Here is a 55568-nt window from a genome sequence, read left to right on the forward strand (position 1 = left end):
CGCCTGGCTGGGGTGTCAGGCTGGTATAGTCGATGCTCCGCCCGTCGAGCCGGGGCGGCGTGCCGGTCTTGAGACGGCCGAGGCGAAAGCCGCAGCGCTCGAGCGTGGCTGACAGCCCCATCGCCGGTGCTTCACCGACCCGGCCGGCGGGGATGCGTTCGGTGCCGATGTGGATGAGGCCGCGCAGGAAGGTGCCGGTGGTCAGCACCACGGCGCCGGCGGCGATGCTTTCACCTGTTGCCGTCATCACACCGCTGCAGTGCCCTTGGCTGTCCAAGGTGAGATCTTCAACGGCCGCGGCCTCGATGGTCAGGTTGGCTTGGTCGCGCAGCAGCGCTTGAACGGCTTCGCGGTAAAGCTTGCGGTCCGCCTGGGCGCGCGGCCCTCGGACGGCTGCGCCCTTACTGCGGTTGAGCAGGCGGAACTGGATGCCGGCCCGGTCGATGGCGCGGCCCATGAGTCCGTCCAGCGCGTCGATCTCGCGCACGAGATGGCCTTTGCCCAGGCCGCCGATGGCCGGGTTGCAGGACATTTCGCCGATCCGGGCAGGATCGTGGGTAAGAAGGAGAGTATTGGCGCCGAGGCGGGCAGCCGCGGCTGCGGCCTCGCAGCCCGCATGGCCCCCGCCGACGACAATGACATCGAATCTGCGCATAACGGCAAGATGCGCAAAAGCCGGGGAGGGGGTCAAGGCCGTTGCAGGCGTTTCACGTGAAACGCCTGCTCAGCGAAGGGACGAGGGGGGTTGTTCAGCCGCGCAAGGCGGTGGCGTGATGGCGCAGGTGGTCTTCGATGAAGCTCGCGATGAAGAAGTAGGAGTGGTCATAGCCCTCCTGCATCCGCAGCTTCAGGGGCTGTCCTGTGTCACGACAGGCCTGCTCGAAGAGTTCCGGGCGGAGTTGTTCGTTCAGGAAGTTGTCCGCCGTCCCTTGGTCGATGAGGATCTCGGCTCTAGACGGCTTCTCCCGCACAAGGGCGCAGGCATCATAGGCCTCCCAGGTCGAGCGGTCGTCCCCCAGATAGCCCGTGAAGGCCTTCTGGCCCCACGGCACCTGCATGGGAGCGACGATGGGAGCAAAGGCCGAGACCGACTGCCACCGCTCCCGGTTCTTGAAGTGCAGGGTCAGCGCGCCATGGCCGCCCATGGAATGACCCATGATGCCTTGACGCGACCAGTCGGCCTGAAAGTATTCCTCCAGGACCGCTGGCAGCTCCCGGGTCAGATAGCTTTCCATGCGGTAGGCCTTGGACCAGGGCGCCTGGGTGGCGTCGAGGTAGAAGCCCGCGCCGCTGCCGAAGTCGTAGCTGTCATCCTCGCCGGCGATGCCCTGGTTGCGCGGCGAGGTATCGGGCGCCACCAGGATCAGGCCGAGCTCGGCGGCCATCCGCTGGGCGCCGGCCTTCACCGTGAAGTTCTCTTCGGTGCAGGTGAGGCCCGAGAGGAAGGTCACCACCGGGCAGGCCTCGCCCGCCAGGGCCTGCGGCGGCCGGTAGAGCGCAAAGCGCATCGGACCGTTGCAGGCCTCGGACTCGTGGCGATAGACGCCCTGAAGCCCGTCGAAGCAGCGGTTCTCGGCGATGGTTTCCAGTGCCATGGGCGGTGACCCTCCTATTCCCCAGACTTAATAGACGACGACGGAGCGGATCGACTTGCCGGCGTGCATCAGATCGAAGGCCTCGTTGATGCGATCCAGCGGCATGGTGTGGGTGATCATGTCGTCGATGTTGAGCTTACCCTCCATGTACCAGTCGACGATCTTCGGCACATCGGTGCGTCCACGGGCGCCGCCGAAGGCCGTGCCGCGCCAGGAGCGGCCGGTCACCAGCTGGAAGGGGCGGGTGGAGATTTCCTGCCCGGCGCCGGCGACACCGATGATGATCGATTCACCCCAGCCCTTGTGGCAGCACTCCAGCGCCTGGCGCATGGTCTGGGTGTTGCCGATGCACTCAAAGGAATAGTCGGCGCCACCCTTGGTAAGTTCCACCAGATGCGGCACGAGATCGCCCGCGACCTCCTTCGGATTTACGAAGTGGGTCATGCCGAACTTGCGGCCAAGTGCCTCGCGCGCGGGGTTGATGTCCACACCGACGATCATGTCAGCGCCCACCATGCGCGCGGCCTGGATGACGTTGAGGCCGATGCCGCCCAGGCCGAAGACCACCACGTTCGAACCCGGCTCGACCTTGGCGGTATTCACCACGGCGCCGACGCCGGTGGTGACACCGCAGCCGATGTAGCAGACCTTGTCGAAGGGCGCGTCCTCGCGGATCTTCGCCAGCGCGATCTCGGGCAGCACCGTGTAGTTGGAGAAGGTGGAGCAGCCCATGTAGTGCAGGATGGGCTTGCCGTTCAGAGAGAAGCGGCTGCTGCCGTCCGGCATCACGCCCTGGCCCTGGGTGGTGCGGATTGCCTGGCAGAGGTTGGTCTTGGGATTGAGGCAGTACTCGCACTCGCGGCATTCCGGCGTGTAGAGCGGAATCACGTGGTCGCCCGGCTTCAGGCTTTTCACCCCCGGGCCCACCTCGGCGACGACACCGGCGCCCTCGTGGCCCAGGATCGCCGGAAACTGGCCTTCGGGGTCATCCCCGGAGAGGGTGAAGGCGTCCGTGTGGCAGATGCCAGTCGCCTTCACTTCGATCAAAACCTCGCCTTCCCTCGGTCCCTCGAGCTGCACCGTCTCGATGGAAAGGGGCTTGCCGGCCTCGAAGGCCACCGCTGCACGCACGTCCATGGGATCTCTCCTCCTTGTCAAAGAGCGTGCTGCATCCTCTCCGCCGCCGCGACGCGGGGCAAGACCCGGATGAGACGATCCGGCATCAAAAGGCGTCAGGATGGTTTGGCGGCGGCTCAGGCCCGTTCGGCACCGTAGTAGAGTGTGACCACGTGCTGCGCCTCGGCGAAGAAGAGCCAGCGCTCCACCAGGGTCGCGGCCAGGGTGAAGGCCAGCGCGAGCAGCACACCGAACGCCCCGAGCGAGCCGGGTAGGACAGCCGTCAACAGCACGCAGAGCAGCGCCAGAGCCAGGCCAAAGGTTATCAGCCGGCGGAGCTTCCCGGCGTGACGGCGGCCGATGCGGTAGCCCATCTCCTGCTGGACGAAGTTTTCGGCCGTGTGTGCGCCCTCCCACTGCCGAACGCGGCCCAGGTGACCGAGACCGGTGGCCTTGCCCATGTCGAGATCAAGGGGCTCCTGGTCGATGGCGCGCCAGTAGAGCGTCTTGAGCAGCAAGGCGAGGACCAATGTGCCACCGGCCAGAATCAAGTGACCGGGCTGCATCTGGCCGCCCAGCACCGCGAAGCCGAGCAACAGTGTGGCGCCGCTGGCGAGCGCGAAAGCCAGGTAGACCGGCACGACCAGCGGCTGGTGCCACTGGCGGATGGTGGCCAGGGAGGCATAGATCATGGCCGTGGCCACGACGGTGATCGCGCAGAGAAAGGCCGTAACTAGGCCGAGCACGCGCAGCAGCCCGCCGTCATGGTCGGTGATGGCGAGCCAGGCGAAGATCAGTGCCGGCGGGTAGGTGGCCAGCGCCAGCACGCCTTCGCGCGACAGCCAGGAACTGCGCCACTGGCTGAGCGCCCGCCAGGCTCGCTCCGGATGGCCAAGGTGAAAGGTGGATGCGAGCAGCCCCCCGGTGATCAGCAGGAAAGCCAGGAGGAAGGCAGCGATAAGCGTGCCAGGGCCGGGCAGGCTCGTGGTCGTACCCGCCGTCAATCCCAAGAGGCCCAGGAGGCCATAGCCCGCGCCACTGAGCGAGGTGAAGAGGATCACCGAATAGGCAGGATGCATGCTCTCTCCTCTGTGAAGGTCCCGCCGCGCCGGATCAGCGGGACAGCACGCGGTCGGCCCAGCGGAAGAAGCGCTCGGTCAGGCCGTCGCCTTCCCCGGCCAGGGAAGCTAGGGAAGGGGGTGCAGCTGCGGCGTCTCTGCGTCGCGGCGGCAGGTATTTGTTGACCGGCTTGTAGCCCAGTTCCGGCAGCAGACCGTAGCCCTCGCGTTCGTCTACCAGACGGGAGACCGCGCTGTCGGGGTCGCCGAGATCGCCGAAGTGGCGCGCCCCGGTGGGGCAGGCCTTGACGCAGGCCGGCACCCGGTCCTCGGGCTGGAGGTTGTCGTTGTAGATGCGGTCGACGCACAGCGTGCACTTCTTCATCACGCCCTGGTCCTGATCGTACTCCCGCGCGCCGTAGGGGCAGGCCCAGGAGCAGAGTTTGCAGCCGATGCAGGTGTCGGGGTCGACCAGCACAATGCCGTCCTCCGCCCGCTTATAGGAAGCGCCGGTGGGGCAGACCGTGACACAGGCGGCATCCTCGCAGTGCAGGCAGGAGCGCGGGAAATAGACGCCCTGAGCTTCGGCGCCTTCGCCAGCTTCGTAGCCATGCACCCGGTTGAGCCACACGCCCAGCGGATCGGCACCATGGGGATCGCGGTCGCTCAAGGGGGCGCTCATGCCCTGGTCGTTCCACTCCTTGCAGGAGACGGCGCAGGCCTGACAGCCGACGCAGGTGTCGAGATCGATGACGAGGCCGAGCTTCTTCTGCCCCGCTGCGCTGGTGTCGGGCAGACTGGTCATGCCGTCCCCCTGTCTGGCTTGTGGTTCGCCCCAGCAGGCCCCTGCCGCAGGCGCGAGCGATCCGCCGAGCCAGGCGGCTGCGGCAGAGTGGCAAACTGCGGCTGGCTTTGCGCGGCCGCGGCTTCCTCGGGGGACGCCCTGCTCAGCCGAACCCGCAGATCGTACCAGGCGGCCTGTCCGGTGATGGGGTCGCTGGCGGCGTAGCGATAGCCGCCTTCGCGCTCCGGCAGCAGCTCGCCGATCAGGTGATTGAGGAGGAAGCCCTTGCGCGCCTCGGGCGCGTCCGGCGCCAAATTCCAAGCGCCCGAGCGCTTGCCGATGGCGTTCCAGGTCCAGACCGTGTCCGGATTGACGCCCTCCATCACCGCGATCTGCACCACGATGCGCCCGTGCGGGCTTTCCAGCGCCACCCAATCGCCATCGGCCAGTTCCTGATCTTCAGCGCGGGCCCGGGCCATGTAGAGGCGATTCCAGCCGTGGATTTGGCGCAGCCAGGCATTCTGCGAGCCCCAGGAGTGATACATCGCCATGGGGCGCTGGGTCACCGCATGCAGGGGATAGGCCGCAGCGTCGCCGATCGCCTCCTCCTCAAGCGGCTGATACCAGAAGGGCAGGGGGTCGAAGTAGCGCGTCAGGCGCGCGCGCTCGCGTTCAGGCGGGAGCAGGGGGCCATGCCCCTGTCCGGCGAGGCGGAAACGCTGCAAAGGCTCGCAGTAGAGGCGCAGGGTGATGGGCTCGGCTTTCGGCAGGAAGCCGTGGCTGACCGCCCAGTCAAGGTAGGCCTGGTTGGCAAAGCGGTAGTAGCGTTCTTCCGGCGCCAGTTCGCTGCGCCAGAAGCAGCCCTGCTCGATATAGCGTTCGAGTTGACGGGGATGCGGCGTGCCCTTGCCCTTGGCTTCACCGTCCTCGCCCCGGAAACCGGCCAGTGGGCCGACGCCGGGCGCGCGCTCGTGATTGACGATGTAGTCGGAATAGCCGCCGGGAAAGCGCGGCGTGCCGTCTTCGCGCGTCATGCCGGGCAGGCCGAGCCGTGCCCCCAGGTCGAGCAGCACGTCCTGGAAGGGGCGAACGTCCCGATCGGGCGCCACGACCGGCTGACGGATCGCGTCGGCGGCGCCTTCGGCGTCGGAAATCGGCCGGTCGAGCAGGGAGATGCAGTCCCAGCGCTCCAGATAGGTGGTGTCCGGCAGGATCAGGTCAGTGTAGGCGACCATCTCCGAGGCATAGGCGTCGGAATAGATGATCCGCGGGATGACGTAGTCGCCGCTGTCGGGATCAGTGGCGGTCAGGTGCGCGATGGTGTCCGGGACATTGACGGCCGAGTTCCAGCTCATGTTGGCCATGTAGAGGAAGAGCAGGTCGATGCCGTAGGGATCGCGCTGCGCCGCATTGGCGATCACCCGCTGCATCAGCCCGTGGGCGGCCAGAGGCGCCTCCCAGGAGAAGGCCTTGTCGATGCGCTGCGGTTGCCCGTCGACGTCCACCAGCAGGTCCTCGGGGCCGGTGACGAAGCCGAGCGGCGGTCCGGGCAGCGGCTTGCCGGGCTCGACCTGCCCCGGCTTGCCCGCCGGCTTGATCCCTGGCGGCGGCGGCTTGGGGTAGGGCGGCTTGTAGAGGAAGCCGCCGGGCACATCGATGCTGCCGATCAGGAGCTGCAGGAGGTGGAGCAGGCGGCAGGTCTGGAAGCCGTTGGAGTGCGCCGAGATGCCGCGCATGGCATGCAGGGCCACCGGCCGCCCGCGCGTCTTCTCGTGCCGCCGGCCCTGGCTGTCGGTCCAGGGAATGTCGAGCTCGATCGCCTCCTCGAAGGCGGCCCGGGCGATCTCGGCGGCCAGGCGGCGAATGGTCTCCGCCGGCACGCTGCAGGCCTCGGCCACGCGTTCGGGGCTGTAGGCCTCGTCTAGAAAGCGCTCGACCAGCAACTGAAAGGAGGGGATGGCCTTGCGGCCATCCGCAAGCGTGCAGGCGCCATGGAGCGCCGCCTCGTCCCCCGCCTCCTTGGCCGGCAGCAGGGCGCCTGTACTGCGGTGGCGCACCAGGGGTTCGCCGGCCTCATTCCGGGCGATCAGGCCGTCCTCGGCGCCGCCGGGATCCTGGATCAGCAGCCAGGCGGCATCGCTGTGGCGCTGCAGGTAGTCGAGATCGACCTTGCCGGCGCGCAGCAGCTCATGAATCAAAGCGCCGACCAGCAGGCCGTCGGTGCCGGGGCGGATGCCCACCCACTCATCGGCGATGGCGGAATAGCCGCTGCGCACCGGATTGATCGAAACCACCTTGGCGCCGCGGGCCTTCAGCTTGCCCAGGCCGATCTTGATGGGATTGGAGCTGTGGTCCTCGGCCACGCCGAAGAGCAGGAAGAGGCGCGTGTGCTCCCAGTCCGGCTCGCCGAACTCCCAGAAGGAGCCGCCAAAGGTGTAGAGGCCGGCGGCCGCCATGTTCACGGAGCAGAAACCGCCATGGGCGGCGAAGTTGGGGGTGCCGAACTGCTGCGCCCACCATCCGGTGAGCGCCTGCGACTGGTCGCGGCCGGTGAAGAAGGCCAGCTTGCGCGGGTCGCTGGCGCGGATCTCCGCCAGCCAGCCGCTGGCCGTGGCCAGGGCCTCGTCCCAGGAAATCGGCTCGAACTGGCCTGCGCCGCGCGGTCCGACCCGGCGCAGGGGCTGAGTCAGCCGCGCCGGCGAAAGATGCTGCTGGATGCCGGCCGAGCCCTTGCCGCAGAGGACGCCCTTGTTGACCGGATGGTCGCGGTTGCCCTCGATGTGCCGCACCTGACCGTCCTTCAGATGCACCTGGATGCCGCAGCGGCAGGCGCACATGTAGCAGGTGGTGGACTTCACCTCGTCCCAGCTTTTCAGCGAGGTCTCGACCCTCGGCTCCGCCATCGGCTTGCCGCCTCTCCCCGTGACTCTTTGTGCGACAGCCTAATGGCAAGATTCGTCGGACAACAGCCCGAAGTGATGGGGATGCAAGACCGGAACGCGTTCAACTGCAGCCAAAGGGAGGCGACAGGGCACTCACCCGCGCCGCTGGAGGCCAGTTCGATGCGGCGTTGATGGCGGAGTAGCTTTCAACGCTGGCCGGCTAGGTTTTAGAGGCCGGTCAGGTCATTCACAAGTTCGCGCAAGGCCATGCCTTCTCGCGCACCCAGCGCGTCGGCCAGGGGATTGGTGCGGCTTATGATGCCGTTGTCCAGGGCGGAGCGGGCGTCACCGATGCGCGCGCTGGCGGCGGCGACCGTGACAGCGGCAATGCCGCGCCCCTGCAGCGCCGGCAGGCGCGAGGCGCCCACTTCATCGGGACCGAGACCGGCGTCGTTGAAGACGGCGAGCTGGGCATCGGCCTTCAGCGCGTTGGCCGGGTCGCCGCCGAAAAGCGCGCCGTGAGAGCCGGTGATCACCACCTGGCCGGCATCCTCTGGTTGCACCAGTGCTGCGGAATCGATCAGCACCAGACGGCAGTGGCGACCCCCGACCACCTGGCGGGCTTCGCGCATGGGCGCGACCTCCAGCGTTACCGCCTCGGCCGCCTCCAACAAGGCGGCGGCCTCGGCACAGTCCTGCCCACTTGCCACGCCACAAGCCCGGGCCTGAGCATTGGCCCGGGAGATGCGCCCGCGGTGCAGCATGTCCGCCGCCTCGCCGATACGCGCGCTGGCGTGATCGACTGCGGCGGCAGCGATGCCCCTTTCCGCCAACCAGGCAAGGCCGGCGACCCCCGCCTCCTCCAGGCCGATGCCGGCATCATTGAAGATGACGGCCCGCAGCCCGGCCCGGGCCGCGAGATAGGCGGCATAGACGCCGCCGTGCGACCCGGTGACCAGGACGGCGCCCACCGCCTCGGGGCCGAGGCGGGTGACGGTATCGGCGAGGAGCGGTGAGGCCATGACGATCAGGCGACCCGGTCGCCCTTGCGCACCTTGGCGGCGCGGTTGTCGACGCCCGGCAGCATCTTGGCCGGGTCGCGGGTGACGACCACGTCGAGAATGGTGGGCCGACCCTTCTCCGCAAGCGCCGTCTTCAGGGCGTCCTGCAGCGCTTCCGGATCCTCCACGCGGATGCCCTTGCAGCCCAGTGCTTCGGCCACCTTGGCGTAGTCGGTTTCCGCCAGGTCGCTCGACTGATAGGCGCCCTCGCCGTACATCAGATGCTGCAGTGCCTTCACATAGCCTGAGGCCGCGTTGTTGACGACGATGATGGTGACCGCGAGGCCCAGGCGACGGGCGGTTTCCAGCTCGCCCAGCACCATGTTGAAGCCGCCGTCGCCGGTCAGCGCCACCACCGGACGCTCGGGTGCTGCCAGCTTGCAGCCCATGGCGCCTGGCAGGCCGTAACCGATGGATGCAAAGCCACGGTCGGGCACGAAGCCGCGGCCGGGCTGCTTGCTGTCATACAGGAGACCGCCCCAGTGGGCTGCGAAGCCGCCATCGGCAACCAGCAGCGCATCGGCGGGCAGAACCTTGTTGAGCTCGCCCAGCAGACGGCCCATGGAAACCGGCGTTTCGGTGCTTTCCAGCTTCTCGCGCACCTTTTCGCGCCAGGCGGCCATCTGCTCCACCACCTGGGTGAGCCAGGGTTCGCGGGCCTCACGGCCACGGCCGCCAATCGCCTGGGCCAGGGCCTCGATTCCGGCCTTGGCATCGCCCCAGAGCGGGACCGTCGGCGCGTAGCAGCGGCCGATCTCCTCGGCCCAGACCTCGAGGTGGATCAGGGTCTTGCCCGGCGGCGGCACGGTGTAGCGCTTGGTGGCGATTTCGCCCAGCTTGCAGCCGACGACCAGGAGGCAGTCGCTTTCTTCGATCAGCTTGTTGGCGATTCGATCATAGCGGCCGAAGAGGCCGGCGCTGACCGGGCTGCTGCAAGCCACTGCACCCTTGCCACTCATGGTGTGGGCGACCGGGATGCCGGCAGCCTCGGCGAAGGCCTGGAGGCTCTCGGCGGCCTGGGAGAGGTGGACACCACCGCCGGCCAGGATCAGCGGGCGCTTGGCTTCGATCAGCAGCGCGGCCGCCTTGGCAAGGTCCTCGGCATCAGGGCGGGCTCGCAGCGCCGGGGCCGACTGCCAGCGGGCGTCGGCGCTCAGCTCCTCGCCCTCGAAGGGGTGGGTATCGTGGCAAACGTCTTCCGGCAGGTCGATGACCACCGGGCCCGGCCGGCCGCTGGTGGCAACCTGGAAGGCGCGGCGCACCAGTTCGGGCAGGCGCTCGATCTGCTCGACCCGGATGAGTTCCTTGCAGGCCGGGCGCAGGATCTCGGTCTGGCGCGATTCCTGGGTCATGTTCTTCCAGGAGTGCGCGCGGTGGCTGTCGCCGATGATCACCACCAGAGGGCTACCGGCATTCAGTGCTTCCACCAGGCCGGTGACCAGGTTGGTGGCACCCGGGCCCAGCGTCGCGTCGCAGACACCCACCCGGCCGCTAACCTTGGCATAGGCGTCGGCCATGAAGACGCCGCAGCGCTCGTCGTTGATCAGCGAGTGGGCCAGGCCGAGTCGCCGGGCGGCATCGTAGAAGGGCAGCAGTTGAAAACCGCCCATGCCGAACATGGGGCCCACGCCGTGAGCCTGCAGCATGCGGGCGAGAACCTCGCCCCCAGTCATCTCGTTATCGCGCGCAGCGACGCCGTCAGTCATGAAAAGTTCACTCCAACTTCAGTATCAGGTGATGCGGTAGCCGAGGACGCGCGGCAGCCAGAGCGCGATCTCGGGGAAGGCAATGATCAGACCCAGGGCCGTGATCATCGACAGCAGGATCCAGCCGACCCAGCGGAAGGTGCTCTCTATGGGCACCGAGGCCACTTTGGCCGTGACCATGAGATTGACCGCAACGGGCGGCGTGAACTGCCCGATGGCGATGTTCATGGCCATGAGAATGCCGAACCAGACAAAGGACCACTCGAAGGCGGTGACGATGGGTATCAGCAGCGGCAGGGTGATCAGATAGATGGACACGCCGTCCAGCACCATGCCGGCCAGCAACAGCAGACCCATGACCAGCAGCAGGATGATCCACTGGCTGTCGCTGACGGTGAGCAGCGCCTCGGCCGCCAAGCGGAAGGCGCCCATGGTGGAGCCGGCCCAGGCGAAAATTCCGGCCAGCGAGACGATCAGCATCAAGACCGCGGAAATCTTCGCGCTTTCCACCAGCACCCGGTAGATGTCCCGCCAGCCCATGGTGCGGTAAAGCACCGTTCCTACCAGCAGGCCGTAGAAGACGGCGACCACGGCGGTTTCCGTCGGCGTGAAGAGGCCGCTGCGCAGGCCACCGAGGATGATGACCGGGGCCATCAGGCCGGGCAGGGCGTCCCAGAGGCTGGGCCAGAAGGGCGGCCGCTCAGCCACTTCCGCTTCGCCGAAGTTGTTGCGTCGGCTGAGCATTACGGTGGGGATGGCAACGGCCAGCCCGACCAGCAGGCCCGGGATGACGCCGGCTGCGAAGAGCGCGCGCAGGTCGGTGCCCGGCACCATCACCGCATAAACGATCAGCGCGATGGAAGGTGGAATGACGATGGCGGTGGAGGCCGAAGCGGCGATGACGCTGGCGGAGAAGGGCTTGGGATAGCCCGCGCGCAGCATGGAGGGAATCATCACCGTGGCGACGGCGGCGGCGTCAGCCGGTCCGGAGCCCGACATGCCGCCCATGATGAGGCAGACCAGGATCGCCACCAGGGCCAGGCCGCCGCGGCGCGGCCCGATGCAGGCCTGGGCGAAGCCGACCAGCCGCCCGGCCACGCCCGAGCGCTCGAAGATCATGCCGGTCAGGATGAACAGCGGGATGGCGATCAGCGGATACTTGGCGATGCCGTTGTAGGTGTTGGTGCCCAAGGTCCCCAGGGCGAAAACATCGAGACCAAGGAGAATGCCGACGGCGCCGCCAACCCCCAGAGCCACCGCAATGGGGGTGCCGATCAGCATCAGGGCCGCAAAGACCAGCAGCAGGGCGAGATTGGCTTCGAACATGGTGTTAGTCCGCTTCCGGCTGATAGCGCTGCGGTCCCGCGCGCAGCCAGGCCCAGGCGCGGCCAAAGAGGCGCAGCAGAATTGCGAGGGTCAGAACCGGAAGCCACACGGTGTAGATCCAGGTGGGATATCCCAGGCCCGGCGAAGTCTCGCCCCAGTACCACTCGTCCCAGGTCACCTGGGCGCTGTAGTAGAGAATGAGGGAGAAGAGGCCGGTGGTGGCCAGCAGCGTGATGACCTCGCAAACCCACTGGATCGGCGCGGTCAGGCGCTTCAGGAAGAAGGATATGCGAATATGCTGGCCGGTCGCGAAGGCGGCAGACGAGCCGACGAAGGTCATGAATACCAGCAGGAAGACCGAAAACTCTTCGGTGAAGGCAAAAGAGACGTTGGTGGCATAGCGTACCACCACATTGCCGAAGGAAATCAGGCAGATCGCGGCCATGGCCGCGGCGCCCAAGCCCTCCTCGATCTTGATCGGGATACGCGTGTGCGCGGCCGGGTCGGCTGGCTGCGGTTCCGTTTCAGGGGGAATCTGGTCGCTCATGAGGCAGCTCGCTTTGGCCACAGAAACAACCCCACCGCCGGCGCCGGCGGTGGGGTTCGCTTTCGTTACTTACCGATTGGCGACGGACTCTTCGGCCATCTCGACGAGGTCGGCGCCGATGCGCTCACGCCACTCCTCGTAGACCGGACGGGTGGCCTCGACGAAGGCCTCACGCTCTTCCTCGGTCAGCTCGACGATGGTCACGCCTTTTTCGCGGATATCATCGATCAGGCTTTGGTCGTCGCCCACCAGGCCCTTGCGGGCCACGTCAATACCGTGTGCGCCGGCGTCAACCGCAGCCTGGCGTACGATCGCCTGATCTTCCTCGTTGAAGGAGTCCCAGACGTCCTGGTTCACGGCGAAGATCAGCGGGTCGGCAACATAGTGCCAGAGGGTGACGTAACTCTGCCCCAGCTCATGCATGTTCAGCACATCATACATGCTCATGGGGTTTTCCTGGCCGTCAACAGCCCCAGTGGTGAGTGCAGGCTGCGCATCGGCCCAGCTCATCTGCGTCGGGTTGGCGCCGAGCGCGGTGAACATGTCGTTGTAGATCGGCGAGCCGACCACACGCATCTTCAGGCCTTCGAGATCCTCAGGCTTGCGAACCTCGTGCTGAGAGTTCGTGAGTTCGCGGAAACCATTCTCGGCCCAACCCAGCGGCACTACGCCGTTTTCCTGGACAAGCTCAAAGATGCGCTCGCCCACCGGACCCCCGGTCAGGGCGTCCAAGGCGTCGTAGTCCGGCATCAGGAAGGGCATGGAGAAGATGTTCATCTCCACGATTTGCGGCGACCAGTTGATGGTGGAGCCGACTGCCATGTCAATGATGCCACGGCGCAGTGCGGTGAACTCGCGAGTCTGATCGCCCTGCACGAGCTGTGCGCCGGGATAGACCTGCATCTTGATGCGGCCCTCGGTGCGCTCTTCCACGAGCTCGGCCCAGGTCTCGGCGGCAATGCCCCAGGGGAAGGGGGCGGGCACCACGGTGGAGATGCGGTACTCGTCCTTGTAATCCTGGGCCATCAGGGGCCCGGCCTGCAGGCCGGCCACAGCGACGACGGCTGCAGCCGCCAGATGTTTAAAACGCAGCATTGTTTTCCTATTCCTCCCTCGAAGTTCGGATGGAGCGCTTTGTTGCGCTCCGTCCGGTTCACGCGGCCGCCGGGGTAATCTGCTCCCGGGCTGCCGCAACGATAGCCTCCGCCGTGACCCGAACCCGGGCCTCCAGCGGTGGCGCATAGGACACCGGCACGCGCGGTGCGCCCAGACGCTTCACGGGTGCCGCCAGGCGCTTGTGTAGCGCCTCGGCTACGCTCGCCGCAATCTCCGCGCCGAATCCGGCGACGGAAACCGCTTCCTGAACCACCAACAGGCGGCCGGTCTTCTCGACTGAGGCCAGAACCCGGTCGCGATCCCAGGGCCAGAGCGTGCGCAGGTCGATTACCTCGGCCTCGATGCCTTCGGCAGACAGCGTCTCGGCCGCCTCCAGGCAGGCCCAGCGCTGCGCCGACCAGGTGACCAGTGTCACGTCGCGGCCCTCGCGCACCGTCTCGGCCACACCGAGCGGCGTCAGATGCTCGTCTTCGGGCACCTCGCCTTCCAGTGTCCAGAGGTTCTTGTGTTCGAGATAGACCACGGGGTCGTCGCAGCGGATGGCGGATTTCAGCAGACCCAGGTTGTCCGCCGGCGTCGCGGGGGCGACCACCACCAGACCGGGGATGTGCACATACCAGGCTTCCAGCGACTGCGAGTGCTGGGCGGCGGAAGAGCGCCACATGCCCATGGGTTGACGCACCACCAAGGGTACCTTGGTCTGGCCGCCAAACATATAACGAGCCTTGGCCGCCTGGTTGACCAGTTCGTCCACGGCACAAAGCGCAAAGTCAGAAAAGCGCATCTCCACCACCGGCCGGGTGCCGCTCATGGCGGCGCCGACAGACGCGCCCATGATGCACGCTTCCGAGATCGGGGCGTCGGAGATACGTGCCGGGCCGAACTCGTCGGCCAGGCTCTTGTACTGGCCGAAGACCCCGCCGCGGCCCAGATCCTCGCCCACGGCCCAGACCGATGGGTCGCGCCGCATTTCTTCGGCCAGGGCACGCCTGCCGGCTTCGAGATAAGTGATTGCGGCCATCAGTATGCCCTCTCCCGCGGGTCGCCCATATCCTGTACGTCTTCGAAGGCCCTGGCCTCTGCAGGCCAAGGGCTATCCTTCGCGCTCTGGCAGATCTCTTCCATGTCCTGGCGCACTTTTGCAGCGATCGCATCCAGTTCATCGCTGCCACTGCCACCGTCCTGCAGCAGGGCGGCAACGCGCGCGATCGGATCGGCATCGCGCCACTGTGCCACCTCTTCCGCGGGGCGATAGGCTGCGGGGTCGACGGCGGTGTGACCGGTCATGCGGTAGGTGCGGCAATGCAGCAGCCGCGGCCCGCCACCGGCGCGGATGGCGGCGATGGCGTCGCGGGTGGCGCTCTCCAGTGCCAGCAGATCGTTGCCGTCCAGGGTTTCCGCCGGAATGTCCAGGGCTTCCGCACGTGCAGCGGCGCCCGGACCTGCGGTCATGCTGCTGGTGCGGGTGGTCGCAGCAAAGCCGTTGTCCTCGCAGACAAAGAGCACCGGCAGCTCGAAGACCTTGGCCCAGTTCAGCCCCTCCAGGAAGGGGCCGCGGTTGATTGCGCCGTCGCCGAACAGGCAGGCGACAATGCGGTCTTCCCCGCGCAGCTTGATGGCATGGGCGGCGCCGGCAGCGATGGGAATGTTGGCTGAAACCACGCCATTGGCGCCCAACATACCGACCTCGAAGTCGGCGATGTGCATGGAGCCGCCCTTGCCGCCGCAGGTGCCGCCCTCGCGCCCGAAGAGCTCGCGCATCATGGCCAGTGCGTCGGCGCCTTTGGCGAGCGTGTGCCCGTGCCCGCGGTGGGTGGACAGCATCAGGTCGTCCCGGCGCAACTGGGCGCAGACTCCGGCCGCCACGGCCTCCTGGCCGATGGAGGGATGGATGGCGCCCAGAACATAGCCTTCCTTCTGGGCCTCGACGGCCAACTCCTCAAAGGCCCTGATCCGCAGCATCAGTTCGTAGAGGCGCAGCAGGTGCGGCCGGTCCAGGTTGCTGTGCCGTTGCGGCGCAGCGGGGGCAGGGGTCATGCCTTATCGCTCCTTTCGGATAGTTCGCGGGATTGCAGCAGGTCGCCCAGGCTCTCGGCTTCCCGTGTCAGGCGCCGGACGAGGTCGACGATGCGCGTCGGGGTCATGCGTTCACGGATGGCGGCTATGGACAGCGCGGCCTCGACCTGACCTTCGGAGCCGAACACGGGAACGGCCACCGCGGCCATGGCGCTGACGATGCGCCCGTCGTTGAGCGCGTGGCCGCTTTTGCGGCTTTGTTCGATCATGGCGCGCAGCGCCGCTGCCTCGAATCCGGAATAGGCAGCGCGGCTTGCCTCATTGCTGGTGAGGACGCGTTCGATCTCAGCATCCGGCTGAAAGGCCAGCAGTGCCAGGCTGCCCGCGCCAACACCCAGCGGGCGACGGTCGCCCACCGTCAGCGTCAGGGTGCGGATGGGGAAGGCGCCGGTGCAGCGGTCAATGCAAAGGGCTTCGTCGCCGTCGCGAATGGACAGGAAGACCGTGTCCTCGGTCTCGGCCGCCAGCCGCAGCAGGGCCGGGCGCGCCAATTCAGTGATCTGGAAGCGGCGCGCCGCACCGCCAAGCGCATAGAGGCCGTAGCCCAGGCGATAGCGCTTGCTTTCGTCGCAACGGTCCGCGAAGCCGACTTCCACCAGTGCGGTGAGCAGGCGATGCACGGTGGCCTTGCCCAAGCCGCTGCAGGTGGCAACGTCGGACAATCGGCAACCAGCCGGCGCGCCCTCGCCCAGGCAGCGCAGAATCGAGGCTGCCCGATCGATGGTCTTGACCGTCGAGGTCTCTTCCGATGCCTGGGTCACCATGGTGTCAGGCGCGCTCCCCCTAGATCGCTGCCGCAGAACGATGCTGCTGCTGCGGTTGTTCCGTCAAGCGGAATGGCTGGCATTAGTAATTGGAACAAAAGACAGGTCAAGACCGCTCGTTGCCGGAACGGCTGCCGCGTGGCATCAACCCTGCGCTGGCCAAGCGCATCGGCGCTGAGCTGGCGCTCCGCTTCAATGGACGAAAGGAAGACTGGTGTGACAGTTCTGCAGGACGCAGACGCCATTGCGAACGATCGGGTCATTGAAGCCGGCGCCCGCCTGGGGGAGAACTTCCGTCCGCGTGCCACGAGGTTTCTCTTTCTGCGCCATGGGCGCACCAGCGCCAATCACCGGGGCATCATCCAGGGGCACAAGAACGTGCCGCTTGACGAGGTGGGGCGAGCCCAGGCCCGGGCTGCCGCCGGAGAACTGTGTGCCTCGGCCCTTCGCCCGAAGCGTATCATCGCCAGCGATCTGTCCCGCGCCGCGGAGACCGCCCGGATTGTTGCCGCGGCCCTGGATCAGCGGGTGGGGGCCTATGATCGCGGTCTGCGCGAACGCAGCTTCGGCCCCATCGAAGGCACCAGCGGGCGGGGCCTGCTGTGGAGTGGCGACCCGGAAGGGGCGGAGCCGATTGCGGCTTTCGTTGCACGCTGCGCAAAGGCCTTGCAGCGCCATCTTGCGGAGGAAACGGTGCTGATCGTTGCCCATGGCGGGGTGCTGCGCGCGACGGCGGCGCTGTTGCGACTTCCCCTGACGGAGGTTGACCGCGCCAACGCCGTGCCGCTGCTCTTCCGGAACGAGGGCGGCTCCTGGAGCCTGGAACGCCTGCGCGCCTGAGCCGTCGGGGCAGAGCCCGTGCAGAGCGCTGCTGCAGTTCCCGAGGGATGGCGTTAGGCTTCGCCGGAGAACAGGAAGAGGGGGCGAGGCTGTGAAACAGGGATACTCGAAGCCGAAGGCGCTGCTGTTCGACGTGTTCGGCACCCTGGTGGATTGGCGCGGCAGCCTTATCCGGCAGCTCAGAGCCTTTGGCGAAGCTCGTGGGCTGGATCAGGTCGACTGGCCTGGGTTGGCGGATGCCTGGCGCGGCCGTTATGCCCCCTCCATGGACGAGGTGCGCAGCGGTCGGCGCGCCTGGACCGTGCTGGATGATCTGCACCGGGAGTCTCTGCTTGCCCTGCTGCCGAAGTTTGGACTCGAGCAGCGTCTCGAGGAGGAGGAGATCGAGGGGCTGGTGCGCGGCTGGCATCGCCTGGACCCCTGGCCAGATGTGTCCGGCGGTCTGGCCCGTCTGCATGAGCGCTTTCTGCTGGCGCCGCTGTCGAACGGAAATGTGGCACTTATGGCCAATCTGAAACGCCACGCCAAGCTGCCCTGGGACTGCATCCTGGGCGCGGAACTGGCGCGTCACTACAAGCCGGATCCTGAGGTCTATCTCACAGCCATGGCGCTGCTGCGGCTGGCACCGCAGGAGGTCATGATGGTGGCTGCCCACAACGACGATCTCGCTCAGGCGCAAGCGCTGGGGATGCAAACAGCCTTTGTTCCGCGGCCCACAGAACATGGCCCGAACCAGACCACGGACCTTGCTGCCGATGGCGCATGGGATTTCGTCGTGGCCTCCACGGAGGAGTTGGCGGACAGGCTTTGCGATAATGGCGAGGTGGACTTGCTCCGAGGGTGAGCAGTTTCAGCGGGCGAACAGAAGGAACAGGCATGACGCACTATCGCATCGCCGTGATCCCCGGCGACGGTATCGGCAAGGAGGTGATTCCGGCGGGAATCGAGGTTTTGCAGGCGGTGGCGGCGCGCGAGGGTGGTTTCACCTTCGAAAGCGAAACCTTCGACTGGGGCTCCGATCTCTACCGCGCCACGGGGCGGATGATGCCCGAAGACGGCCTGGAGACGCTGCGCCCCTTCGACGCCATCTATTTCGGTGCCGTGGGCGACACTGATATCCCCGACCACGTGACGCTCTGGGGCCTGCGCCTCAACATCTGCCAGTCCTTCGACCAGTACGCCAACGTCCGCCCCGCCCGCCTGCTGCCCGGCATCGAGGGGCCCTTGCGTCGGGGTCACCTCGACTGCGTCATCGTGCGCGAGAACAGCGAGGGCGAATATGCCGGGCAGGGCGGGCGCAGCCATCGCGGCCTGCCGGAGGAGGTGGCGACCGAAGTCTCCATCTTCACCCGCCGCGGCGTGGAGCGGATCATGCGCTACGCCTTCGACCTGGCGATGACCCGGTGCAAGCACCTGACCGTCGTGACCAAATCAAACGCGCAGCGTCACGGCATGGTGCTTTGGGATGAGATCGCCCGCGAGGTGGGACGGGACTACCCGGGAGTCGAGGTTCGCTTCGAGTTGGTGGACGCCATGACCACCACTTTCGTGCTCAAGCCCGAGAGCATCGACGTGGTGGTGGCGACCAACCTGCACGCCGATATCCTCAGCGATCTCGCCTCGGCACTCTCCGGCAGCCTCGGCATCGGCCCCACTGCCAATCTCGACCCGGAGCGGCGCTTCCCCTCCATGTTCGAACCGATCCACGGCTCGGCCTTCGACATCATGGGCAAGGGCATCGCCAACCCCCTGGGCAGCTTCTGGACCGGCGCGCTCCTGCTGGAGCACCTGGGCGAAGCGGGGGCCGCCGCGCGGCTGATGCGCGCCATCGAGCGGGTGACGGCCGCCGGCGGCCCCTTCACCCCCGACCTGGGCGGCAAGGCCACCACCGGCGACGTCACCCAAGCGGTCATTTCTGCGCTGCAGGCGGATAACGAGTGAATCTGTAGAAGACCATTGAAGGGGGAGGGACAACATGACCCAACCGGCACTGGCGTCGCGACCCTGGCTGCCTGAGGCCTGTGAGGCGCTGGCCCGGGAGTGGGCAGGGCGCACCGCGGCAGCCGATGTGGAAGCCTGTGCCGGCGAAATCGAGCGACTGGCCGATGAGAACCGGCGCATCCATGAGCAGGACTGCGTCAATCTCAACCCCGCCACCAACGTGATGAACCCCAGGGCCGAGGCGCTGTTGGGCGCCGGTCTCGGCAGTCGTCCGTCCCTGGGCTATCCCGGCGACAAGTACGAGATGGGCCTGGAGGCGATCGAGCGCATCGAGTTGATCGCGGCCGAACTGGCCGCCGAGGTCTTCGGCGCCCGCTATGTGGAGTTGCGCGTGGGTTCGGGCGCGCTGGCCAATCTCTACGTCTTCATGGCCACCTGCCAGCCGGGCGATTCCGTCATCGTGCCCGACGCGGCCATCGGCGGGCATGTGACGCACCATCGTGCGGGGGCCGCCGGTCTCTATGGCCTGGATATCCATTCGGCCCGTGTGGATGCCGAGGCCTACAGCGTCGACCTGGAAGCGTTGCGCCGGCAGGTGCTCGAATTGCGGCCGAAGCTCATCACCATCGGCGGCAGTCTCAATTTGCTGCCGCATCCCGTGGCAGAGATTCGCGCGCTGGCGGACGAGGTCGGCGCCTGGCTGCTCTATGACGCGGCGCATATGTCCGGGCTCATTGCCGGGCACGCCTGGCAGCAGCCCCTGGAGGAGGGGGCGCATGCCATGACCATGAGCACCTACAAGAGCCTGGGCGGGCCGCCGGGCGGACTGATCGTGACCAACGAGCCAGAATTGGCGCAGCGGCTGGAGGCTATCGCCTTCCCCGGGCTGACCGCGAACTTCGATGCGGGCAAAACCGCGGCCCTGGCCATGACCCTGCTCGACTGGAAAGCCAAGGGTGAGGCCTATGCCGCCGCCATGGTGAAGACGGCTGCGGCGCTGGCGGAGAATCTGGCGAGCGCGAACTTGCCCCTGTTCCGCACGCAAGGGGGATTCACCCGCTCCCAGCAGTTCGCGTTGAACGCTGCCACCTGGGGCGGCGGGCAGGCGGCGGCGAAACGGCTGCGCGAGGCCAACATTCTCACCTGCGGCATCGGGCTGCCGCTGCCGGCGGTCGAGGGCGACATGAACGGGCTGCGGTTCGGCACGCCCGAGATCGTGCGCTGGGGCATGGGCGTGGAGCACATGCCCGAACTGGCCGGTTTCATCGCCCGCGCGCTCGACCCCGAAAGCGACCCGACCAGGGTGACGCCGGAGGTCTCCGCCTGGCGCCAGGGCTTCCGGGATCTGCACTTCCTGCGCTGACCGTCGGATCCGAGCAGGGTCGGGCTCGGGTTAGCTCCAGGGGAAGGGGCTGTTCGAGGTCGGGTGCAGGTCGCCCTGCTCGAAGCGTGCGAAGCGGAAGGGCGCCAGCAGATCCTGCCGCGCGCCCAGGATTTCATCCGCCACCAGCCAGCCGACGCCGAGCATCTTGTAGCCGTGATTGCTGTCGGCGATCAGCCAGACATTTTCCCGGAAGCGGTCGAAGACTGGAAAGGAATCCGGGGTGAAGCAGCCGATACCGCCGGAGGGGTCGCGGGCGTATTTCGGGAGCGTGCCCTGGAAGCGCTTGTGGCAGTGTGCCAGCGCCGAGACCCACATGTGGGCGAAGTCCGGGCCTGACACGAAGTCGGGGCTTTCCGGGCCGTAAGGATCCACCGCCACCGCCTCGGCCGGCGCATCGATGGGGTAGGGCGCCGCCCCGCCCTGGACCCCGCCGAAGTGCCAGTCGGGCTTGTAGTATATGCCCCAGGCCTCCTCGGTGATCAGGGAGCCGTCGACGTCCGAGTAAAGCGGCGCATCGCTGTCCACGTGGATCACCGGCGGCATGGCGCCATCATTGGTCAGCAGCAGGCCCGGTTCGACCTGCAGCACGCCCTCTTCCAGCTGCCAATAGCGCCACATATCGACCTCTCGGGGCGCGGCGCCCGGCTTGTGCCGCATGGCGATCCGACTTGGCTGGTCCAGCATGTCCCAGAAGTCGCGCACCCAAGGGCCGGCGCCGATCACAAGCTGCTCGCAGCGCAGGGTTCCGCGCTGGGTCTCGACCGCCCGGATTGCTGCCGAGCCGGGGTCGCTCACCAGGCCGAGCACCTCGGTGCCGGTGATGATGCGCACCCCCAGGGCTTCGGCCTTCGCGGCCAGGCCATAGATCGCCTTGGTGTTGTTGGCGTAGCCGCCGCGCTTTTCGTGAAGCACCGAGGTGATGTTCTGTGCCTGCCAGTCGTCGAAGAAACCGCGCATGTAGCGCGTGCTGTCTTCCGCGCCTTCGATGAAAACGCTCTCGTAGCCGATCGCCTGTTGCTGGGCGAAGATCTCGCCTATGTCAGCGCGCATGGCCTCATGAGAGATCTGCATGTAGCCCACGGGATGGTAGCTGAAGGCTTCGGGATCGCTTTCCCACACGCTCACCGAATGGGCCATGAGCCGGCGCATCGCCGGCTGGAAGTAGTTGTTGCGCACGACGCCACAGGCAATACCGGACGCACCGCTGGCAATACCGGACTTGTCCAGCACGACGATGCGCCCCTCCACGGCTTCGCCCCGCTCGCGCAGTCCTTCGGCCAGGCGCCAAGCGGTGGAGAGGCCGTGAATGCCGGCGCCGATGATGACGAACTCTGCCTGTTCGGGAAAGGCCATGGCTGATGTTGCTCCGCGCGTTCTAACCGGGCCGAGGCTTTCGGCCCGCCGTCTCGATACTTCTGGTGCCAGGGTTCAGGTGGCCGCCCTCAGTGCGCCCGGCGGCGCCGCAAACTGCCGGGCGACCCACTGATGGAAGTGCTGGGTGGGCCCGTCCATCACCGGCGAGAAGCGTCCGCCGTCGAAGTGTGGCCCGTGGCGACCTTTCTGCATGCCCTCGACCACGAAGATGTCTTCTTCAAAGACGCGACGCCAGCGGCGCGCATTTTCTGCGCGCAGTGCGTCCAGTTCCGGGGTCGTGGCGGGATCCTGGGCGTAGTAGAGCACGATCTGCTCGCTCGTCCGCTCGCAAGAACGCGGTTCGAGCAGCACGGCAAAGGCATGGTCGCGCTGCACGCCCAGCAGGACGTTGGGGTAGAGCGCGATGTATTCGGCCGCCTCGTTCCAGCGCTCGCCCAGTTCGGCGAAGTCCGGCAGCACGGCACCGTCCTCGTCCTGCAGCTGGCGGTAGACCAGCGACCCCTGGCCGGCGAAGCCGCCCTCACCCTCGATGTTGTAGTGGTCCTCCAGCCGGGAGTAGCTGTTGAGCTCAGGGTGGACCCAGGGGAGATGGTAGCTTTCGCAGTAGTTCTCGACCGCCAGTTTCCAGTTGCACTGCACCTCGAGTTCGAAGGAGGAGCCGGGGCCGCCGAAGTGCAGCGGCTGCTCGAACTCTTGCCAGCGCTGCAGCAGCGGCGCGTGGGCTTCCTCGAAGGCGGGTGCGGTGCCGTTTAGATTGACGAAGACGATATCGCGCCAGACGTGGCTGCGGATGGGGATCAAGCCCAGATCGCTCGGGTTGAGCGCCGGGTGGCCGTTCTGCCCGGGGCCGCCCACGTTCGGGGTGGAGCGCAGGCTGCCGTCCATGCCGTAGCACCAGCTGTGATAGGGGCAGCGGATGGCGCCGCGGATCCGGGTGGGCTCGGTGACCAGGAGCATGCCCCGGTGGCGACAGGTGTTCTGGAACACCCGGATCTCGCCGTCCCGATCGCGCAGGAGGAGCAATGGCACGCCGAGGAAATCAACCGGCCGAGCGTCGCCAGGCTGCGGAACGTCCTTCCCGAAGGCGAGGCCTGCCCACTGGGCGAAGAAGAGGCCATGGCGTTCCTCGGCGAACAGCCCGTTGTCGATGTAGTGCTCGTTGGGCAGGCCGCGACCCGTGGCAAGACCGTGGAGCGGGACGGCCGTCAGGGCATGTTGGGTGAGGGCATGTGCGTCCATCGGTCTTCTCCCTCGACGCAAGATGATGTCGTGAGCCTGCTGTGCTTACGATTGCGGCTCAACGGCAGAAAAATTATCGGACAGGTAAGTCGAGCTCATCTGAGCGCTGCACCGCTGCACACGGATTGCTGCGCTGCACTCTTCACCAGATGAACTGAGTTGACCCCAAGGTGAGATTTATCCGGCTTGAAGGCCACCCGCCCCTTGGTCGATGAGGGGAACGGTCGCACAAGGCATCAGGAGGGAGTCATGCCGGCACAGCCAGCGCGATTGCGCGCAAGAACGCCCCTCACCGCCGAAATCACGTCATTTCGCTTCGAGATGCTCGCCCAACCGCTGAGCGGCCTGGCCGCGGGGGCTCATATCGACCTCGCCCTGCCGGAGGGCTTGGTGCGGCAATACTCGGTTTGGGACTGGGACCCCGCAGGGCGCTGGTTCAACATTGCAGTCAAGCGCGAAGCCGAGGGGCGCGGCGGCTCCCGGGCCGTGCATGCGCTTGCGCCGGGAGCCCTGGTCGAGATCGGCGAGCCTCGAAATCATTTCAGCCTTGGCGAGATCGATCGCCACATCACGCTGCTGGCCGCGGGCATCGGCGCCACGCCGATCCTGCCCATGGCCCGTTCGTTGCTGATGGCCCGGGCCGAATTCCAGGTTCACTACCTGGCGCGCCGGCAGGAGGAGGCCGCTTTCGATCCCGCCTTCTGCGGGCTGGGTTTGGATGAGCGCTATCACCTGCATTGCAGTGCGGAACAGGGGCGCATCGATATCGCTGCCTTGCTGCAGCGGCTGCCGGCGGGCAGCGACGTCTATGTCTGTGGGCCGGAGGGCCTGCTGCAGGCGGTCTTCGAGGCCGGGCGGGTTCTGCGCGGCGGCGCCATCCATTTCGAGCGTTTTGCGGCAGCGGCCGACTTTGCTGCCGACGACACGTTGACCTTCGAAGTCGAGCTGGCGCGCAGCGGCGGGGTCCTGCAGGTGGGGCGCGATGAAAGCTTGCTGGACGCCTTGCGTCGAAGCGGCTTGGACGTGGAGTCCGCCTGCTGCGAAGGGCTCTGCGGCGCCTGCATCGTCGATGTGCTGGAGGGCGAGGTGGAGCACCGCGACGGCGTGCTCTCTCCCGATGATCAGGCGGCAAACGCCTTTATGTGCTCCTGCGTCTCCCGGGCGCGCTCGCCGCGCCTGGTGCTGGATCTGTGATCATCCCTCGCCGGGGCCGTCCCCCGCGTCGTCCCCCAGCGTGGCGATGATCCAGTCCCGAAGCGTGCGGCCTGCATCGGAGAGGCTCTCATCCGGCCGGGTGACGAGGTAGAACCATTGGGGTGCCGGCACACTGTGGTCGCTGACCACCACCAGCTCTCCTCGCCGGATCATCGGGTCCACCAACCGGCGCCAACCGAGCACCAGGCCGAGGCCATCCGACGCGGCGTAGAGCCCGATCATGTAGTTGTTGACCCGCAGTGCGCGCTGCTGCGGCAGGCGGCAGTTCAGCGCCTCAAACCAGTCAGTCCAACGCGTCCAACTCTGATCATGGGACTCAAGGTAGATCAGGCGCTGGGCGGCGAGCTCCTCCAGGCTGGGCGACTGTAGGCTTCGCGCCATCTCCGGGCTCGCCAGAGGCACCAGGGTGTCCTGGTAGAGCGGATGCTGGTCCCAGAGCGGATTGGCCTCGGGGCCGTAGCGGATGAACATGTCGAGCTCGCCCGCGTCGCCGAAGCTCGTGTCCGAGACCAGCTGGTCGACGGTGACCCCCGGATGCTCGCGCCAGAAATCAGCCAGGATCTTCGTGGTCCAAAGGCTGGCCACGGCCGAGGTGGTTCCGATCGTCACCCGCGCATCCTCGCTGCGCTGGCGGATCTCCCGCAGGGTGTGGGAGAGGCGCACGAAACTCTCCGCCAGCGTGGCAAAGAGCCGGCTGCCCTCCTCGGTCAAGTCCACGCCGCGATGCCGGCGCAAAAACAAGGGCGCGCCGAGGTGGTCTTCCAGGGTCTTGATCTGATGACTGACCGCCGCTGGGGTGACGTTGAGCTCGGCCGCGGCGTTCTTGAAGCTGAGATGGCGCGCCGCCGCTTCGAAGACGCTGAGTGTGGTCAGGGGCGGAAGATTGTAGATCCTGCGGGACATGCTTGGCCCTCCTGCCCCTTCTGGTCGCTATCGCTTACCCCGCGCCGCCTCGCGCAGCACGATGATGATGCCACTGATCATGATCACCAGCGCGCCGACGATGGTCCAGGACTGCGGGATGTCGCCCCAGATCAGCCAGCCGAGGCCCGTGGCCCAGATGAGCGCTGTGTAGTCGAAGGGCGCCACCACGGCCGCCGGTGCGCTGCGGAAGGCCTGGCCGATCAGCGTGATCCCGAGGTTGCCGCAAACGGCGATCGCCAGGAAGAACCAGAGATCCGGCGTGTGCACCGGTTCCCAGACCTGGAGCGCAAAGGGCGCCGAGTAGATCATCGGGAAGAGCACCACGTAGAGCATCATGGTCCACATGCTCTCGCCGGATCCGAGCCAACGCGCGCTCATCATGAAGATGGCGTAAAGGAAGGCAGCGGCCACGGGCAGGAGCGAGGCGGCCTGGAAAGCCTCGCCGCCGGGTTGGACGATGATGAGCACGCCGATGAAGCCCAGCAGCACCGCGCTCCAGCGCCGCCAGCCCACCGCCTCGCCGAGCAGCGGTACCGAGAGCGCGGTGATGAAGATCGGCGCCGCGAAGATCAGCGCTGTGGCTTCGGCCAGCGGCAGGAAGCTGAGACTGGTGAAGTAGAGGTAGGCCCCGGCCATCATCAGGGTGCCGCGCAGGGCATGCAGCCTCAGGTGCCGGGTGCGCAGCACCCGCCGGCCACGCAAGGCCACGGCCACGGCCACGATCATCGGTATGCCGATCAGATTGCGTAGGAAGATGATCTGGACCGGATCGTAGCGCTCGGTGAGCAGCTTCGCGATCGCATCGTTCAGCACCAGGAAGGCCACGCCGGCGCAGATCGTGAGAATCCCGCGCGAAATGTCCTTTGGCCCGAACTGCGATTGCTGACTCATGCCGCACTTCACCCATGATAGTTTCCCCCTGCCTCTAACAGATGGGCGGCTTGGTGGCGAGCCATGCGAGCGCAGGGCGGGTTTGCGGGCATGTCGCGCCGCTGCGCGCCAGCGTAGCGTTTGACAGGACGTCCCGTTATCCAGTACGCTTTTGACGTGATCAGGAGTTTCGCTGATAAGCGCACAGCTGCGATCTTCGCCGGCTATGCCGTTCGCGGTTTTCCGCAGCAGATTCAGCAACGAGTACGCGCCAAGCTGCTTGCGATCGATGCCGCCAAGGTACTGGATGACCTGCGCTTGCCACCGGGTAATCGGCTGGAAGCGTTGCGCGGCGACCGGCACGGCCAGTTCAGCATCCGGGTCAATGATCAGTGGCGGGTCTGTTTTGCTTGGCGCGAGAACGCCGCCTGGGACGTTGAGATCGTTGACTACCACTGAGGGTGAGGGCAATGAGCATTAAGCGTGAGGATTTGGACAAGGGCGTTGTGGATCTCTCCGACATTACGACGGGGGATCGCCTGCTGCCGGTTCATCCCGGAGAGATTCTCCGCGATGACTTTCTGGGCCCGATGCGGATCACAGCCTATGAGCTGGCAAATGCGATCAAGGTGCCGCGCTCGCGCGCCAGCGATATCGTGCGCGGACGCCGGGCGATTACGACTGACACGGCCTTGCGTCTCGCGCGCTACTTCGGCACCACACCGGAGTTCTGGCTGACTTTGCAGGCGCGCTATGAACTGGATGTCGCAGAGCGCGACCTGCGCAAAAGGATCGAGGAAGAGGTTTCGCCGCGCACGGCGGCTTGAGCGGCAGAGGCGCCTGCCGGCAACCAACCAGCTTTGAAAGGACCTGCCTGTGGCCGAAGCCGCGCCGCGTGCCTGGCAACGCATGCTTTCGGGGCGTCGCCTCGATCTGCTCGACCCCTCGCCCCTGGATGTGGAGATCGAGGACATCGCCCATGGCCTGTCGCGGGTGGCGCGCTGGAACGGGCAGACCGAGGGCGACTGGGCCTTTTCCGTGGCGCAGCACTGCCTGCTGGTGGAGGAATTGGCGGAGCGGCTTGCGCCCGGGTTGCCGGTGCCTTGGCGCCTGGCAGCGCTGCTGCACGATGCGCCGGAGTATGTGGTGGGGGACTTGATCTCGCCCTTCAAGGCGGCTGTCGGGCTGGATTACAAGGCGCTGGAACAACGGCTTTTCTCCGCGATCCTCCTGCGCTTTTCCCTGCCGGCCCGCTTGCCGGCGACGGTCGTGCGCCTGATCAAGCGCTGCGATCACGCAGCGGCCTATCTGGAAGCGACGCAACTTGCAGGGTTCGGCGAACAGGAGGCCCGGCGTCTCTTCAAGCGCCCGCGCGGTCTCAGCCTGGATCGCACGCAGTTTCCCCTGCAGCCCCTGCCGCCCGGCGAGGCGAAAGCTGCCTATCTGGCTCGTTTCGAGACCCTTAATCAGAATCCCGCGTAACTCTGCTCGCCTGTCGCCCGCGTCGCCCCCGTCTCGCAGGTCGGCGGCCATAGGAAAGTGCTTCGCCTTGGGCAGCCTGGCGCAGCAGTTCGGCCAAGCGGCCGCAGGCATCGATGGGGCGGCCGCAGGCATCGCCGGGGGTTTCACCGTCAGTGGGAGCGTAGCGCTGCAGCAGGCGTGCGGCCGCTGCCGCGCTATCGCATCCGATCGGAAGGCGCAGACTCCAGGCCAGAAAGAGGTCTTCTGCCGGGCCAGGGAAGTCCGCGCCCATGGCGAAGGCTTCGCCGATCAGGCCGCCCGGATCGTCCGGGTGATGCAGGGGAGAGGCGTAGTGCAGGCTCATGACGTCACGCAAGCGGTCGCAGCAGGTTGACGCGCATGGGCTGGCTAAAGCGGTAGCCCGTCTCGTCGCGTTCGCCCAGAGCCTCAAAGGCTGCGCGCATACTTTCCTCCCGTTCCTGAAACAGCCGCTGCCGACCGGGATCGACGGCTTCCATCTTCTCGCGAAAGTCGGCGAAGCCGCTGTAGCGCACCGGCGCGTCGTAGCCTAGCTCGCAGACTTCTTCGAAGCTTGCTCCCACAGCGTCGCGAAGCCGTGCATAGGCGACTCGCCGCACCTCGGTCTCGTCGTCGATCGGTTGAGCCAGGGTGAATTGCGGCCCTTCGGCCAGCGGTTCGGCCACATAGAGCAGGCCGTCCGGCCGCAGCACGCGACGCGCCTCCAGAAGGGCCTGCGCCATGGCATCGAGAGGCAGGTGATGCAGGGAATTGAAGTAGATTACCAGATCGAAGCGCGCGGTCGGAAAGGCCAGGGCCTCGCCACGGCCGGCCATGAACTGCAAGCCTGGCTGCGGCGCGCCGGCCAGGGCGCGTTCGAGTTGGGGCAATGCCGCTTCCAGGCCGATGCCTTCGCGCAGCCCGCGGCGCAAGAGTGCGCGCAAGAGGCTGCCGTCGCCGCAGCCAACGTCCAGGGCGCTCTTGCCACCGGGATCGAGCAGTGAGGTCAGCACCTCGAGATGTTTGCGTTGGCGCAGCGCTGCCATGGGTTACACTCCGGCTATCACCACAAGGGTTCCATTGCCGGCCCGCGCGCGCAAGGCGAACGCGCCGGCGCCGGACTGAAGCGGCGGAGGCGTGCGTGCAGGAAATCACGGACTGGATCGGGCGGAGTGAGACGCGCAACGAGCGCCTGGAGGTGGCGCGTGCCGAGGCCCTGCGCGTCACGCTGGAAAGCCGCGACCCGCCCTGCGCGCCGGGCCAGGCGCTGCCGGAGCTCTGGCACTGGGCTTACTTTTGGGACTATGCCGCGCTGTCGCGCCTGGGAGTTGACGGGCACGCCGAGAAGGGCGGCTTCCTGCCCCCGGTGGACCTGCCGCGGCGGATGTGGGCCGGCAGCCGCCTGACTTGGCGGGCGCCGCTGCGCCTCGACAGCGTGGTGCAGCGCCACTCGACGATTGCTGCCATCGAAGAGAAACAGGGCCGTACCGGGCCGCTGGTGTTCGTCACCCTGCGCCATGTGCTGGAGGGACCGGAAGGACCGGCTTTGGAGGAAGAACACGATATCGTCTATCGCGAGGCTCCGGCAGCGGTCCAAGCAGAGGGCCAAGTGCCGGCGCGTGGGCCGGGCGAACCGGCGCCCGAGGGGGCCTGGCACCGCAGCTTGCAGCCGGATCCCGTGCTGCTGTTCCGCTATTCGGCGCTGACCTTCAACGGTCATCGCATCCACTACGACCAGCCCTATGTGACCGGCACCGAGGGCTATCCCGGCCTGATCGTGCACGGGCCCCTGCTGGCGACCTTAATGGTGGATCTGGCACGGCGCGAAGCGCCACAGCGCCGTTTGGCGACTTTTGGCTTTCGCGCGCTGCGCCCCGTTTTCTGCGGTGAGGCCATATCAGTGGGCGGTCAGCCTAATGACGAGGGAGCTGACCTTTGGGTGGCGGGCCCTGATGGCGGGCTCTGTATGCGCGGAAGGGTCACCTTCGCCGCTTGAGTGGCGGCGAAGGCTGCAACCCTTGCAGTTTAGCGGGATTCACCGCTCACCGGATCGACGTCGACACGCACCTCGCGATCTTCATCGGTTCGGTATTCGATTTCCCACACGCCGTCATCCCACTCGATGTCCTTGAAGTGGCTGAAGCCGGATTCCTGTTCCAGGGTCTCGAGAATCTGCGACAGCGGCATGGCGTCAGACGGCGGGGGCGGATCGGCCAGGGCGGGAGCGGCAGAGCCAACGGCCAGGGCGAAAGCGGCGGTGGCGATTGGGAGCTTGCGCATAATGTCGTCTCCTCAACTGTTGAATGGGTGGATTTACGTGGGACGCGCTCGGCGATCTGCAAGAATGCGCCCCCGTGGGTCTCGCAGAGGACGCAAAAAAGTCCAGCTTTCGTACTCCATGGCGCCCGCGCGCTGTTCCCTGTGGCTTAGCTTGGCGCCTGGAAGGAGCTTGGGGCATAGTGGCGAGGTTATGCTCATGGCATCCCAGCTCTCGCGCGGTCTTCTCGTCCTTGCGCTGCTCTTGGCCGGCACTGCCGCGTTCGCCCAGGCGCCTGAGCGTGAGGCCGAGCGCGAGGCCATGGTGGCGGCGGTCCAGTTCCAGGCGCGCATCGCCGCCCCGGAAACCGGCGAGGAGCGCTTGGACACCGCCGTGTTGCAGGCCATGCGCCGGGTGCCCCGCCATGCCTTCCTGCCCGATGCCCTGCAGCCGGCGGCCTATATGGACACGCCCTTGCCGGTGCTGCCGGGCGCCACGGTGTCCCAGCCCTACATCGTGGCCCTGATGCTGCATCTGGCGGGCCTGGAATCGGAGCAGGACGCTTTGGTGGTCGGCGTTGGTGCGGGCTACCTCACGGCCTTGCTGGCGGAGATGAACCTGTCAGTGCGCGCAATGGAGTACGAGCCGGAAATCGCCGCCTATGCCCAGGCGGTGTTCGACGAGTTGGACTACGGCGCCATCGAGCTAAGGGAAGGGGATGGCTATTACGGCTGGCCGGAGCGCCAGCGGCGCTTCGAGGCCATTATTGTGCGGCTGGCGATTCCGGACATTCCGCCGATGCTGACCGCGCAGCTGGCCCCTGGCGGGCGCCTGGTGGCGCCGGTGGGCCAGCCGGACGGCCAGCAGTGGCTGACGGTGGTGGAGCGCGACGGTGAGGGCCGCCTGCACAGCAGGCGAGTTCTCGAAGTGCGCTTCACCCCGCTGCCGGGAGGCATCCGGCTGTAGGCTTGAATTGCCGAGGGCCGTTTTCGCGCGATCCCCTCAACCCTGATCGAAGATCAGCCGGTCGAGGCCGCGGATCAGGCCGGTGACGCCGGAGACCTTGCGGGCTGCCAGCAGGGTGCCGTCGGCATAGACCGAGGCGTCGGTGCCGGCGTCGTGCTTCAAGACCAGCCGTGCGCCGGGAACGGTGAAGAGGGCATCCACCGAGGCGGTGTAGCTGGGCAGGCGCACGGCGTGCACCTGAACGCCGTTTACTGATCCGCCACGGGTCTCCGAGGGGCCGATGATCTCCTCGATGGGGTAATCGAGTTGGGGCTTGCGCACGTCTCCCAGGCGCTCGGCCAGCTCGCGCGCGGTGCCGCTGGGGGAATCGGGCTTGGCGGCCTTGGCGTAGTCGATCACCTCGAAGTGCGCGATATGGCGCGCGGCGATCATCGCGAAGTGAGAGAGCAGGGCTGCCGTGATGGCGAAGTTGCCCGAGGCGACCACGCCCTTGCCGGCCTTGCGTGCCGCGGCATCCAGTTCGGTAAAGTCGTCGGCGGTCAAGCCCGAGGTGCCGATCACCACGGCGCTGCCCCGCTCCAGCGCGGCGAGCGCATTGGCCTTCACGACTGAGGGGTGGGTGTAATCGATCAGCACGTCGGCCGGGGCCGCATCCAGGGCCTCTGCCACCGAAGCGCTGATCCGCACGTCGACGGGCTTGCGGCCCACCACCGCGCCCAGATCCTCGCCGGCCGCGCTGCGCGCCACGGCGCCGGTCACCTGAAAATCGGAGGCGGCCAGGGCAGCGCTGGCGATTGCCCGGCCGGTCCAGCCTGTGGCGCCCGCAATGCAGAGTCTCGTCATGTGCATAGCTTCCTTCTGTCGTTCCGCTAATCGCTTGAGTGCGATCCCGGCACGGGTATAGCTTCTAAACCACGGAATGAAACCGTCGACATCCGACATCTGAAGCTGGAGCCCGTTATGGCCGTGCGCCCGAATTCCCCCGCCGCCAAGGACATCGCTTACGTCCTGCACCCCTACACCAATGCCCGCCGCCATGAGGAGACCGGCCCGATGATCATCGGGCGTGGCGAGGGCGTGCATGTCTATGACGACCAGGGCAAGGAATACATCGAGGGCCTGGCCGGCCTTTGGAGCGTGGCCGTGGGCTTTGGCGAACAGCGCCTGGTGGACGCGGCGGCAAAGCAGATGCAGCAGCTGCCCTACTACCACTCCTTCGCTCACAAGTCGCACGAGCCCTCGATCCTGCTGGCCGAGAAGCTGCTCGAGATCGCGCCGCGCGACTTCTCCAAGGTGTTCTTCACGAACTCCGGTTCGGAGGCCAACGACACCGTCATCAAGCTGCTCTGGTTCTACAACAATGCGAAGGGCCGTCCGGAGAAGAAGAAGTTCATCAGCCGGATCAAGGCCTACCACGGCATCACCCTCGCCTCTGCGAGCTTGACCGGTCTGCCGGCGAACCAAAAGGGCTTCGACCTGCCGCTGGATCGCTTCGTGCACACGGCCTGCCCGCACCACTACCGCTTCGCGTGGGAAGGTGAGAGCGAGGAGGAGTTCGCCAGCCGCCTGGCCGGGCAGCTCGAGGATCTGATCCTGCGCGAGGGCCCCGAGACCATCGCCGCTTTCATCGGTGAGCCGGTCATGGGCGCCGGCGGTGTTATCGTGCCGCCACGCACTTACTGGGAGAAGGTCCAGAAGGTGCTGCGCAAGTACGATATCCTGCTGGTGGCCGACGAGGTCATCAACGGCTTCGGGCGGACCGGAAACCTCTGGGCTTGCCAGACCTATGACATCAAGCCGGACGTGCTGGTGACCTCAAAGCAGCTCACCAGCTCCTACATGCCGCTGGCCGCCATCATGATCACCGACGAGATCTACCAGGGCGTGGCGGACTACACGAAGGAGCTGGGCACCTTCGGCCATGGCTACACCACCAGCGCGCATCCGGTGGCGACCGCGGTCGGGCTCGAAAACATCAAGATCATCGAGGAGCGCAAGCTGATCGAGCATGCTGCAGCCGTGGCCCCGCGCTTCCAGGAGGGTCTGCGCCGTTTCGCCGACCACCCGCTTGTGGGCGAGGTGCGTGGCGTCGGCCTGATCGCCGCCGTCGAGCTGGTGTCCGACAAGAAGAGCAAGGCCGGTTTCGAGCCGGTGGGCTCCGTCGGCCTGCATCTCTTCGAGCGTTGCCAGGAGCACGGTCTGATCCTGCGCAACCTCGGCGACGCCATCGCCTTCTGCCCGCCACTGATCATCAGCGAGCAGGAGATCGATCAGTTGCTGGAGCGTTTTGGCCAGGCTCTGGACGACACCCTGCAGTGGGTGCAGAGCCGCGCCGCTGCTGCCGAGTAAAACACGGCAGAGCCATGCAGGCCGGGAAGGGGGGCTTCCCGGCCTGCTGTTATCTCCCTGACTTGCGTTCCCGTTGCTTGCGCGGCAGCTTGCCCCCATGAATTACGATGCCTTCTTCGGCGATGCCCTGACGGCCCTCAAGCGCGAGGGCCGTTATCGTGTTTTCGCAGACCTGGAACGTCGCGCCGGCGACTTTCCCCGTGCCATTCGTCATGCCGATGGAACGCAGTCGCCGGTCACCGTCTGGTGCTCCAACGACTACCTCGGCATGGGCCAGCACCCCCGGGTCCTGGCGGCCATGCGCGAAGCGGTCGATCGCTGCGGCGCCGGTGCGGGCGGCACGCGCAACATCTCCGGCACCAATCACTATCACGTGCTTCTGGAGCAGGCTCTGGCCGGCTGGCACCGCAAGGAAGCGGCGCTGCTTTTCACCTCCGGCTATGTGGCGAATTGGGCGACCCTGGGCACGCTGGCGGCCAAACTGCCGGGCTGCGTGGTCCTGTCGGACGAGCAGAACCACGCCTCGATGATCGAGGGCATCCGGCATTCGCGGGCGGAAAAGCAGATCTTTCGCCACAGCGATCCCGAAGATCTGGCGCGTCGGCTGGCGGGCATCGCGCCGGAACGCCCGAAGATCGTGGCCTTCGAATCGGTCTATTCCATGGATGGCGACATTGCCCCCATCGCCGAACTCTGCGAGGTCGCCAAAGCGGCCGGGGCGCTTACCTACCTGGATGAGGTTCATGCCGTCGGCCTCTACGGTGAAAGCGGCGCCGGCGTGGCGGAGCGCGACGGCCTGCTAGACCAACTGGACGTGGTGCAGGCGACACTTGGCAAGGCGGTGGGTCTCATCGGCGGCTATGTCGCAGCCTCCTCTGCGCTGGTCGACTTCGTGCGCTCCTTCGCCAGCGGCTTCATCTTCACCACAGCCTTGCCGCCGGCCATTGCGGCGGGGGCACTGGAGAGCGTTCGCCTGTTGCAGGATGCGGGCGATCTGCGCGCGCGGCACCGCGCAGCAGTCAGCGCGGTTAAGGAGGGCTTTGCGGCCCGCGGGCTGCCGGTTCTGCCCGGGCCAAGCCACATTGTTCCGCTCATGGTGCGCGACCCGGAGTTGTGCCGTGCGGCCAGCGACCGGCTGCTCAACACCCACGGCCTCTACGTGCAACCGATCAACTATCCAACGGTGGCGCGCGGCGCTGAGCGCCTGAGGTTGACGCCCTCGCCGCTGCATCAGGACGCGGAGATTGCGGCTCTCACCGAAGCGGTCTGCGAAACCTGGGATTACCTTAAATTACCGTATAACGGTTGATCTGCGCAGCTTGCGCCGAGGGCCTCCCCAACCCCCAGGCGAAAGGTGGCGGGAAAGAGTCCGAAAAGACTCGAAATCCATGCAAGGATAGCATAGGCTCCATTCACTCAATGCGGGGCTCACTGCATGCTGCGCAGGTGTGCTGGGGCTGTGAGCGTCCCGAGGAACAAGAACAGTGGTCGGAACGGGGATGGTGTCCAAACAGGGTGCAGAATTGTCAGGCGACGGGATGGCCGCCGCCAAGGGACTGCCCGCCTGGGCAAGCTGACGGGACCGTGCGTCGCAACTCATGATGGGTTCCGCTCCCGCCGGGCCGGCGGCTGCGTCAGCAGCCTTCGCTCCAGCAGTTCGTGCCGTCGCGGGCAAACAGACAGTCCGTATCAAGCCTGCTGCTATTCTACGGCAGCGCCGCCTTCAATCTAAATCGGGTGTTCTTCTTCAGTTTGCGCGTTCTGCGCGGACTGTGCCCGGCCGCCGATCCAATGCTGACAAGAGGCAAGCCGCTCGCAAGAGTGAACGACAGGGGAAAATATGAGCGAGTCCAACGACGCCTTCGTTCGTTTCATCAACGTCCAGAAGAGCTACGACGGCGAGACGCTGGTCGTCAAAAACCTCAATCTCGATATCGCCAAGGGCGAGTTCGTGACCATGCTCGGCCCCTCCGGCTCGGGTAAGACCACCTGTCTGATGATGCTCGCCGGTTTCGAAACGGCAACGAGCGGCGAAATCATGCTCAACGGGCGGGGCATCAACAAGGTGGCGCCGCACAAGCGCGGCATCGGGATGGTCTTCCAGAACTACGCGCTCTTCCCGCACATGACCGTGGCGGAGAACCTGGCTTTTCCCCTTCAGGTGCGCAAAGTCTCCAAGGCTGAGACCGAGCAGAAGGTGCAGCGCGCCCTCGACATGGTCCAGTTGGGCCATCTGGGCAATCGCCGGCCGGCGCAGCTCTCCGGTGGTCAGCAGCAGCGTGTGGCCGTGGCGCGCGCGCTGGTCTTTGACCCCGACCTGGTGCTGATGGACGAGCCGCTGGGCGCGTTGGACAAGAACCTGCGCGAGCAGATGCAGTACGAAATCAAGCACATCCACGAGAGCCTGGGCGTGACTGTGGTCTATGTGACCCATGACCAGTCCGAGGCGCTGACCATGTCGAACCGCATTGCCGTGTTCGACGACGGGGTGATCCAGCAGCTGGCGCCGCCGCCGGACCTCTACGAGCGCCCGCTCAACGCCTTTGTTGCCGCCTTCATCGGCGAGAACAATCAGCTCCACGGCAAGGTGGTCGAGATCAAGGGCGACGACTGCAAGGTGCAGCTCGACGACGGCTCCATCATCCACGCCCTCAAGGTCAATGTGGATAAGGTGGGCGACCGTACCACCCTGTCCTTGCGGCCCGAACGGGTCGCCATCGCGCCGCCTGAAGGACAGTACCCCAATGTCTTCGAGGCGCGGGTAGAAGAGTTGATCTATCTCGGCGATCACATCCGCACCCGCGTCAGCCTGTGCGGCACCGACGAATTCATCGTCAAGATTCCCAACGCCCATGCCCACGCCAGCATCGCCAGAGGTGAGACTGTCCAGGTGGGATGGGCGATGGAGGATTGTCGCGCCCTCGACGCCAGTTGACGGCAAGAGGGCCAAAGCAACGAACCGGCCGAAGTGCCGGGGGATCATAGAGAACAGAAGGAGGCTTTCAGATGAAGAAACTTGCACTCACCACAACCGCCCTTGCGGCCGGCGCCCTGCTGGGTGTCGCCAATGCCGGGGATGCCCAGGCAACCGATCTCACGGTCGTGTCCTGGGGTGGCGCCTACACCGAAAGCCAGGTGCGCGCCTATCACGAGCCCTACATGGAGCTCAATCCCGACATCAACATCATCAACGATGACAGCTCCGCCAACGCCCTGGCCGGTCTGCGGGCCCAGTCTCAGGCAGGCAACGTCACCTGGGACCTGGTGGACATGCTGCCGTCAGACGCGCAGCTCGCCTGTGACGAAGGGCTGATCATGCCGATCGACCATGATGAGGTGCTGGCCGAGGCGCCAGATGGCACGCCGGCGTCCGAAGATTTCCTGCCGGGCTCCCTGGGTGAGTGCTTCATTCCCCAGATCGTCTATTCGACGGTGATGACCTTCAACAACGAGATGTTCCCGGACGATAACCAGCCCAACACCATTGAAGACTTCTTCAATGTGGATGACTTCCCGGGGCGTCGTGCCATTCAGAACCGCCCCGCGGCGAACCTGGAGTGGGCGCTTTACGCCGACGGTGTGGCCATCGACGACATCTACGACGAGCTCGAGACAGAGGAGGGTGTTGAGCGCGCCTTCGCCAAGCTCGACACCATCAAGGAGCACCTCGTCTTCTGGAGTGAAGGTGCCCAGGCGCCGCAGCTGCTGGCCGACAAGGAAGTGGCTTTCGCCACCGGCTATAACGGTCGCATGTTCAACGCGGCGGAAGTCGAAGGCCAGCCCTTCTCCATCATCTGGGACGGTCAGATCGTCGAGTGGGATGGCTGGGTCGTGCCGGAAGGCGGCAACAACGTCGATGTCGTCATGGAGTACCTCCACTGGGCGACCGACACCCAGCGCCTTGCCGATCAGGCCAAGTTCATCTCCTACGGCCCGGCTCGCGCATCCTCGGCCGATCTGGTCGGTGAGCATGCCGACCTCGGCATCGACATGGGCCCGCACATGCCGACCCATCCCGACAACTACCAATCGCCGATCCTCCTGAATAACGACTTCTGGACGGACTACGGCGACGAACTGCGTGAGCGCTTCAACAACTGGATGCTCCAGTAGGCTCAACGGTTAAGGGCGGGGGAGCGCGTCCGAAGGGGCGCGCTCCCTCACTAACCGTACGGTCGCGGATGCCCAACGGGGGCTGTACGCGTCGTACGGCAAGGTGGATCGGGGGAGAGAGTTTGAATGGCACAGGCGCAAGCGCACAGCGGACCCATGGTGACGGCGGACGGTGTTCCGCTGAAAACCAGCCTGCGGCGTGCTGAAAGGCGGCGCAAGATCACGGCCTTCATGCTGGTCGTGCCGTTGCTTGCTTTCATTCTTCTGACTTTCATTGCCCCGATCGGTGACATGCTGTGGCGCAGCGTCGACAATCCGGCGATCATCAACACACTGCCGAACACCGTCACCGCCCTCGAAGACTGGGACGGCGAGGAGCTGCCGCCTGAAGAAGCTTTTGCCGCAATGGTGGAGGACCTGCGCGTTGGCCAGGAGAACCGGTCCATCGGGCAGGTGGGCATCCGGCTGAACTACGAGATGAGCGGCGCACGCAGTCTCTTTTCCCGGACTGCCCGCAACGCCGATTCCCTCGAGCCGCCCTACAAGGAAGCGCTGCTGGACGCGCACAGACGCTGGGGCGACGTGGAGACCTGGCGCCTGATCAAGCGCGAGGGACGGCCCTATACGGCCAGCTACTACCTCTCCGCTGTGGATATGCGCTACGCAGACGACGGCTCGGTCGCCATGCAGCCGGAAAACCAGCGCATCTATGTTGCGCTGTTCATGCGCACGCTGGCGCTCAGTCTGGCCATCACGGTCCTGACCCTGCTGCTGGGCTTCCCGATCGCCTATCTGCTGGCGACCCTGCCGCTGCGCTACTCCAACCTCTTGATGATCATGGTGCTGTTGCCCTTCTGGACATCACTGTTGGTGCGCACCACCGCCTGGATCGTCCTGCTGCAGCAACAAGGCGTGATCAATGATCTCCTCGTCGCCGTCGGATTGATCGGCGATGACGGGCGCTTGACCATGATGCACAACTGGATCGGCACCATTGTGGCGATGACCCACATCCTGCTGCCCTTCATGGTGCTGCCCCTCTACTCAGTGATGAAGACGATTCCGCCCAGTTATCAGCGTGCTGCGCGCTCCCTGGGCGCCAACCCCTTCGTGGCCTTCGTGCGGGTCTATCTGCCGCAGACCGTCTCGGGCATCGGGGCGGGCGCCATCCTCGTCTTCATTATCTCGATCGGCTACTACATCACGCCGGCCCTGGTGGGCGGGCAGTCGGGCCAGCTGATCTCCAATCTCATTGCCGACCACATGCAGCGGACCCTGAACTGGGGTCTGGCCGCGGCCTTGGGCTCGATCCTGCTCGGCGGGGTCCTGATCCTCTACTGGCTGTACAACCGCATCGTCGGCATCGACAACATGAAGCTCGGCTGAGGGGGAAACGCGCACCATGGCCCTGCCATCCTATGCCTCGCCGCTTGAGCGGACCTGGTACTACTCCTATCGCGTGATCTGCGGCCTGATCTTTTTCTTTCTGGTCGCGCCGATCCTGGTGATGATTCCGCTGTCCTTCAACGCGCAGCCCTACTTCAGCTACACCACGGAGATGCTGACGTTGCAGCCAGAGGGCTATTCCCTGCGCTGGTACGAGGAGTTCTTCAACAGCTCCGCCTGGGTGACCTCGATCCGCAACTCGGTGATCATTGCCTTCGCCTCGACCTTCCTGGCCACATGCCTGGGAACGCTCGCCGCCCTGGGGCTCTCGCGCAGCCATATGCCCTTCCGCGGTCTGATCATGGGGCTGCTGATCTCTCCGATGATCGTGCCGCTGATCATCTCGGCGGCCGGCATGTTCTTCTTCTACTCCCAGATCGGCCTGGCCCAGACTTTCCCGGGCGTGATCCTGGCGCACACCGCGCTGGGCACCCCCTTCGTGGTGATCACCGTGACGGCGACCCTGACCGGGTTTGACCACACGCTGACCCGCGCCTCGGCCAGCCTGGGCGCTCCGCCGCAGACCACCTTCTTCAAGGTGATCCTGCCGTTGATCACGCCGGGCGTGATCTCGGGGGCGCTCTTTGCCTTCATCACCTCCTTCGACGAAGTGGTGATCGTGCTCTTCGTCGCCGGTGTCGAACAGCGCACCATTCCGCGCGAAATGTGGTCGGGCATCCGCGAGCAGATCAGTCCCACCATTCTCGCCGTGGCGACCATCCTGGTGCTGATCTCCATCGCGCTGCTGACCGTGTTGGAGCTGTTGCGCCGGCGCAACGAGCGGATGCGCGGCCTCTCGCCGAGCTGATCCAGCGGGCTTTCCTTCCGGCACCTGTCCAGCGGTTGCGATTCGTTCGCAACGGCTGGACAGCCCATCCGCTTCGCACTATCTTGAAGGCTGTCCGGGATACCCCATCCACCGGACCAACAGGGCGGGAGCCGGGAGTCACTCAGTCATGTATCGCGACAACAGCCTGATGCCGAGCGAGGCGATCCGCCTGCTCGCCCTGGGGATCCTCACCGAAGGCGAGCGCTCCTATGCCGATCTTGCTTCGGCCGTTCGCCATTTCACCGAGCGCCTCGTGGGCCCGTCGCTGGACCTGATGGCCCAACCACTGGAACTCCTCAAGGTGGAAGGGCTGATCGAAGCCGTGGATGGGCGCGGCCTGGCGGACAATGCGCATTTGCGCATTACTGCGGCCGGGGAGGACGCGCTGCAGACGCTGCTGCGCGCCAATCTGCGCTCGCAGATCAACGACCTCAACAAGCTGATCATCGCCTTGAAGGTGCGCTTTCTGCACCTGCTGCCGGAGGCGGAGCAGCGTAATCAGGCCGAAATGATGGTTGAGCTCTTCGAGCGTGATCTGGCCCGCCTGCTCGACCTGCGCCAGCACCACGCTCGTGAGGCTGGCGCCCTGACAACCTGGCTCGACCTGGAAGTGGCGCAAACGCGCGCACGCCTGGCATGGTTCGAGGCGCTGGCGACGGGCGCGCAAACCTGACTGGACCAGCCGCCGCGGGCGATCTGCACCCGGCAGTGTAGCCAGAAGCGTCACACACGGCCGCGCCGCGCGGGCCTGTGATTTTCGCAACATGTCCGTGGACATAGCTGCGTCGCACGATAATATTTCGCGCCCAGCCCAGCCGGGCTGTGAAGGCAAGAATGCCGCGAACACGTTCAGGGAGCCCCGATGATGTTCAAGACCACCCCGCGTATCCTTACGCTCGGCGCGACGGCGCTGGGACTCGGCCTGGCCATGGCCGTGCCCGGGAACGCCGAAGCGCGCGATTTCACCGTCACCTCCTGGGGCGGCAACTATCAGGATGCCCAGCGCGAGATCTATTTCGAGCCCTACAAGGAAGAGACCGGCAATCCTCTGCTCGAGGATGTGTGGAACGGCGGCGTGGGCGCCATTCGTGCCAAGGTCGAAGGCGGCGCATCCGACTGGGACGTGGTGCAGGTCGAGACCGAAGAGCTGGTGATCGGCTGCGAGGAAGGCCTCTACGAACTGCTCGATTGGGATGAGTTGGGCCTGTCTGGCAAGCTGATCCCGGGTGCCGAGCATGAGTGCGGCGCAGGCACCATCGTCTGGTCCACTGCACTGGCCTACGACGGCGACCGCCTGGATGAAGGCCCCGAGGGTTGGGAAGACTTCTGGGACCTGGAAGCCTTCCCGGGCAAGCGCGGTCTGCGCCGTGGTCCGCAGTATGCGCTCGAGTTCGCCCTGCAGGCGGACGGCGTGCCGGTGGACGAAGTCTATGATGTGCTGGCCACCGATGAAGGCGTCGATCGTGCCTTCGCCAAGCTCGACGAGATCAAGGACGAGATCGTCTGGTGGGAAGCGGGCGCACAGCCGCTGCAGCTGCTGGCCGCCGGCGAGGTGATCATGACCACCGCCTATAACGGCCGTGTGACCGGCGCCAACAAGACCGATGGCCGTAACTTCAAGGTCGTCTTCCCGGGCAGCCTCTATTCCATCGACTACTGGGTGATCCTCACCGGCAGCCCGCATTTCGAACAGGCGCACGAGTTCATCAAGTTCGCCAGTGAGCCGGAGCGTCAGGCCCTGCTGCCGAACTATGTGGCCTATGGTGTGACCCATGTGGACGCGGCGGAGAGCATTTCTGAAGAGGATCTGCCGGATCTGCCGACCGCTCCGGACAACCTCGCCGTCACCGCCCAGCTCGACACCGAGTTCTGGGTCGACAACATCGAGCGTCTGACCGAGCGCTTCAATTCCTGGATCGCGCAGTAACGCGTTCTTCCTGACGCCGCCCGCCTTGCCAGAGTATAGCTGCTCGAGGGCGGGCGGCTTCCCCTTTCGGAGCATTTCCGGGGCATGACCGTTTCGACCGCCACAGCGCTTACCGGCAGCGATCTGAAGCGCCGGCTGCGCCGTGCCGAATGGCGCGGGCGGCTGCGTGCCATCGCTCTTGTGGTGCCACTGCTTCTCTTCCTGATTTTCTTCTTCATCGTGCCGATTGCGCGCATGATGTGGCTGAGCGTTGACAACAGCGAACTGCCCTCGACCCTGCCGCGCTTTGCCGAAGAGATTCAGCAGTGGGATCCGACCGAGACGCCGCTGCCCGATGAATCCGTTCTGGCGCTTTTCGCCGAGGAATTGCGCGCGGCGGCCGAGGCACGCGATCTCGCGGGCGTGGCCCGCCGGCTCAACACCGAAGTTCCCGGCTTTCGCACCACAATCATGGGCACGGCCCGTCGCTTGCCGGACAGTCCGGAAGGCAGCTGGTCGGAAACCCTGATCGGCATCAACGAGGATTGGGCGGAGGCGGAAACCTGGCTGCTGCTGCGCCGTGCTTCCACGACGGTGACACCCTACTACCTGCTCGCCTCGATGGATCTGCGCATGGGAGCCGAGGGCGGCGTTGAAGCGGCGCCTCGCGACCAGGCAATCTATCGCGACATCTTTGCGCGCACCTTCACGATCGCCGTGGGCGTGACGCTGCTCTGCCTGCTGCTGGGCTATCCCCTGGCCTACAAGCTTGCGAACCTGCCGGCACGCATCAGCAATCTGCTGTTGATCCTCGTGCTGCTGCCCTTCTGGACCTCCTTGCTGGTGCGCACGACCTCCTGGATCGTGTTGCTGCAGCGCGAGGGGCCGATCAATCAGGCGCTGCAGGGCGCCGGAATGATCCAAGATCCGCTGCAGCTCATCTACAACCGCTTCGGCGTTTATGTCGCCATGACCCACATCCTGCTGCCCTTCATGGTGCTGCCGCTCTATTCGGTGATGCGCGGGATCAATCCGGCGCTGCCGCGCGCAGCGACCGGCCTGGGCGCGCATCCTTTTACGGCCTTCAGGCGCGTTTACCTGCCGCTGACGACGCCGGGCATCGGCGCCGGCTGCCTTTTGGTCTTCATTCTGTCCATTGGCTACTACATCACGCCGGCCCTGGTGGGCGGGGCCAATGACCAGATGGTGAGCTGGTTCATCGCCTTCTTCACCAACCAAACGGTCAACTGGGGCATGGCCTCGGCGCTGGGGTCGCTGCTGCTGGTGGCGGTGCTGATCATCTATTGGCTCTACATCCGCCTGGTGGGCGTTGAACGCATGAGGCTCGGCTGATGGCGTTGCCGCAGACCTACACCCGCGAACAGCGGATCTGGCACTGGACCCACTGGGGCATCGTGGTGGCGGTGTTGCTGTTTTTGGTCCTGCCGATCCTGGTGATCGTGCCGCTGTCCTTCTCCGCCGGCTCCTTCCTGTCCTTCCCGCTGCCGGGCCTTTCTCTGCAGTGGTACCAGGAGCTCTTCTCGTCCGATCCCTGGCAGCTGTCCTTCCGTAACTCCATTGTGGTGGCGGTGGCGACCACGCTGCTTGCTACCTTCCTCGGCACCCTGGCGGCCATGGGCCTGAACCGGGCCGACTTCCCGGCCAAGAGCGCGGTGATGGCGCTGCTGATCTCGCCGATGGTGGTGCCCATCGTCATTGTCGGTGTCGGTATCTACTTTTTCTATGCGCCCCTGGGCCTGACCGGCAGCCTGCTGGGCCTCACCCTGGCGCATACCGTGCTGGCGGTGCCCTTCGTGGTCATCACCGTCAGCGCCACCCTGGCCGGCTTCGACTATAATCTGGTTCGCGCCGCCGCCAGCCTGGGCGCGCCGCCGGTCTTGACCTTCCGCAAGGTTGTGCTGCCGACCATTGCCCCGGGTGTGGTCTCCGGTGCCATTTTTGCCTTCGTCACCTCCTTTGATGAAGTGGTGGTGGCGCTCTTTCTCACCGGCCCGGGAGAGCGCACGCTGCCGCGGCAGATGTTCGTGGGCATCCGTGAGAACATCTCGCCGGTGATTGCGGCGGCGGCTACACTGCTGATTCTTCTGTCGATCCTGCTGATGGCGACCACGGAGCTGCTGCGGCGCCGCTCGGCCCGCCTGCAGGGGCGCGAGTAAGCTTTATGCTTTTCCCGCATAGCTGATCTGTGGCCGGTCGCATAATCGACTCTTGCTCCTTCGGCCTTTACTGGCAGTAGATGTCCTGCTGGCAGGGGCTTGCCGGATCGGTCCGCAGCGCGGATACGGTGCCCTTCCAAGCGAGCAACTCTTTCCGGCGACGGCGTTCAAGTAGGAGCAGCCTTACGTGCGCACGCGATTACGCACCGTTTTGCCCCTTGCGGCCTTGATGTTCGGCGGGTCCAGCGCGACCGCGCCCGGTCAGGCCGCGACGGCATCTTCAACCGCGCAGCTTCCGGCGGTGGCCGGGGCGGCGCCGGGTGACCTTGCCGGCAGCTTCGATCTCACCGGAGAGCTGGCCAAGCTCCGGCCGCTGGCAGGCAACTATGCCGATGCCGAGCTGCCGGAGGATCTGCAGCCCACCGCCCTTATCGGTGCGTCCATCGCCGATGTGCAGGGCAACCGCCTGGCGCGTATCCGCGACCTGCTGGCCGATCAGCGCGGCAAGGTCATGGCCGTGCTCGCGGCAACCGGGGGCTTTCTTGGCCTGTGGGAGCGGCGGGTGGCCGTGCCCATCGAGGAGCTGCTCCTGGAGCGCAAGGAGGGCGACGACTATCTCTCCGCGCTCAGCGAAGACGAACTGGCTGAACTGCCGGACTACGAGCCGCCGGCTTCGTCGGGATAGACCACAGCCGTCAAGTAAAGTCCTTCCGGTGGCGCCGTCGCGCCGGCCAGGCGGCGATCTCGGGCTTCCAGCACGCGCGTGACGTCTTCCGGAGTCCAGCGTCCCAGGCCCACCAGCTTGAGACTGCCCACCAGGTTGCGCACCTGATGGTGCAGGAAGGAGCGGGCGGCCGCCTCGATGCGGATCTCGTCGCCCACGCGCATCACCTCCAGCCGATCCAGCGTCTTGACCGGGGAAGCCGCCTGGCAGGCCGTGGCGCGGAAGGAGGTGAAGTCATGCCGGCCGAGCAGCCGCTGGGCGCCGGCCTGCATCGCCTCCGCGTCGAGCGGCTGCGGCACCCACCAGACGCGCCCGCGGTCGAGCACCGGTAAGCTGCGCCGGTTCAGGATGCGATAGAGATAGCGCCGCCCAATGGCGGAAAAGCGGGCATGAAAACCGGGTGCTGCGGGCCGGGCTTCCAGGATGGCCACCGGCTGTGGCTTGAGGTGGAAGTTGACCGCGTTGCGCAGCGTATCGGCCGTTGTTTCCCGCGCCAGGTCCAGGTGCGCCACCTGTCCTGTGGCATGGACGCCGGAATCCGTGCGCCCCGCCGCCTGCACCAGCACACATTCGCCGCTGAAGGCGGTGACGGCCTCTTCCAGCGCCGCCTGCACCGACGGGGCGGTTTCCTGTCTCTGCCAGCCGGCAAAGGCACCGCCGTCGTACTCTAGCACCAGGCGCCAGCGGGTCACGAAAGCTGCGTTCCCGGCGCAATCGCAAAGCCGCGCAGCAGCGCATCTGCATCCATGGGCGCGCGGCCGGGGCGCTGCAGCCGGGTCAGGCGCAGCGCGCCTTCGCCACAGGCCACGGTCAGCCGATCATCCAGCACCTGGCCCGGCACGCCCTGGCCATCCACCGCTGCGGCTTCCAGCACCTTGATGCGCTCGCCATCGACGTCGAACCAGGCGCCGGGCCAGGGCGTGAAGGCGCGCACCTGTCGGGCCAGCGCTTCGGCCGGGCGGCTCCAGTCGAGCTGTGCTTCCTCCCGGCGGAGCTTCTCTGCGTAGGTGACGCCGTCCTCCGGCTGGGGCTGCGGCTGCAGCCGACCGGCGGCCAGTTCAGCCAGACCCTCGACAAGCGCCGCGGCGCCGAGTTCGGCCAAGCGGTCGTGCAGGCTTGCGCCCGTGTCCCTTTCGGTGATGGCCAGGCTTCTGCTCAGCAGCATGGGGCCGGTGTCCAGTCCCTCGTCCATCTGCATGATGGTGACACCGGTTTCGCGATCGCCGGCGAGGATGGCGCGCTGGATCGGCGCCGCGCCGCGCCAGCGTGGCAGCAGCGAGGCGTGGACATTGATGCAGCCCAGCCGCGGCGCTTCCAGAATGGCTTTCGGCAGGATGAGTCCGTAGGCCACCACGATCGCCGCATCGAGATCGAGGGCGGCGAAGTCCGCCTGCTCTTGCCCGTCGCGCAGACTGAGCGGCGTGCGCACCGGCCAGCCGCGTTCCTCCGCCAGGCGCTGGACCGGGGAGGGGCGCAGCTTGTGCCCGCGGCCCGCGGGGCGCGGCGGCTGACTATAGACGCAGGCGATCTCGTGTCCCGCCTCGGCCAAGGCGGCGAGGCAGGGCACGGCGAAATCCGGCGTGCCGAGAAAGGCGAGGCGAAGCGCTGTCATGAATTGATGGTTAGCATGCGCAGGGCCGTTTCACAGCCCCGCTGGGATTCGGTTGGGGAGAGGCAATGCACACCAGCACCATTCAGCAGAACGCTGTCGGAAAGTCGACCTATTGATCAATCGCTTTAGTTGTCGCATTCACCGAAGCATGAACGCCGAGAAGGCAGCGCTCTTGTGGTCGGGATCAAGGATGCCTTTGTGGCGCTGAGAAAGCACTCAGTTATCGAAGGGGCACATCCTGAGTCTTGAGGCCGCGGCGAAAATTAAGGGAGATGCCGAATGTCGATGTTTGATGATCTTGGCTTCCAATGGGACAGGTCGACAGTACCGATTCCCGTTCCGACTCATTCGAGGGATCGGGTCTGTTTCCGCTTCCACAAGATGCTGCCTGAGTTCGTGTGGGACGCCTCGGTGCTTGAAGGTAACCCCTTCACCTTTCCGGAGGTAAAGACGCTGCTGGATGGCGTAACCGTTGGCGGGCCAAGCTTTCCGATCAGGAACAAATCCTGAATCTTGCGGAAAGCTCCAAACGTCTGCTGGTGATGGTTAAGAACGGGGAGTTCTCGCTCTCCAAGCCGATATTCACCGAACTGAATGGCATCGTCGCCCGCAAGGAGGAAGCCTTGGAATGGGGCGTTTTCCGTGGTGAAGGTCAGGAGAAGAACTACACGCCGGATGTGAGCCTTGGTGAGCATGGGCACTACACCCCGTTGCCAACACTGCCTGGTGCGCCGGAACTGAACCGGGTGTTCAATGCAGGCGTTGCCGATCTGCAAGCCTGCGAAGCGTTCGAGCGGGCGACAGCCTTCTTCCTGTTCGGAGCCTTGCAGCAGTTCTTCTTCGACGGAAACAAGCGCACATCGCGTTTCATGATGAATGGCGTCCTGATGTCGCACGGTATCGATGCGATCAGCGTTCCCGCCGCCAAGACGCAGGAGTTCAACGAAAAGATGGTGCGCTTCTATCTCTCGAAAGACGCGACAGAAATGATGAAATTCCTCGCGGGCTGCCACCCGGAAGCGGAGGCGATTCTGCCGCCGCCCGAGGAAGATGGAAACTAACACACTCAGAAAAGCCCGAATCAAGTTCGGGGCGGAGGCTTCAACACTTACTGCATGATACCTTGTTTAGGGCCCGCGCAGATTCACCCGATCTACTTGGATCGCAAAGCGACGCCAGTAGATCACGATCTGCGCTAAGCAGATCAATCACCTCAGGAGGCGGCGGCGTAGGCGGGGAACTGCTCGCTTTTGCGCGCCTTGGTGAGCTTGCGCAGGATCATGTTGCGCTTCAGGGAGCTCAGGTGGTCGACGAAGAGCGTGCCGTTGAGGTGGTCGATCTCGTGCTGGATGCAGGTGGCGAGCAGGCCGTCGGCCTCCATCTCGCGGATCTCGTTGTCCTGGTCGATGAAGCGCACACGAACCTGCTTCGGCCGTTCGACCTCGGCATAGTGCTCTGGCAGCGACAGGCAGCCCTCGTCGTAGGTGCCGAGCTCTTCCGAATGCCAAAGGATCTCCGGATTGGCCATGCGCAGCGGCTGCGCCTCCTCCTCGTCTGGGGAGACGTCGACCACGATGACCCGCTCAAGTACGCCCACCTGCGGTGCGGCCAGCCCGATGCCCGGTGCGGCGTACATGGTCTCGAGCATGTCATCCATCAGCTGGCGGATGCGCGCGTCGACCTTCTCCACGGACTTGGCCCGACGCTTGAGGCGCGGATCGGGCGCGGTGAGGATGGGAAGCTTGGCCATAGGAGAAAACTTTCGTCGCAGAGAGTTAGGTGTACAGGGGTGGTTGCACAGGGGCAATGTGTCCGGAGCTGCCCGGAAGCTCACTTATCCTGCGGTTTAGCTATGTCGCAAAGGCCACTGCGTCAAGATTGCTCGGGCGCGTGAGGGCGTCGACGGGTTGGGCGCACGAGCAGCAGGAAGACGCCCAAGGCCAGCAGGGCCCAGCCCAGGTTGATCACCGCCATGAAGTCAGTCCAATGCTCCTGGACCAAGCCCACCAACTGGGCCGACCCGGCACCCAGGCCCATCTGCAGGAAGCCGGCCAAGCCCGAAGCCGCCCCGGCCATGGCGGGATAGACGCTGACTGAGCCAGCCAGGCCGTTCGCGATGCTCATGCCGTTGCCGAGCGACACCAGGAACATGGGCAGGAAGAGGGTCCAGGGCGAGAGCAGGCCGCCGAGAGCGAAGGTGGCTATGAGGCCGACGCCCACCAGGGCCAGGAGGGTGCCTGTCAGAATCATCCGGTCCACGCCCAGGCGCTGCGAATAGCGACCGGAGGCGAAGTTGCCGAGGAAGTAGCCGAAGGAGACCAGGATGAACCAGAGGCCATAGCCGAAGGGTGTCAGACCCAGCACCTCGATTGTCAGATAGGGCGCGCCCGCCAAAAAGGAGAAGAAGACCGCCGAGGTGAAGGCGGTGGGCAGGGCGTAGCCGAGATAGCGTGGGCTCTGCAGCAATCGCCCGAAGCCTAGGATCATGGCCAAACCGCCGCCGTCACTGCTGCGATGATGGTTGGTCTCGTGCAGCCAGCGCATCGCCGCAAGAAGAGCTGCCAAGCCCACGGCGGCCACGAGGTAGAAGCTGGCCTGCCAGCCAAAATGCACGTCGAGCAGACCGCCGATGGAGGGCGCCATCATCGGGGCTGCGACCCAGGCCATGGTGATGTAGCCGATGACACTGGCGGCTTTGTCCCGCCCGTAGAGATCGCGCACAATGGCGCGCGAGAGCACCAGGCCGGAACAGCCGCCCACCGCCTGCAGGATGCGGGCGATGATCAGGTATTCGAGCGGCGGTGCCAGGGCACAGACGAAGCTGGCCACCACGAAGAGCGCCATGCCGCCGAGCAGCAAGGGACGTCGGCCGAAACGATCAGATAGCGGGCCGTAGAAAAGCTGACTGACCGCCAGCCCCACCAGATAGAGCGTGAAGGTGAGCTGGATCGTGCCGTAGTCGACCTCGTAGAAGCGTGCGAGGCCGGGGATCGAAGGCACGAAGATGTTGAGCGCAAAGGGGCCGATGGCGCTGACCGCCACCAGGATGGCAATCGGCGGCTTGGGACGGTCAATGGCGGTGGGTGGCGTGGCCTCGGCTGCGGCGGTCATGCGTCTCGTTTCTGGCTGTTGCGTCAGCGGCACTGACTTATTCAAGGTAGCCTGCCCGACAACCAGGTCAAATCGCAGCAGCCATGCAGCGAGCGCAAGAGGGCGCCTCTCACTTCGCCTGCGTTCTCGCCCTATACCGCTGCGCGCCGTGCCGCCAGCGCGGCGGTCTCCAGGCCCTGGCTCAGGTCCGCGATCAGATCTTCCACCGTCTCCAGGCCGATCGAAAGCCGGATCACCTCCTCGCCGGCGCCGGCGGCCTGGCGCTGTTCCTCGGAGAGTTGGCGATGGGTGGTGGAGGCCGGGTGCAGGATCAGCGAGCGGGTGTCGCCCACGTTGGCCAGATGGCTGAAGAGATTGACCTCCTCCACCAGCCGCACTCCGGCGGCATAGCCGTCCTTGAGCCCGAAGGTGAAGACCGAGCCCGCCCCGCGCGGCAGATATTTGTTGGCCAGGGCGTGATAGGGGTTGTCCGGCAATCCGGAGTAGGACACCCAGGCCACCGCCTCCTGCTCGGCCAAGAAAGCCGCGACCTTGAGCGCGTTGCTGCAGTGCCGCTCCATGCGCAGCGCCAGGGTTTCCGTGCCCAGCAGGGTGAGGAAGGCGTGCTGCGGCGCCATGGTGGTGCCCAGGTCGCGCAGGCCCACGGCATGGGCGTGGGTGGTGAAGGCCAGATCGCCGAAGGTCTCATGGAAGGCGAGGCCGTGGTAGGCGGGTTCCGGCGCGTTCAGGCCGCGGAAGCGCTCCCCCGCCGCCGTCCAGTCGAAACCGCCGGAATCGATCACGGCGCCGCCCATGGCGGTACCGTTGCCGGAGAGGAACTTGGTGGTGGAGTGCACCACCAGATCCGCGCCCCACTCGATGGGCCGGCAGAGCCAGGGGCTGGCCAACGTGTTGTCGACGATGAGCGGGATGCCCGCCTCTTTGGCGATGGCGGCCAGGGCTTCCAGGTCGCTCACCACCCCGCCGGGATTGGCCAGGGACTCGACGAAGATGGCCTTGGTCTTGGGCGTGAGCGCGCGACGCACCGCTTCCGGCTCCTCCACATCGACGAAGCTGACATGCCAGTCGAACTTGCGGAAGGTCTTGCCGAACTGCGTGATCGAGCCGCCATAGAGCCGGGTGGAGGCGATGAAGTGGTCGCCGGGCTCCATGAAGGCGAAGAAGGTCAGCAGCTGCGCGGCGTGCCCCGAGGCCGTGCAGGTGGCGCCGCGCCCGCCCTCCAGGCTCGCCAGCCGCTCCTCCAGCACTGCCGTGGTCGGGTTGGTGAGGCGCGAGTAGATGAAGCCGAAGGTCTGCAGGTTGAACAGGCTGGCCGCGTGCTCTGCGTCATGGAAGGCGTAGGAGGTGTTCTGAAAGATCGGCGTCTGGCGCGCCCCGGTCACCGGTTCCGGCTGGGCGCCGGCGTGGATCATGCGCGTTTCGAAACCGTAGCTGTCCGGCGCCTGATCACCCTCGCGTTTCGCGTTCCTGCTCATGCCAGCCTCACCCTGCGCCGCTTGGCGGTGATCACCTTGGTGTCAAAGCCGCCCCAGGCCAGCTCGGCGTTGAGGCGCCCGAACTCGATCTTGGGGCAGCGGTCCATGACCACCTTCATGCCCGCCGCTTCGGCACGGGCCGCGGCTGCGTCATCGCGCACGCCGAGCTGCATCCAGATCACCTCGATCCCCTTCTCCGTCTGCAGTGAAATGGCCTCGTCCACGATGCCGCCCGCCGCGTCCGAGGCGCGGAAGATGTCGACCATCTCGAAGCCCTCGGGAATCTCCGCCAATGAGGCATAAACCCTTTCGCCCAGAATCTCGCCTCCGGCTTGGCCCGGATTGACCGGAATGACCCGGTAGCCCTTCTCCTGCAGGTACTTCATGGCGAAGTGACTGGGACGGTTCCACTTGGCGCTGGCGCCGACCATGGCAATGGTCCGCACGGACCGCAGGATGGAGAGGATGTAGGCGTTGGAATAGCTGTCGTGCTGCATGCGCTAGCCTATAGCAGTTGCGGCTTCAGCCGTCATCGCTTCGCCGTCAGGGACTCACTTTGACCCAGTCTGGGGACCGATCCAAGGGGAGCCAAGAGGGTCTGCCCCGCCGCGCGGGTCGAGCAGGCGACCGAGGCGCAGGCTGGCGGTGCGGGCAAAGCGCAGCGTAATGGCCTTGCGTCGGGCCGGTGGAAGAGGCCGTCGTGCCGGCATGCGCAGCACCTCCGCCATCCAGGCATCGGCCACGATCAGCCCGCACTCGGTCGGCAGGATCTCCTGCGGAAACTCGGGCGGCACGGCGAAGAGCAGCCTTTCGCACCAGTCGAGATACTCTGGCCACTTGCCGTCACTGCGAAAGTCGGCGAGGGAGGATTTCACCTCGACTGCAAGCAGTTCCCCGTCGCGGCCGAGCGCCATCACGTCGATGCGCCGGCCGCTGGTCAGGGTGAACTCCGTCAGGCTGGCGTAGCCCATGTCCTCCAGCAGGCGGCTGACGCCCCGGGCCAGCCGCTGTGCCTTCTCTCGTCCGTCCGGCAGCGGGTTGCCGTCCTGCATCACGTCTCCTTCGGCCTCTTCTCCTCGTCCAGCGGCTGCTCATTGCCCTCGGGTCCCTCTTCGGCCGGCGGCTGCTCGTCCTCCGGGGCATCCGGCAGGTCGTCTTCCAGGATCGTCGCAGCGGCCTGTTCCTCCGCTGCTTCGGGGGTGGTGGTTTCACTGCGCGGGTCGAGCTCGAAGACCATTGCCGAGGTGCGCGGCTCCATGAGTACGAAGTTTTCGCGCTCGTCGGCAGGAATTGGGGCGCGCTGGCGGATGCGGTGGATCACGAAGAGGGCAAAAAGGAAATGCGCGGCAGCCGTGGCCGCAAAGAGCCCGGAAGGGCCGAGCCAGGACATGGCCGAGGCGGCGAGAAGCGGCCCTGCCACCGCGCCGGCGGCATAGGTCAGCAGCAGTCCGGCGGAGGCTTCCACCGCATCTTCCGGCGCGATGAAGTCATTGGCATGCGCGATGCAAAGCGCATAGGCGGATAGCGTAAAGGCGCCAAAGAACCCGGCGAGCACCAGCAGCGGTATTGGCAGGTGCGCGCTTTGAAACAGACCAAGCCCTGCCAATCCGGCCGCCAGGCAAGCGCCCAAGATGACAAGGCGCCGGTCGATCTTGTCCGAGAGCCGCCCCAGGGGCCATTGGGCCAGAGCTCCGGCAAAGACGGCCACCGCCATGAAGGTGGAGACTGCTTCCGGCCCCTCGCCCAGGGCGGTGACGTAGGCGGGGGCGACCGTCCAGAACGCGCCGCTGGTCATGCCCACGGTGAAGCATCCGATAATCCCCACGGGGGAAAGGTGATAGAGGTGGCGCAGCCTCAGGCGCACCGCCACCGGGGGCACCGGCGCCGCGGCGCGAGTGAGGGCGATGGGCACCACCGCGAGCGTCATCAGCACGGCGACCAGGCTGAAAAGCGCCGGGCCGGCGGGGGAGTCCAGCTGGAGCAGGAGCTGACCGCCGGTCATCGCACTGAGATTGATCACAATGTAGACCGAGAGCACCGTGCCGCGAGAGGCGTTGTCCACCGACTGGTTCAGCCAGGACTCGATCACGGTGTAGAGGCCGGCCAGGCAGAGGCCCGCCACGATACGCAGGGCCGCCCAGGGGTAGGGCAGGGGGAAGAGCGCGTGCACCAGGGGGACGGCCACCACCAAAGCCGCCAGGGCGGCGAAGGTGCGAATGTGTCCCACGCGTTGGATCAGGTGCGGACCTAGGACGCAGCCAAAACCGAAGCCGAGAAAGTAGAGTGAGCCCAGCAGACCGATGACGGGCGTGGAGAAGGCCTCCAACTGCGCGCGCACCGGCAGCAGAGTTCCCAGCAGGCCGTTGCCCAGCAACAGCAGGGCAACGGAAACGAGCAGCGCGAATACCGGTGCAAGCGTACGGCCCATGGTCCACTCCGGGGAGGCTGGCGCTCCTCTTGGCTGGCGGAAGCGGGGGCGTCAAGTATCGGCTTGCGTCAGGGGATCAAACGATAGCCACCGCCCTCGGTCAGCAACAGAGTCGCAGCCGAGGGGTTCTCCTCCATTTTTTGCCGTAGCCGATAGATGTGCGTCTCCAGCGTGTGGGTGGTGACCGCGGCGTTGTAGCCCCAGACCTCGCCCAGCAATGTTTCACGGGAAACAGCGCGCTCTCCGGCGCGGTAGAGGTAGCGCAGAATCTGGCTTTCCTTTTCCGTCAGACGCATTTGCTCGCCGCTTTCGCGATGCTGGAGCAGCTTGTCGGTGGGCCGGAATAGGAAGCGGCCGATCACCAGTTCGGCATTCTCGCTGTTGTCATAGGCGCGCAGTTGGGCCCGCAGCCGGGCCAGAAGCTGACTGAGCTTGAAGGGCTTCTCGACATAGTCGTTCGCGCCAGCTTCGAGGTGCGGCGCAGGCGACTCCCCCCGCCTGACCAGGAGCAGGATCGGAGCCTTGAAGCCCTGGCGCCGCAGCTGGCGGCAGACATCGGCCTGATCGTTGCCGCCTAACCCGGTCGATAGCAACAGGGCATCGAAGGACCGCGCTTCCAAAAGCGCCAGGGCCTCGGCGACACGGGCGGCTTCAGTGATTTGAAAGCCGTCGTGCGTGCCCAGCTGCTCGCCGAGCAGACCGCGCAGCGCGGCATCCTCATCCACGAGCAGAAGCTGACGCGGGATCTGGGTGGCCATGGTGGGCGCGGAGCCGGGCTGCTGCTAGCGTGTCACCGCAGGCGCCCGTCGCGCAGCAGGGGCAGCAGGGCTTGGCGCAGCGGCTGCTCGTCCTGCAGCAGGGCATCGACCACGTCGAAGTGGTGACGGTCCGCGATCTCCATCGCCTGGACCGGGTTGTCCGCGCCCCAGGCTTCGGCCAGCTCGCGCTGCTGTGCGTGAAACTCGTCCGGCTCTGTCGAGCCCACGGCGAGCAGGGTTGGCAATGAACGCGGCGGGCGCTGGTGCTGCGGGCTGAACTCGCGCACCTCCGCCTCGGAGATCTGCAGCACCGGCTGGTGATAGCTCTGGCGGATCGGCTCCAGCTGGTAGACGCCGGAGATTGAGCAGCAGCCGGCGATCAGGGTCTGCGGCAGGCCCTGGGCCGACCAGTCGGTCGCCGCCGCCATGGTTGCGAGGTGGCCGCCGGCAGAGTGGCCCGAGACCACCAGGCGATCCGGGTCGAAGCCCAGCGTTGCGGCTTGGCCGTGCAGCCAGGCCAGGGCCCGGCGCACTTGAGCCACCATGGTCTCAACGCGGGTCTCGGGTGCGAGGCTGTAGTTGATGGAAGCGAAGGCGATTCCTTCGCGGGTGAAGGCCGGGGCGAAATAGCTGTAGTGGGCCTTGTCGAGGCTCTGCCAATAGCCGCCGTGGATGAAGGCAAAGAGCGGGGCGTCGGGATTGTCCGCCGGGAAGAAGTCGAGCTTCTCGCCCGGGCTGTCGCCATAGGCCAGGTCGAAGCGATGGGGGACGCTGTCGCGAACCGCGCGGCTGTCGGTCTCCCAGCGCTGGAAGATCTCCGGATGCTCCGGGGTGCGGACCCGAAGGTTGAGCTGCTCATCCAGCGCCGCACGGTCGTAGCCGCGCCACACAGTGTTTCCCATCGCTTGACGACTCCTTTGGCAATTCCGCTTGCGCGTTTCGGCGCCTCCCCCACTTGACGCAGAGGTGCAATTTGAGCATGGGCGCATGATCGTGGCCAGCGTGACACGCCGCGAGCGAAATCGTAAAGTCCGGACGTGATGAAGAAAGCTCTTGTCGACCCCAATCCCACCGCGCCATCGGCCATGGATGAGCGGGACTTGGCCATGGTGGAGCGGGCGATCGCGGAGCTGCGCAGCGGCCGGCCGCTACGCTTCGTCCCGCAGGCCGGGCAGCCGTGGCTCCTGGCGCCGCTGGAAGGCTTCGATCCGTCTATGCTCGCCCAAGCGACCGCAGCCGGTGAGAGCCCGCTAGTGCTGCTCACCGCGACCCGCGCGCGCCACCTGGGGCTGGACCCGCAGGGTGAGCGCGTCGTGGCGCTGTCGGCGCGTGAAATGGGCGCGGATGATCTGGCCGCGCTGGCCAATCCGCTGCATCGACCGCAGCGCGCCGTCGCGGAGTGGCCGGTCTCGCTGCGTCCGCCCGAAGGGGCCGAGGCGATGCTGGAGCTGCTGAAGGCTGGGCGGCTGTTGCCCGCGGCCCTGGTGTCGCCGGACTCGCAAGACGCAGAGTGCCTGAGCGTCGAGGAGGCTGCGGTTCGGCGTTTCCGGGAGGAGGCCGGTGCCCGCCTCACCCAGGTGGCCGAGGCTGCCGTGCCTCTGCTCGACGCCGAAGGCACGCGCATCGTCGCCTTCCGTCCGGCGGACGGCGGGCGCGAGCACTTGGCCATCCTGGTGGGTCAGCCCGACCTTTCGGGACCGGTGCTCACCCGGCTGCACTCCGAATGCTTCACCGGTGACCTGCTGCGCTCGCTGCGCTGTGACTGTGGCGACCAGCTTCGCGGCGCCATCGACCTGATGGAGCGGGAGGGCGGCGGCATCCTGCTCTATTTGGCGCAGGAAGGCCGGGGCATTGGCCTGGTCAACAAGCTGCGGGCCTATGCACTGCAGGACCGCGGCGCCGATACCCTGGATGCCAATGAGCAGCTCGGCTTCGATGCCGATGAGCGGGTCTACCGCCCGGCAGCCGAGATGCTGCGCCAGCTCGGTGTGGCGCAGGTGCGGCTGCTGACCAACAACCCGCTCAAGGTCGAAGCCTTGGCTGCCAGCGGCGTGACGGTGGTGGAACGGGTGCCGCACAGCTTCCCGGCCAATGGCCACAACGAAGACTATCTGGACACC

At 66.1% G+C, this 55568-nt stretch carries 56 protein-coding genes (2 of these 56 only partly in view); 24 read left to right on the top strand and 32 right to left on the bottom strand.

Annotated elements, in window-relative coordinates; all coding sequences use genetic code 11:
- The 14 genes from mnmG to P2G67_RS06505 form a co-directional block, all read right to left on the bottom strand.
- Positions 1-655, bottom strand: the start of a protein-coding gene (mnmG, locus tag P2G67_RS06440) for a tRNA uridine-5-carboxymethylaminomethyl(34) synthesis enzyme MnmG (protein WP_275821203.1). 1229 nt of this gene lie to the left of the window's left edge; 655 of the gene's 1884 nt are visible here — the first part of the coding sequence; its start codon is at positions 653-655; its stop codon lies beyond the left edge, outside the window.
- A gap of 94 nt (positions 656-749) precedes the next feature.
- Positions 750-1595: an S-formylglutathione hydrolase gene (gene fghA / locus P2G67_RS06445; protein WP_275821206.1), complete on the bottom strand. Its 846-nt coding sequence runs from the start codon at positions 1593-1595 to the stop codon at positions 750-752.
- 27 nt (positions 1596-1622) lie between these two features.
- The gene (locus P2G67_RS06450) at positions 1623-2732 is read right to left on the bottom strand and encodes an S-(hydroxymethyl)glutathione dehydrogenase/class III alcohol dehydrogenase (protein WP_275821208.1); all 1110 of its coding nucleotides are present in this window, start codon (positions 2730-2732) and stop codon (positions 1623-1625) included.
- A 116-nt stretch (positions 2733-2848) separates the two neighbouring features.
- On the bottom strand, positions 2849-3790 hold the full coding sequence (locus P2G67_RS06455) for a dimethyl sulfoxide reductase anchor subunit family protein (RefSeq protein ID WP_275821210.1): 942 nt from the start codon (positions 3788-3790) through the stop codon (positions 2849-2851).
- A 34-nt stretch (positions 3791-3824) separates the two neighbouring features.
- Complete coding sequence (locus P2G67_RS06460; RefSeq protein WP_275821212.1) at positions 3825-4574, bottom strand: 4Fe-4S dicluster domain-containing protein; 750 nt, start codon at positions 4572-4574, stop codon at positions 3825-3827.
- Positions 4571-7456 carry a molybdopterin oxidoreductase family protein gene (locus P2G67_RS06465; protein ID WP_275821214.1) on the bottom strand — a complete coding sequence of 962 codons (2886 nt, stop codon included), beginning with the start codon at positions 7454-7456 and terminating at the stop codon, positions 4571-4573. The genes P2G67_RS06460 and P2G67_RS06465 overlap by 4 nt, the downstream gene beginning before the upstream one ends.
- Before the next feature lie 206 nt (positions 7457-7662).
- Complete coding sequence (locus P2G67_RS06470; RefSeq protein ID WP_275821216.1) at positions 7663-8457, bottom strand: alpha/beta hydrolase family protein; 795 nt, start codon at positions 8455-8457, stop codon at positions 7663-7665.
- A 5-nt stretch (positions 8458-8462) separates the two neighbouring features.
- Positions 8463-10202 (bottom strand): thiamine pyrophosphate-binding protein, encoded by a 1740-nt coding sequence (locus P2G67_RS06475; protein WP_275821218.1) that lies wholly within the window; start codon positions 10200-10202, stop codon positions 8463-8465.
- Between the two features lie 24 nt (positions 10203-10226).
- Positions 10227-11528, bottom strand: coding sequence for a TRAP transporter large permease (locus P2G67_RS06480; RefSeq protein ID WP_275821220.1), 1302 nt, complete (start codon positions 11526-11528; stop codon positions 10227-10229).
- A gap of 4 nt (positions 11529-11532) precedes the next feature.
- Entirely contained in the window at positions 11533-12075 is a 543-nt protein-coding gene (locus P2G67_RS06485; RefSeq protein ID WP_275821221.1) for a TRAP transporter small permease, read from the bottom strand.
- A gap of 69 nt (positions 12076-12144) precedes the next feature.
- A complete protein-coding gene (locus P2G67_RS06490) occupies positions 12145-13170 on the bottom strand; it encodes a DctP family TRAP transporter solute-binding subunit (RefSeq protein ID WP_275821223.1) in 1026 nt (341 codons plus the stop codon).
- A gap of 58 nt (positions 13171-13228) precedes the next feature.
- Positions 13229-14212 (bottom strand): alpha-ketoacid dehydrogenase subunit beta, encoded by a 984-nt coding sequence (locus P2G67_RS06495; protein WP_275821224.1) that lies wholly within the window; start codon positions 14210-14212, stop codon positions 13229-13231.
- Positions 14212-15228: a thiamine pyrophosphate-dependent dehydrogenase E1 component subunit alpha gene (locus P2G67_RS06500; protein ID WP_275821226.1), complete on the bottom strand. Its 1017-nt coding sequence runs from the start codon at positions 15226-15228 to the stop codon at positions 14212-14214. The genes P2G67_RS06495 and P2G67_RS06500 overlap by 1 nt, the downstream gene beginning before the upstream one ends.
- Positions 15225-16031, bottom strand: coding sequence for an IclR family transcriptional regulator (locus tag P2G67_RS06505; RefSeq protein ID WP_275821227.1), 807 nt, complete (start codon positions 16029-16031; stop codon positions 15225-15227). The genes P2G67_RS06500 and P2G67_RS06505 overlap by 4 nt, the downstream gene beginning before the upstream one ends.
- 216 nt (positions 16032-16247) lie before the next feature.
- On the opposite strand from P2G67_RS06505, the gene P2G67_RS06510 reads away from it, so the two are divergent.
- The 4 genes from P2G67_RS06510 (at position 16248) to glyA (ending at position 20175) form a co-directional block, all read left to right on the top strand.
- Positions 16248-16871, top strand: coding sequence for a histidine phosphatase family protein (locus P2G67_RS06510; RefSeq protein WP_275821229.1), 624 nt, complete (start codon positions 16248-16250; stop codon positions 16869-16871).
- 91 nt (positions 16872-16962) lie between these two features.
- Positions 16963-17715, top strand: a complete 753-nt coding sequence (locus P2G67_RS06515; RefSeq protein WP_275821231.1) for a haloacid dehalogenase type II — start codon at positions 16963-16965, stop codon at positions 17713-17715.
- A gap of 32 nt (positions 17716-17747) precedes the next feature.
- On the top strand, positions 17748-18812 hold the full coding sequence (locus P2G67_RS06520; protein WP_275821233.1) for a tartrate dehydrogenase: 1065 nt from the start codon (positions 17748-17750) through the stop codon (positions 18810-18812).
- 34 nt (positions 18813-18846) lie between these two features.
- Positions 18847-20175, top strand: coding sequence for a serine hydroxymethyltransferase (gene glyA / locus P2G67_RS06525; RefSeq protein ID WP_275821235.1), 1329 nt, complete (start codon positions 18847-18849; stop codon positions 20173-20175).
- 30 nt (positions 20176-20205) lie between these two features.
- Here glyA and P2G67_RS06530 read toward each other — a convergent pair whose 3' ends face one another.
- Positions 20206-21549 (bottom strand): NAD(P)/FAD-dependent oxidoreductase, encoded by a 1344-nt coding sequence (locus tag P2G67_RS06530; protein ID WP_275821237.1) that lies wholly within the window; start codon positions 21547-21549, stop codon positions 20206-20208.
- A 75-nt stretch (positions 21550-21624) separates the two neighbouring features.
- Positions 21625-22809 carry an aromatic ring-hydroxylating oxygenase subunit alpha gene (locus P2G67_RS06535; RefSeq protein ID WP_275821239.1) on the bottom strand — a complete coding sequence of 395 codons (1185 nt, stop codon included), beginning with the start codon at positions 22807-22809 and terminating at the stop codon, positions 21625-21627.
- A 249-nt stretch (positions 22810-23058) separates the two neighbouring features.
- On the opposite strand from P2G67_RS06535, the gene P2G67_RS06540 reads away from it, so the two are divergent.
- On the top strand, positions 23059-24003 hold the full coding sequence (locus P2G67_RS06540) for a PDR/VanB family oxidoreductase (RefSeq protein WP_275821241.1): 945 nt from the start codon (positions 23059-23061) through the stop codon (positions 24001-24003).
- Here P2G67_RS06540 and P2G67_RS06545 read toward each other — a convergent pair whose 3' ends face one another.
- Both P2G67_RS06545 and P2G67_RS06550 read right to left on the bottom strand, forming a co-directional pair.
- Positions 24004-24927, bottom strand: coding sequence for a LysR substrate-binding domain-containing protein (locus P2G67_RS06545; RefSeq protein ID WP_275821243.1), 924 nt, complete (start codon positions 24925-24927; stop codon positions 24004-24006).
- Between the two features lie 27 nt (positions 24928-24954).
- On the bottom strand, positions 24955-25839 hold the full coding sequence (locus tag P2G67_RS06550; RefSeq protein WP_275821245.1) for a DMT family transporter: 885 nt from the start codon (positions 25837-25839) through the stop codon (positions 24955-24957).
- Between the two features lie 156 nt (positions 25840-25995).
- Here P2G67_RS06550 and P2G67_RS06555 point away from each other — a divergent pair, with 156 nt between their 5' ends.
- Genes P2G67_RS06555 through P2G67_RS06565 form a run of 3 tightly spaced genes read left to right on the top strand, consistent with a single transcriptional unit; the run spans position 25996 to position 27300 of the window.
- The gene (locus P2G67_RS06555) at positions 25996-26277 is read left to right on the top strand and encodes a type II toxin-antitoxin system RelE/ParE family toxin (RefSeq protein WP_275821247.1); all 282 of its coding nucleotides are present in this window, start codon (positions 25996-25998) and stop codon (positions 26275-26277) included.
- An 11-nt stretch (positions 26278-26288) separates the two neighbouring features.
- Positions 26289-26645: a HigA family addiction module antitoxin gene (locus P2G67_RS06560; RefSeq protein ID WP_275821249.1), complete on the top strand. Its 357-nt coding sequence runs from the start codon at positions 26289-26291 to the stop codon at positions 26643-26645.
- A gap of 49 nt (positions 26646-26694) precedes the next feature.
- Positions 26695-27300, top strand: coding sequence for an HD domain-containing protein (locus P2G67_RS06565; RefSeq protein ID WP_322099650.1), 606 nt, complete (start codon positions 26695-26697; stop codon positions 27298-27300).
- On the opposite strand, the gene P2G67_RS06570 is transcribed toward P2G67_RS06565, so the two are convergent.
- Together P2G67_RS06570 and P2G67_RS06575 are read right to left on the bottom strand one after the other, a co-directional pair.
- Positions 27281-27643 carry a hypothetical protein gene (locus P2G67_RS06570; protein ID WP_275821251.1) on the bottom strand — a complete coding sequence of 121 codons (363 nt, stop codon included), beginning with the start codon at positions 27641-27643 and terminating at the stop codon, positions 27281-27283. The two genes, P2G67_RS06565 and P2G67_RS06570, sit on opposite strands and share 20 nt — an antisense overlap.
- 4 nt (positions 27644-27647) lie before the next feature.
- On the bottom strand, positions 27648-28343 hold the full coding sequence (locus tag P2G67_RS06575; protein ID WP_275821254.1) for a class I SAM-dependent methyltransferase: 696 nt from the start codon (positions 28341-28343) through the stop codon (positions 27648-27650).
- Between the two features lie 95 nt (positions 28344-28438).
- Here P2G67_RS06575 and P2G67_RS06580 point away from each other — a divergent pair, with 95 nt between their 5' ends.
- The gene (locus P2G67_RS06580) at positions 28439-29293 is read left to right on the top strand and encodes an HTD2 family dehydratase (RefSeq protein WP_275821256.1); all 855 of its coding nucleotides are present in this window, start codon (positions 28439-28441) and stop codon (positions 29291-29293) included.
- Between the two features lie 29 nt (positions 29294-29322).
- On the opposite strand, the gene P2G67_RS06585 is transcribed toward P2G67_RS06580, so the two are convergent.
- Complete coding sequence (locus P2G67_RS06585) at positions 29323-29577, bottom strand: PepSY domain-containing protein (RefSeq protein ID WP_275821258.1); 255 nt, start codon at positions 29575-29577, stop codon at positions 29323-29325.
- Positions 29578-29773: 196 nt separating this feature from the next.
- On the opposite strand from P2G67_RS06585, the gene P2G67_RS06590 reads away from it, so the two are divergent.
- Positions 29774-30520, top strand: a complete 747-nt coding sequence (locus P2G67_RS06590) for a protein-L-isoaspartate O-methyltransferase family protein (RefSeq protein WP_275821260.1) — start codon at positions 29774-29776, stop codon at positions 30518-30520.
- 36 nt (positions 30521-30556) lie between these two features.
- Here the strand turns inward: P2G67_RS06590 and dapB are convergent, their stop codons facing one another.
- Positions 30557-31363, bottom strand: a complete 807-nt coding sequence (dapB, locus tag P2G67_RS06595) for a 4-hydroxy-tetrahydrodipicolinate reductase (RefSeq protein WP_275821262.1) — start codon at positions 31361-31363, stop codon at positions 30557-30559.
- 117 nt (positions 31364-31480) lie between these two features.
- Between dapB and P2G67_RS06600 the strand changes: the two genes are divergently transcribed.
- The 11 genes from P2G67_RS06600 (at position 31481) to P2G67_RS06650 (ending at position 44025) form a co-directional block, all read left to right on the top strand.
- Positions 31481-32869: an aspartate aminotransferase family protein gene (locus P2G67_RS06600; protein WP_275821264.1), complete on the top strand. Its 1389-nt coding sequence runs from the start codon at positions 31481-31483 to the stop codon at positions 32867-32869.
- A gap of 97 nt (positions 32870-32966) precedes the next feature.
- Entirely contained in the window at positions 32967-34178 is a 1212-nt protein-coding gene (hemA, locus tag P2G67_RS06605; protein ID WP_275821266.1) for a 5-aminolevulinate synthase, read from the top strand.
- Between the two features lie 531 nt (positions 34179-34709).
- Entirely contained in the window at positions 34710-35804 is a 1095-nt protein-coding gene (locus P2G67_RS06610; protein ID WP_275821268.1) for an ABC transporter ATP-binding protein, read from the top strand.
- A 71-nt stretch (positions 35805-35875) separates the two neighbouring features.
- Entirely contained in the window at positions 35876-36982 is a 1107-nt protein-coding gene (locus P2G67_RS06615; protein WP_275821270.1) for an ABC transporter substrate-binding protein, read from the top strand.
- A 126-nt stretch (positions 36983-37108) separates the two neighbouring features.
- Positions 37109-38368, top strand: coding sequence for an ABC transporter permease (locus tag P2G67_RS06620; protein ID WP_275821272.1), 1260 nt, complete (start codon positions 37109-37111; stop codon positions 38366-38368).
- 16 nt (positions 38369-38384) lie between these two features.
- A complete protein-coding gene (locus P2G67_RS06625) occupies positions 38385-39236 on the top strand; it encodes an ABC transporter permease (protein WP_275821274.1) in 852 nt (283 codons plus the stop codon).
- A 148-nt stretch (positions 39237-39384) separates the two neighbouring features.
- On the top strand, positions 39385-39930 hold the full coding sequence (locus tag P2G67_RS06630; protein ID WP_275821276.1) for a hypothetical protein: 546 nt from the start codon (positions 39385-39387) through the stop codon (positions 39928-39930).
- A gap of 192 nt (positions 39931-40122) precedes the next feature.
- A complete protein-coding gene (locus P2G67_RS06635) occupies positions 40123-41184 on the top strand; it encodes an ABC transporter substrate-binding protein (RefSeq protein ID WP_322099651.1) in 1062 nt (353 codons plus the stop codon).
- Positions 41185-41268: 84 nt separating this feature from the next.
- On the top strand, positions 41269-42516 hold the full coding sequence (locus P2G67_RS06640) for an ABC transporter permease (protein WP_275821278.1): 1248 nt from the start codon (positions 41269-41271) through the stop codon (positions 42514-42516).
- Positions 42516-43340 carry an ABC transporter permease gene (locus tag P2G67_RS06645; protein WP_275821280.1) on the top strand — a complete coding sequence of 275 codons (825 nt, stop codon included), beginning with the start codon at positions 42516-42518 and terminating at the stop codon, positions 43338-43340. Before P2G67_RS06640 ends, P2G67_RS06645 begins: the two co-directional genes overlap by 1 nt.
- A gap of 187 nt (positions 43341-43527) precedes the next feature.
- The gene (locus tag P2G67_RS06650; protein ID WP_275821282.1) at positions 43528-44025 is read left to right on the top strand and encodes a PRC-barrel domain-containing protein; all 498 of its coding nucleotides are present in this window, start codon (positions 43528-43530) and stop codon (positions 44023-44025) included.
- On the opposite strand, the gene truA is transcribed toward P2G67_RS06650, so the two are convergent.
- Complete coding sequence (truA, locus tag P2G67_RS06655) at positions 43998-44756, bottom strand: tRNA pseudouridine(38-40) synthase TruA (RefSeq protein WP_275821284.1); 759 nt, start codon at positions 44754-44756, stop codon at positions 43998-44000. The two genes, P2G67_RS06650 and truA, sit on opposite strands and share 28 nt — an antisense overlap.
- Complete coding sequence (fmt, locus tag P2G67_RS06660) at positions 44753-45676, bottom strand: methionyl-tRNA formyltransferase (protein WP_275821286.1); 924 nt, start codon at positions 45674-45676, stop codon at positions 44753-44755. The genes truA and fmt overlap by 4 nt, the downstream gene beginning before the upstream one ends.
- A 279-nt stretch (positions 45677-45955) precedes the next feature.
- On the opposite strand from fmt, the gene P2G67_RS06665 reads away from it, so the two are divergent.
- Both P2G67_RS06665 and P2G67_RS06670 read left to right on the top strand, forming a co-directional pair.
- Complete coding sequence (locus tag P2G67_RS06665; RefSeq protein ID WP_275821288.1) at positions 45956-46186, top strand: hypothetical protein; 231 nt, start codon at positions 45956-45958, stop codon at positions 46184-46186.
- A gap of 32 nt (positions 46187-46218) precedes the next feature.
- The gene (locus P2G67_RS06670) at positions 46219-46737 is read left to right on the top strand and encodes a Fic family protein (RefSeq protein ID WP_275821290.1); all 519 of its coding nucleotides are present in this window, start codon (positions 46219-46221) and stop codon (positions 46735-46737) included.
- Positions 46738-46889: 152 nt separating this feature from the next.
- On the opposite strand, the gene def is transcribed toward P2G67_RS06670, so the two are convergent.
- The 8 genes from def to P2G67_RS06710 all read right to left on the bottom strand — a co-directional run bounded on the left by def (position 46890) and on the right by P2G67_RS06710 (position 54350).
- Positions 46890-47426 carry a peptide deformylase gene (def, locus tag P2G67_RS06675; RefSeq protein WP_275821292.1) on the bottom strand — a complete coding sequence of 179 codons (537 nt, stop codon included), beginning with the start codon at positions 47424-47426 and terminating at the stop codon, positions 46890-46892.
- A gap of 122 nt (positions 47427-47548) precedes the next feature.
- Entirely contained in the window at positions 47549-48787 is a 1239-nt protein-coding gene (locus P2G67_RS06680; RefSeq protein WP_275821295.1) for a multidrug effflux MFS transporter, read from the bottom strand.
- 131 nt (positions 48788-48918) lie between these two features.
- A complete protein-coding gene (locus P2G67_RS06685) occupies positions 48919-50262 on the bottom strand; it encodes an O-acetylhomoserine aminocarboxypropyltransferase (protein WP_275821296.1) in 1344 nt (447 codons plus the stop codon).
- Positions 50259-50759, bottom strand: a complete 501-nt coding sequence (locus P2G67_RS06690; protein WP_275821298.1) for a CoA-binding protein — start codon at positions 50757-50759, stop codon at positions 50259-50261. The genes P2G67_RS06685 and P2G67_RS06690 overlap by 4 nt, the downstream gene beginning before the upstream one ends.
- Before the next feature lie 54 nt (positions 50760-50813).
- Positions 50814-51314 (bottom strand): MmcB family DNA repair protein, encoded by a 501-nt coding sequence (locus P2G67_RS06695; protein WP_275821300.1) that lies wholly within the window; start codon positions 51312-51314, stop codon positions 50814-50816.
- The gene (locus P2G67_RS06700) at positions 51314-52690 is read right to left on the bottom strand and encodes an MFS transporter (RefSeq protein ID WP_275821302.1); all 1377 of its coding nucleotides are present in this window, start codon (positions 52688-52690) and stop codon (positions 51314-51316) included. The genes P2G67_RS06695 and P2G67_RS06700 overlap by 1 nt, the downstream gene beginning before the upstream one ends.
- A gap of 68 nt (positions 52691-52758) precedes the next feature.
- On the bottom strand, positions 52759-53448 hold the full coding sequence (locus P2G67_RS06705; protein WP_275821304.1) for a response regulator transcription factor: 690 nt from the start codon (positions 53446-53448) through the stop codon (positions 52759-52761).
- A gap of 32 nt (positions 53449-53480) precedes the next feature.
- Positions 53481-54350 carry an alpha/beta hydrolase gene (locus P2G67_RS06710; RefSeq protein ID WP_275821306.1) on the bottom strand — a complete coding sequence of 290 codons (870 nt, stop codon included), beginning with the start codon at positions 54348-54350 and terminating at the stop codon, positions 53481-53483.
- Positions 54351-54488: 138 nt separating this feature from the next.
- Here P2G67_RS06710 and ribA point away from each other — a divergent pair, with 138 nt between their 5' ends.
- Positions 54489-55568 carry the 5' portion of a GTP cyclohydrolase II gene (ribA, locus tag P2G67_RS06715; protein ID WP_275821308.1) on the top strand. 30 nt of this gene lie beyond the right edge of the window, so the window shows 1080 of its 1110 coding nt (coding positions 1-1080); it begins with the start codon at positions 54489-54491; the stop codon falls past the right edge of the window.

This window comes from Aquibaculum arenosum (assembly GCF_029222965.1).
GTDB classification, from domain to species: domain Bacteria; phylum Pseudomonadota; class Alphaproteobacteria; order Kiloniellales; family DSM-21159; genus Aquibaculum; species Aquibaculum arenosum.

Excerpts from the sequence above, each read along its gene's own strand:
- fghA (WP_275821206.1), bottom strand. The coding sequence starts at position 1,595 with ATGGCACTGGAAACCATCGCCGAGAACCGCTGCTTCGACGGGCTTCAG.
- P2G67_RS06450 (WP_275821208.1), bottom strand. The coding sequence starts at position 2,732 with ATGGACGTGCGTGCAGCGGTGGCCTTCGAGGCCGGCAAGCCCCTTTCC.
- P2G67_RS06455 (WP_275821210.1), bottom strand. The coding sequence starts at position 3,790 with ATGCATCCTGCCTATTCGGTGATCCTCTTCACCTCGCTCAGTGGCGCG.
- P2G67_RS06460 (WP_275821212.1), bottom strand. The coding sequence starts at position 4,574 with ATGACCAGTCTGCCCGACACCAGCGCAGCGGGGCAGAAGAAGCTCGGC.
- P2G67_RS06465 (WP_275821214.1), bottom strand. The coding sequence starts at position 7,456 with ATGGCGGAGCCGAGGGTCGAGACCTCGCTGAAAAGCTGGGACGAGGTG.
- P2G67_RS06470 (WP_275821216.1), bottom strand. The coding sequence starts at position 8,457 with ATGGCCTCACCGCTCCTCGCCGATACCGTCACCCGCCTCGGCCCCGAG.
- P2G67_RS06475 (WP_275821218.1), bottom strand. The coding sequence starts at position 10,202 with ATGACTGACGGCGTCGCTGCGCGCGATAACGAGATGACTGGGGGCGAG.
- P2G67_RS06480 (WP_275821220.1), bottom strand. The coding sequence starts at position 11,528 with ATGTTCGAAGCCAATCTCGCCCTGCTGCTGGTCTTTGCGGCCCTGATG.
- P2G67_RS06485 (WP_275821221.1), bottom strand. The coding sequence starts at position 12,075 with ATGAGCGACCAGATTCCCCCTGAAACGGAACCGCAGCCAGCCGACCCG.
- P2G67_RS06490 (WP_275821223.1), bottom strand. The coding sequence starts at position 13,170 with ATGCTGCGTTTTAAACATCTGGCGGCTGCAGCCGTCGTCGCTGTGGCC.
- P2G67_RS06495 (WP_275821224.1), bottom strand. The coding sequence starts at position 14,212 with ATGGCCGCAATCACTTATCTCGAAGCCGGCAGGCGTGCCCTGGCCGAA.
- P2G67_RS06500 (WP_275821226.1), bottom strand. The coding sequence starts at position 15,228 with ATGACCCCTGCCCCCGCTGCGCCGCAACGGCACAGCAACCTGGACCGG.
- P2G67_RS06505 (WP_275821227.1), bottom strand. The coding sequence starts at position 16,031 with ATGGTGACCCAGGCATCGGAAGAGACCTCGACGGTCAAGACCATCGAT.
- P2G67_RS06520 (WP_275821233.1), top strand. The coding sequence starts at position 17,748 with ATGACGCACTATCGCATCGCCGTGATCCCCGGCGACGGTATCGGCAAG.
- glyA (WP_275821235.1), top strand. The coding sequence starts at position 18,847 with ATGACCCAACCGGCACTGGCGTCGCGACCCTGGCTGCCTGAGGCCTGT.
- P2G67_RS06530 (WP_275821237.1), bottom strand. The coding sequence starts at position 21,549 with ATGGCCTTTCCCGAACAGGCAGAGTTCGTCATCATCGGCGCCGGCATT.
- P2G67_RS06535 (WP_275821239.1), bottom strand. The coding sequence starts at position 22,809 with ATGGACGCACATGCCCTCACCCAACATGCCCTGACGGCCGTCCCGCTC.
- P2G67_RS06540 (WP_275821241.1), top strand. The coding sequence starts at position 23,059 with ATGCCGGCACAGCCAGCGCGATTGCGCGCAAGAACGCCCCTCACCGCC.
- P2G67_RS06545 (WP_275821243.1), bottom strand. The coding sequence starts at position 24,927 with ATGTCCCGCAGGATCTACAATCTTCCGCCCCTGACCACACTCAGCGTC.
- P2G67_RS06550 (WP_275821245.1), bottom strand. The coding sequence starts at position 25,839 with ATGAGTCAGCAATCGCAGTTCGGGCCAAAGGACATTTCGCGCGGGATT.
- P2G67_RS06560 (WP_275821249.1), top strand. The coding sequence starts at position 26,289 with ATGAGCATTAAGCGTGAGGATTTGGACAAGGGCGTTGTGGATCTCTCC.
- P2G67_RS06570 (WP_275821251.1), bottom strand. The coding sequence starts at position 27,643 with ATGAGCCTGCACTACGCCTCTCCCCTGCATCACCCGGACGATCCGGGC.
- P2G67_RS06575 (WP_275821254.1), bottom strand. The coding sequence starts at position 28,343 with ATGGCAGCGCTGCGCCAACGCAAACATCTCGAGGTGCTGACCTCACTG.
- P2G67_RS06585 (WP_275821258.1), bottom strand. The coding sequence starts at position 29,577 with ATGCGCAAGCTCCCAATCGCCACCGCCGCTTTCGCCCTGGCCGTTGGC.
- P2G67_RS06590 (WP_275821260.1), top strand. The coding sequence starts at position 29,774 with ATGGCATCCCAGCTCTCGCGCGGTCTTCTCGTCCTTGCGCTGCTCTTG.
- dapB (WP_275821262.1), bottom strand. The coding sequence starts at position 31,363 with ATGACGAGACTCTGCATTGCGGGCGCCACAGGCTGGACCGGCCGGGCA.
- P2G67_RS06600 (WP_275821264.1), top strand. The coding sequence starts at position 31,481 with ATGGCCGTGCGCCCGAATTCCCCCGCCGCCAAGGACATCGCTTACGTC.
- hemA (WP_275821266.1), top strand. The coding sequence starts at position 32,967 with ATGAATTACGATGCCTTCTTCGGCGATGCCCTGACGGCCCTCAAGCGC.
- P2G67_RS06610 (WP_275821268.1), top strand. The coding sequence starts at position 34,710 with ATGAGCGAGTCCAACGACGCCTTCGTTCGTTTCATCAACGTCCAGAAG.
- P2G67_RS06615 (WP_275821270.1), top strand. The coding sequence starts at position 35,876 with ATGAAGAAACTTGCACTCACCACAACCGCCCTTGCGGCCGGCGCCCTG.
- P2G67_RS06620 (WP_275821272.1), top strand. The coding sequence starts at position 37,109 with ATGGCACAGGCGCAAGCGCACAGCGGACCCATGGTGACGGCGGACGGT.
- P2G67_RS06625 (WP_275821274.1), top strand. The coding sequence starts at position 38,385 with ATGGCCCTGCCATCCTATGCCTCGCCGCTTGAGCGGACCTGGTACTAC.
- P2G67_RS06630 (WP_275821276.1), top strand. The coding sequence starts at position 39,385 with ATGTATCGCGACAACAGCCTGATGCCGAGCGAGGCGATCCGCCTGCTC.
- P2G67_RS06635 (WP_322099651.1), top strand. The coding sequence starts at position 40,123 with ATGTTCAAGACCACCCCGCGTATCCTTACGCTCGGCGCGACGGCGCTG.
- P2G67_RS06640 (WP_275821278.1), top strand. The coding sequence starts at position 41,269 with ATGACCGTTTCGACCGCCACAGCGCTTACCGGCAGCGATCTGAAGCGC.
- P2G67_RS06645 (WP_275821280.1), top strand. The coding sequence starts at position 42,516 with ATGGCGTTGCCGCAGACCTACACCCGCGAACAGCGGATCTGGCACTGG.
- fmt (WP_275821286.1), bottom strand. The coding sequence starts at position 45,676 with ATGACAGCGCTTCGCCTCGCCTTTCTCGGCACGCCGGATTTCGCCGTG.
- P2G67_RS06665 (WP_275821288.1), top strand. The coding sequence starts at position 45,956 with ATGTCGATGTTTGATGATCTTGGCTTCCAATGGGACAGGTCGACAGTA.
- P2G67_RS06670 (WP_275821290.1), top strand. The coding sequence starts at position 46,219 with ATGGTTAAGAACGGGGAGTTCTCGCTCTCCAAGCCGATATTCACCGAA.
- def (WP_275821292.1), bottom strand. The coding sequence starts at position 47,426 with ATGGCCAAGCTTCCCATCCTCACCGCGCCCGATCCGCGCCTCAAGCGT.
- P2G67_RS06680 (WP_275821295.1), bottom strand. The coding sequence starts at position 48,787 with ATGACCGCCGCAGCCGAGGCCACGCCACCCACCGCCATTGACCGTCCC.
- P2G67_RS06685 (WP_275821296.1), bottom strand. The coding sequence starts at position 50,262 with ATGAGCAGGAACGCGAAACGCGAGGGTGATCAGGCGCCGGACAGCTAC.
- P2G67_RS06690 (WP_275821298.1), bottom strand. The coding sequence starts at position 50,759 with ATGCAGCACGACAGCTATTCCAACGCCTACATCCTCTCCATCCTGCGG.
- P2G67_RS06695 (WP_275821300.1), bottom strand. The coding sequence starts at position 51,314 with ATGCAGGACGGCAACCCGCTGCCGGACGGACGAGAGAAGGCACAGCGG.
- P2G67_RS06700 (WP_275821302.1), bottom strand. The coding sequence starts at position 52,690 with ATGGGCCGTACGCTTGCACCGGTATTCGCGCTGCTCGTTTCCGTTGCC.
- P2G67_RS06705 (WP_275821304.1), bottom strand. The coding sequence starts at position 53,448 with ATGGCCACCCAGATCCCGCGTCAGCTTCTGCTCGTGGATGAGGATGCC.
- P2G67_RS06710 (WP_275821306.1), bottom strand. The coding sequence starts at position 54,350 with ATGGGAAACACTGTGTGGCGCGGCTACGACCGTGCGGCGCTGGATGAG.